47 protein-coding genes and 3 pseudogenes are annotated in these 48638 nt (G+C 60.1%); 23 read left to right on the top strand and 27 right to left on the bottom strand.

What is annotated here, in order from left to right:
• Positions 1-308: 308 nt before the first annotated feature.
• From G7Z99_RS17365 to G7Z99_RS17385, 5 genes are all read right to left on the bottom strand, one after another.
• The gene (locus G7Z99_RS17365) at positions 309-680 is read right to left on the bottom strand and encodes a glutaredoxin family protein (RefSeq protein ID WP_181095953.1); all 372 of its coding nucleotides are present in this window, start codon (positions 678-680) and stop codon (positions 309-311) included.
• Between the two features lie 53 nt (positions 681-733).
• A complete protein-coding gene (folE, locus tag G7Z99_RS17370; protein WP_060394569.1) occupies positions 734-1279 on the bottom strand; it encodes a GTP cyclohydrolase I FolE in 546 nt (181 codons plus the stop codon).
• A 69-nt stretch (positions 1280-1348) separates the two neighbouring features.
• Positions 1349-1909 carry a Smr/MutS family protein gene (locus tag G7Z99_RS17375; protein ID WP_181095954.1) on the bottom strand — a complete coding sequence of 187 codons (561 nt, stop codon included), beginning with the start codon at positions 1907-1909 and terminating at the stop codon, positions 1349-1351.
• Between the two features lie 49 nt (positions 1910-1958).
• On the bottom strand, positions 1959-2273 hold the full coding sequence (locus G7Z99_RS17380) for a hypothetical protein (protein WP_181095955.1): 315 nt from the start codon (positions 2271-2273) through the stop codon (positions 1959-1961).
• A gap of 84 nt (positions 2274-2357) precedes the next feature.
• Positions 2358-2948 carry a cysteine hydrolase family protein gene (locus G7Z99_RS17385; RefSeq protein WP_181095956.1) on the bottom strand — a complete coding sequence of 197 codons (591 nt, stop codon included), beginning with the start codon at positions 2946-2948 and terminating at the stop codon, positions 2358-2360.
• 178 nt (positions 2949-3126) lie between these two features.
• Between G7Z99_RS17385 and prmB the strand changes: the two genes are divergently transcribed.
• A complete protein-coding gene (prmB, locus tag G7Z99_RS17390) occupies positions 3127-4035 on the top strand; it encodes a 50S ribosomal protein L3 N(5)-glutamine methyltransferase (protein WP_181095957.1) in 909 nt (302 codons plus the stop codon).
• Between the two features lie 42 nt (positions 4036-4077).
• Here prmB and G7Z99_RS17395 read toward each other — a convergent pair whose 3' ends face one another.
• Together G7Z99_RS17395 and G7Z99_RS17400 are read right to left on the bottom strand one after the other, a co-directional pair.
• Positions 4078-4833: a hypothetical protein gene (locus tag G7Z99_RS17395; RefSeq protein WP_181095958.1), complete on the bottom strand. Its 756-nt coding sequence runs from the start codon at positions 4831-4833 to the stop codon at positions 4078-4080.
• Positions 4834-4929: 96 nt separating this feature from the next.
• Positions 4930-5892: an alpha/beta hydrolase gene (locus tag G7Z99_RS17400; RefSeq protein WP_181095960.1), complete on the bottom strand. Its 963-nt coding sequence runs from the start codon at positions 5890-5892 to the stop codon at positions 4930-4932.
• 159 nt (positions 5893-6051) lie between these two features.
• Here G7Z99_RS17400 and aroC point away from each other — a divergent pair, with 159 nt between their 5' ends.
• Genes aroC through G7Z99_RS17415 form a run of 3 tightly spaced genes read left to right on the top strand, consistent with a single transcriptional unit; the run spans position 6052 to position 8854 of the window.
• Complete coding sequence (aroC, locus tag G7Z99_RS17405; protein WP_181095961.1) at positions 6052-7137, top strand: chorismate synthase; 1086 nt, start codon at positions 6052-6054, stop codon at positions 7135-7137.
• Between the two features lie 29 nt (positions 7138-7166).
• Positions 7167-8321 carry an MFS transporter gene (locus G7Z99_RS17410; RefSeq protein WP_181095963.1) on the top strand — a complete coding sequence of 385 codons (1155 nt, stop codon included), beginning with the start codon at positions 7167-7169 and terminating at the stop codon, positions 8319-8321.
• Positions 8318-8854 (top strand): oxidase, encoded by a 537-nt coding sequence (locus tag G7Z99_RS17415; RefSeq protein WP_181095965.1) that lies wholly within the window; start codon positions 8318-8320, stop codon positions 8852-8854. The genes G7Z99_RS17410 and G7Z99_RS17415 overlap by 4 nt, the downstream gene beginning before the upstream one ends.
• A gap of 90 nt (positions 8855-8944) precedes the next feature.
• Here the strand turns inward: G7Z99_RS17415 and G7Z99_RS17420 are convergent, their stop codons facing one another.
• On the bottom strand, positions 8945-9217 hold the full coding sequence (locus G7Z99_RS17420; protein WP_181095967.1) for a DUF3509 domain-containing protein: 273 nt from the start codon (positions 9215-9217) through the stop codon (positions 8945-8947).
• A 250-nt stretch (positions 9218-9467) separates the two neighbouring features.
• On the opposite strand from G7Z99_RS17420, the gene G7Z99_RS17425 reads away from it, so the two are divergent.
• The gene (locus G7Z99_RS17425) at positions 9468-10007 is read left to right on the top strand and encodes an ankyrin repeat domain-containing protein (protein ID WP_258197069.1); all 540 of its coding nucleotides are present in this window, start codon (positions 9468-9470) and stop codon (positions 10005-10007) included.
• A gap of 62 nt (positions 10008-10069) precedes the next feature.
• The gene (locus tag G7Z99_RS17430) at positions 10070-10591 is read left to right on the top strand and encodes a hypothetical protein (protein ID WP_181095969.1); all 522 of its coding nucleotides are present in this window, start codon (positions 10070-10072) and stop codon (positions 10589-10591) included.
• Positions 10592-10601: 10 nt separating this feature from the next.
• On the opposite strand, the gene G7Z99_RS17435 is transcribed toward G7Z99_RS17430, so the two are convergent.
• Positions 10602-11540, bottom strand: a complete 939-nt coding sequence (locus tag G7Z99_RS17435; protein WP_181095971.1) for a ZIP family metal transporter — start codon at positions 11538-11540, stop codon at positions 10602-10604.
• Positions 11541-11663: 123 nt separating this feature from the next.
• Here G7Z99_RS17435 and G7Z99_RS17440 point away from each other — a divergent pair, with 123 nt between their 5' ends.
• The 5 genes from G7Z99_RS17440 (at position 11664) to G7Z99_RS17460 (ending at position 16292) form a co-directional block, all read left to right on the top strand.
• Entirely contained in the window at positions 11664-11867 is a 204-nt protein-coding gene (locus G7Z99_RS17440; protein WP_181095973.1) for a hypothetical protein, read from the top strand.
• A gap of 364 nt (positions 11868-12231) precedes the next feature.
• Complete coding sequence (locus G7Z99_RS17445) at positions 12232-14310, top strand: LTA synthase family protein (protein ID WP_181095975.1); 2079 nt, start codon at positions 12232-12234, stop codon at positions 14308-14310.
• Between the two features lie 177 nt (positions 14311-14487).
• Positions 14488-14724 carry a hypothetical protein gene (locus G7Z99_RS17450; RefSeq protein ID WP_181095977.1) on the top strand — a complete coding sequence of 79 codons (237 nt, stop codon included), beginning with the start codon at positions 14488-14490 and terminating at the stop codon, positions 14722-14724.
• 178 nt (positions 14725-14902) lie between these two features.
• Positions 14903-15235 carry a ribonuclease E inhibitor RraB gene (locus G7Z99_RS17455; protein WP_181095979.1) on the top strand — a complete coding sequence of 111 codons (333 nt, stop codon included), beginning with the start codon at positions 14903-14905 and terminating at the stop codon, positions 15233-15235.
• 190 nt (positions 15236-15425) lie between these two features.
• On the top strand, positions 15426-16292 hold the full coding sequence (locus tag G7Z99_RS17460) for a carboxylate/amino acid/amine transporter (protein WP_181095981.1): 867 nt from the start codon (positions 15426-15428) through the stop codon (positions 16290-16292).
• A gap of 70 nt (positions 16293-16362) precedes the next feature.
• Here the strand turns inward: G7Z99_RS17460 and G7Z99_RS17465 are convergent, their stop codons facing one another.
• Together G7Z99_RS17465 and G7Z99_RS17470 are read right to left on the bottom strand one after the other, a co-directional pair.
• Positions 16363-17244 carry a DMT family transporter gene (locus G7Z99_RS17465; protein WP_181095983.1) on the bottom strand — a complete coding sequence of 294 codons (882 nt, stop codon included), beginning with the start codon at positions 17242-17244 and terminating at the stop codon, positions 16363-16365.
• A 523-nt stretch (positions 17245-17767) separates the two neighbouring features.
• Positions 17768-18919, bottom strand: a complete 1152-nt coding sequence (locus G7Z99_RS17470) for a TDT family transporter (RefSeq protein ID WP_308812300.1) — start codon at positions 18917-18919, stop codon at positions 17768-17770.
• Positions 18920-19026: 107 nt separating this feature from the next.
• On the opposite strand from G7Z99_RS17470, the gene G7Z99_RS17475 reads away from it, so the two are divergent.
• Positions 19027-19926, top strand: a complete 900-nt coding sequence (locus G7Z99_RS17475) for a LysR family transcriptional regulator (protein ID WP_181095985.1) — start codon at positions 19027-19029, stop codon at positions 19924-19926.
• 9 nt (positions 19927-19935) lie between these two features.
• Here G7Z99_RS17475 and G7Z99_RS17480 read toward each other — a convergent pair whose 3' ends face one another.
• Positions 19936-21063: a DUF3800 domain-containing protein gene (locus tag G7Z99_RS17480; protein ID WP_258197070.1), complete on the bottom strand. Its 1128-nt coding sequence runs from the start codon at positions 21061-21063 to the stop codon at positions 19936-19938.
• Positions 21064-21368: 305 nt separating this feature from the next.
• On the opposite strand from G7Z99_RS17480, the gene G7Z99_RS17485 reads away from it, so the two are divergent.
• The gene (locus G7Z99_RS17485) at positions 21369-21794 is read left to right on the top strand and encodes a DUF2628 domain-containing protein (RefSeq protein WP_181095989.1); all 426 of its coding nucleotides are present in this window, start codon (positions 21369-21371) and stop codon (positions 21792-21794) included.
• 104 nt (positions 21795-21898) lie between these two features.
• Here the strand turns inward: G7Z99_RS17485 and G7Z99_RS19930 are convergent, their stop codons facing one another.
• From G7Z99_RS19930 to G7Z99_RS17525, 9 genes and pseudogenes are all read right to left on the bottom strand, one after another.
• A complete protein-coding gene (locus G7Z99_RS19930) occupies positions 21899-22027 on the bottom strand; it encodes a hypothetical protein (RefSeq protein ID WP_258197071.1) in 129 nt (42 codons plus the stop codon).
• A gap of 114 nt (positions 22028-22141) precedes the next feature.
• Positions 22142-22285 (bottom strand): hypothetical protein, encoded by a 144-nt coding sequence (locus G7Z99_RS17490; protein WP_181095991.1) that lies wholly within the window; start codon positions 22283-22285, stop codon positions 22142-22144.
• A 120-nt stretch (positions 22286-22405) separates the two neighbouring features.
• A complete protein-coding gene (locus tag G7Z99_RS17495; RefSeq protein WP_181095993.1) occupies positions 22406-23617 on the bottom strand; it encodes an MFS transporter in 1212 nt (403 codons plus the stop codon).
• A gap of 94 nt (positions 23618-23711) precedes the next feature.
• Entirely contained in the window at positions 23712-24569 is an 858-nt protein-coding gene (locus G7Z99_RS17500; RefSeq protein ID WP_181095995.1) for a LysR family transcriptional regulator, read from the bottom strand.
• Positions 24570-24636: 67 nt separating this feature from the next.
• Positions 24637-25035: pseudogene (locus G7Z99_RS17505) on the bottom strand (isochorismatase family protein); the annotation flags it as partial.
• A gap of 704 nt (positions 25036-25739) precedes the next feature.
• Complete coding sequence (locus tag G7Z99_RS17510) at positions 25740-26453, bottom strand: glutathione S-transferase N-terminal domain-containing protein (protein WP_181095997.1); 714 nt, start codon at positions 26451-26453, stop codon at positions 25740-25742.
• Positions 26450-27175, bottom strand: a pseudogene (locus tag G7Z99_RS17515) (glutathione binding-like protein). The gene G7Z99_RS17510 and the pseudogene G7Z99_RS17515 overlap by 4 nt, the downstream one beginning before the upstream one ends.
• Positions 27172-28410 carry a cation:proton antiporter gene (locus G7Z99_RS17520; RefSeq protein ID WP_181095999.1) on the bottom strand — a complete coding sequence of 413 codons (1239 nt, stop codon included), beginning with the start codon at positions 28408-28410 and terminating at the stop codon, positions 27172-27174. Before G7Z99_RS17520 ends, G7Z99_RS17515 begins: the two are co-directional and overlap by 4 nt.
• Before the next feature lie 943 nt (positions 28411-29353).
• Positions 29354-30268, bottom strand: coding sequence for a LysR substrate-binding domain-containing protein (locus tag G7Z99_RS17525; RefSeq protein WP_219854275.1), 915 nt, complete (start codon positions 30266-30268; stop codon positions 29354-29356).
• Between the two features lie 119 nt (positions 30269-30387).
• Between G7Z99_RS17525 and G7Z99_RS17530 the strand changes: the two genes are divergently transcribed.
• The 5 genes from G7Z99_RS17530 (at position 30388) to G7Z99_RS17550 (ending at position 35575) form a co-directional block, all read left to right on the top strand.
• Positions 30388-31257: a transketolase gene (locus G7Z99_RS17530; protein WP_181096030.1), complete on the top strand. Its 870-nt coding sequence runs from the start codon at positions 30388-30390 to the stop codon at positions 31255-31257.
• 1 nt (position 31258) lies between these two features.
• On the top strand, positions 31259-32260 hold the full coding sequence (locus G7Z99_RS17535; RefSeq protein ID WP_181096001.1) for a transketolase family protein: 1002 nt from the start codon (positions 31259-31261) through the stop codon (positions 32258-32260).
• Between the two features lie 11 nt (positions 32261-32271).
• On the top strand, positions 32272-33129 hold the full coding sequence (locus tag G7Z99_RS17540) for an NAD(P)-dependent oxidoreductase (protein ID WP_181096003.1): 858 nt from the start codon (positions 32272-32274) through the stop codon (positions 33127-33129).
• Between the two features lie 67 nt (positions 33130-33196).
• A complete protein-coding gene (locus G7Z99_RS17545) occupies positions 33197-34543 on the top strand; it encodes an MFS transporter (RefSeq protein WP_181096005.1) in 1347 nt (448 codons plus the stop codon).
• An 84-nt stretch (positions 34544-34627) separates the two neighbouring features.
• Positions 34628-35575, top strand: a complete 948-nt coding sequence (locus G7Z99_RS17550; protein ID WP_181096007.1) for an alpha/beta hydrolase — start codon at positions 34628-34630, stop codon at positions 35573-35575.
• Between the two features lie 78 nt (positions 35576-35653).
• Here G7Z99_RS17550 and G7Z99_RS17555 read toward each other — a convergent pair whose 3' ends face one another.
• Positions 35654-36361, bottom strand: a complete 708-nt coding sequence (locus G7Z99_RS17555) for a metallophosphoesterase (RefSeq protein ID WP_258197072.1) — start codon at positions 36359-36361, stop codon at positions 35654-35656.
• Between the two features lie 245 nt (positions 36362-36606).
• On the opposite strand from G7Z99_RS17555, the gene G7Z99_RS17560 reads away from it, so the two are divergent.
• Positions 36607-37407 (top strand): helix-turn-helix transcriptional regulator, encoded by an 801-nt coding sequence (locus tag G7Z99_RS17560; RefSeq protein ID WP_258197073.1) that lies wholly within the window; start codon positions 36607-36609, stop codon positions 37405-37407.
• Between the two features lie 3 nt (positions 37408-37410).
• Here G7Z99_RS17560 and G7Z99_RS17565 read toward each other — a convergent pair whose 3' ends face one another.
• A complete protein-coding gene (locus tag G7Z99_RS17565; RefSeq protein ID WP_181096013.1) occupies positions 37411-37998 on the bottom strand; it encodes a LysE family translocator in 588 nt (195 codons plus the stop codon).
• Positions 37999-39222: 1224 nt separating this feature from the next.
• Between G7Z99_RS17565 and G7Z99_RS17570 the strand changes: the two genes are divergently transcribed.
• The 4 genes from G7Z99_RS17570 to G7Z99_RS17585 all read left to right on the top strand — a co-directional run bounded on the left by G7Z99_RS17570 (position 39223) and on the right by G7Z99_RS17585 (position 41980).
• On the top strand, positions 39223-39492 hold the full coding sequence (locus G7Z99_RS17570; protein WP_181096015.1) for a DUF3077 domain-containing protein: 270 nt from the start codon (positions 39223-39225) through the stop codon (positions 39490-39492).
• 445 nt (positions 39493-39937) lie between these two features.
• Positions 39938-40339, top strand: a complete 402-nt coding sequence (locus tag G7Z99_RS17575) for a hypothetical protein (RefSeq protein WP_258197074.1) — start codon at positions 39938-39940, stop codon at positions 40337-40339.
• Positions 40340-40353: 14 nt separating this feature from the next.
• Positions 40354-41307 carry a hypothetical protein gene (locus G7Z99_RS17580; RefSeq protein WP_181096017.1) on the top strand — a complete coding sequence of 318 codons (954 nt, stop codon included), beginning with the start codon at positions 40354-40356 and terminating at the stop codon, positions 41305-41307.
• A gap of 88 nt (positions 41308-41395) precedes the next feature.
• Positions 41396-41980 carry a hypothetical protein gene (locus G7Z99_RS17585; protein WP_219854276.1) on the top strand — a complete coding sequence of 195 codons (585 nt, stop codon included), beginning with the start codon at positions 41396-41398 and terminating at the stop codon, positions 41978-41980.
• Between the two features lie 489 nt (positions 41981-42469).
• Here G7Z99_RS17585 and G7Z99_RS17590 read toward each other — a convergent pair whose 3' ends face one another.
• The 4 genes and pseudogenes from G7Z99_RS17590 to G7Z99_RS17605 all read right to left on the bottom strand — a co-directional run.
• Complete coding sequence (locus G7Z99_RS17590; RefSeq protein ID WP_181096019.1) at positions 42470-43930, bottom strand: alpha/beta hydrolase; 1461 nt, start codon at positions 43928-43930, stop codon at positions 42470-42472.
• Between the two features lie 217 nt (positions 43931-44147).
• Positions 44148-46574: a S8 family peptidase gene (locus G7Z99_RS17595; protein WP_181096021.1), complete on the bottom strand. Its 2427-nt coding sequence runs from the start codon at positions 46572-46574 to the stop codon at positions 44148-44150.
• Between the two features lie 25 nt (positions 46575-46599).
• On the bottom strand, positions 46600-47586 hold the full coding sequence (locus tag G7Z99_RS17600; protein ID WP_181096023.1) for an AAA family ATPase: 987 nt from the start codon (positions 47584-47586) through the stop codon (positions 46600-46602).
• 489 nt (positions 47587-48075) lie between these two features.
• Positions 48076-48513, bottom strand: a pseudogene (locus G7Z99_RS17605) (IS5 family transposase); the annotation flags it as partial.
• Positions 48514-48638: the final 125 nt, after the last annotated feature.

The following is a 48638-nucleotide window of genomic DNA, read 5'->3' on the forward strand; positions in this document are numbered from 1 at the left end:
CGTCCAGCACCATTTCAGCAGCTTGAACTTTGTGTTCTTTCGAATAAGAATTGCGCACTGATTTTGCCTCCAATTGGACGCCATTATAGCGTCCGAAGAAGGTGTCCAAAATCATTAAGCCAGTTCAGGGCCGCTCCTACAGTGACCGCGATCGACTGCAAAGGCCAGGGCAACGTTACGCAGACAGACCAGATCAGCGCTGCGATCCCTGTAGGAGCGGCCCCTGTGCCGCGATCGGGCCCAACGGGCCCGTAAAATCAGCGACGCCCCAATCAGCCTACCAACCCTTCACCCCCAGCACCCCCGCCTCAAACCCCACCAAACCGCCCATCAAGATACGCAATGATGTCCTTGGACTCGTACATCCAGGTCGTCTTGCCCCCCTCGTCGATCCGCAGGCAAGGCACCTTCACCCGCCCACCTCCTTCAAGCAGCGCCTGACGGTGCACGGGGTCGTGCTTGGCATCACGCAGCGCCACCGGCACGTTCAAACGGTGCAGGGCACGCCGCGTCTTCACGCAGAACGGGCAGGCATGGAACTGGTACAGTGACAGCTGACGTGCGGCCTGGTCGACCTGGGCCTGGGCGGCCGGGTCGCGCTTGCGCTTGGCCGGGCGGCTGACCCAGTCGCCGAACACGATCAGTTGGCCGAGTCCGACCCGGAGGGCTTTGACGATCATCGATGACTCCTGGTGCAAGAGCCAGGCCCGGCAGGCCTGGCATCACGGGCCTGTCACTTGATCAGGCTGAGAAACTCGCTGCGGGTGGCCGCATTGTGACGGAACTCGCCGAGCATGACCGAGGTGATCATCGCCGAATTCTGTTTTTCGACACCGCGCATCATCATGCACATGTGCTTGGCTTCGATGACCACGGCCACGCCAGCAGCGTCGGTGACCTGGGCGATCGCGTCGGCGATCTGCCGGCTGAGGTTTTCCTGGATCTGCAGGCGGCGGGCGTACATGTCGACGATGCGCGCGACCTTCGACAGGCCCAGCACCTTGCCCTTGGGCAGGTAGGCCACGTGAGCCTTGCCGATGAACGGCAGCATGTGATGCTCGCACATCGAATACAGCTCAATGTCCCGAACCAGCACCATCTCGCTGTTGTCCGAGGTGAACAACGCGCCGTTGGTGACTTCTTCCAGAGTTTGCTCATAACCGCGGCAAAGGTACTGCATGGCCTTCGCTGCCCGCTTGGGCGTGTCGCGCAGGCCCTCGCGGGAGACGTCCTCGCCGATCTGGCTGAGGATCTCGGTGTAGTTCTGTTCCAGGGACATGGATCTACCTGTGGGAATTTTTGCAAAGGCGAAGGGTACGGCGGCGCGCGCGACGCTGCAAGCGCGACGTCATTCGTCGCGGCCCTCGAGCATGGTGCGCTTGAGCATCACGTAGACCGCCCCGGTGCCCCCGTGGCGCGCGTTGCACGAGGCGAACCCCAGCACCTGGGGATGCTGGCGCAGCCAGGTGTTGACGTGGCTCTTGATCATCGGGCGCTTGCCGTCGAGGCGCGCCGCCTTTCCATGGGTCACGCGCACGCAGCGCACTTCGAGTTTGGTCGCCTCGGCAATGAAATCCCACAGCGTTTCGCGCGCCTTCTCGACCGTCATCCCATGCAGATCCAGGCTGCCCTCGAAGGGGATCTGGCCCAGCTTGAGCTTGCGCAGCTGCGTTTCCTGCACGCCATCGCGGCGCCACATCAGCTCATCCTCGGCGCCCACGTCGATCACGAACTGATCGGACAACCCGTCGATCACCAGCGGCTGGTCGGTGCGCACGGTGGCGGCCTGACGCAGGCCGGCCAGTTGCCGACGGTCGGCCTTGGGCTTGCCGACGTCCGCACGGTCGTGACGGATCGGCTTCACGCCCTGCATCTGGCCCCGGAAGAGGGAAAAGTCATCGTCTTGCATGCCGGTCTCCACGCCTTGAGGCGGCGTATCTTACTCGACTGTCCGGCGCTCAACCGCGCTTTTTCGTCAGGTGAGGCGACAGGCCCAGTTCGTGACGCCGACGCAGGCGCAGGCGGCTGATGCGCCACCCCCGCACGCCCAGCCATGACAGCAGCAGGCCGGCCACCACCAGCACGCCGGCCAGCGGACGGTTGGCGTTGAGTTCGGCGAAGGCCTCGTAGTTGCCCAGCAGGCCGGCGACGCCGGCCATGGCCATCAGGATGCCCAGGGTCGCGACCATGGCCGACAGACCGGCCGCCAGGCGCGCACCGCGACCGCCAGGGGTACGCGAAGAAAAGGTGTCGAAGCTGTCAGCGCGTTTCATGCCGGTCTCCTCCGGGGGTATCCGCTCATGAGACTCGCCGAACCGAACCGGCGTTCCGCACGACCGTCAGGCGGTCGTCGCGCGTCAGATGAGGCTGTCGGTGGGGGCGACGCAGGCGAAGTTGTCGGCCATCACCGCCATTTCGCAGCGGTGGATCTGCGCGGCTGGGATGACCTCGTCCTTGAACGCCAGGTCGCGGGTGGTCGAGGCATCCTCGACCAGCGTGCAGCGGTAGCCGTAGTCCTTGGCACGGCGCACGGTGGTGCTGACGCTCGAGTGGCTCATGAAGCCGCAGACGATGAGGTCCAGGTGCCCCAGGGCCTGGAGCGTCTCGTGCAGGGAGGTGTTCTTGAAGGCGTTGGGCATGCGCTTTTCGATGACGGTCTCGCCGTCACGTGGCTCGAGCCCCGGGATGAACTCGCCACGGCTGCCTTGCGGGTCGAACGGGCCGCCGACGGTGCCGAGGTGGCGTACGTGGACGATCGGGCGACCGGCCTTGCGCGCCGCCTCCAGCAGCCGGGCGATGTTGGCGACCGCCGCGTCCATGCCCGACAGCGCCAGCGGCCCGCTCAAATATTCCTTCTGGGCGTCGATCACGATGAGGCTGGCCTGGTTCAGCCGGGCCGGCGGGTAGTCGCGGCCGCTCAGGCGGAACATGGTGGTTGGAACGGACATCGATGGCTCCTTGGCTAGGGCTTTTGTGGCCTATTGTCCTCTGCCGCGACGCCGTTGGGAATGCTTGACAGCGCAGGCTGCGCGTTTCCTGGCCTGGAGCCGACTCGCCGGCAGTCCGGGGGAACCATTTGCACCTGGCTGCTGTTAGACTTTCGGACTGTCTGATAAGGAGTTCTTCGTGATCACATCCCGCCTGCGCACGCTGCGCGACCACATCCGCTGGGCGGTCAGCCGCTTCCACGAACACGACCTGTTCTTCGGCCACGGCGCCGACAATGCCTGGGACGAGGCGCGCCTGCTGGTGCTCGGCGCCGTGCACCTGCCCTGGGAGATCGCCGACAGCTACCTGGACTGCCAGCTCGAGGACGACGAGCGCGTGCGCCTGCTGCACCTGATCAAGCGGCGCATCGACGAGCGCGTGCCGACCGCGTACCTGCTGGGCGAGGCCTGGTTCTGCGGCATGTCGTTCCTGGTCGATGAGCGTGTGCTGGTGCCACGCTCACCCATCGGCGAGCTGATCGAGAAGCGCTTCGAACCCTGGCTGGCCCAGGACCCGGCGCGCATCCTCGACCTGTGCACCGGTTCCGGCTGCATCGGCATCGTCGCCGCCGACGTGTTCCCCGAGGCCGAAGTGGCGCTGGCCGACCTGTCGTTCGACGCGCTGGAAGTGGCCAACCGCAACATCGAGCGCCATGGGCTGGAAGGGCGGGTCTACACCGTGCAGGGCGATGGCTTCGGCGGCCTGCCGGGCCAGCGATTCGACCTGATCCTGTCCAACCCGCCCTATGTCGATGCCGAAGACTTCGCCGACATGCCGGCCGAGTACCACCACGAGCCCGAGCTGGGCCTGGCCTGCGGGCAGGACGGCCTGGACCTGGTGCGGCGCATGCTGGCCGAGGCCGCCGATCACCTGACCGACAAGGGCTTGCTGATCGTCGAGGTCGGCAACAGCCAGGTGCACGTGGCCGAGCTGTACCCTGAAGTGGACTTCGCCTGGCTCGACTTCGAGCGCGGCGGGCATGGCGTGTTCATGCTGACCGCCCAGCAGTGCCGCGACCACCAGGCCCTGTTCCAGTCGCGGATCTGATCCGCATCCCTGCGTCGAGGCTTGCCGCTCACCCGGCAGGCCTCAGCGCGACGCCATCCAGATCAGCAGCCCCGCCTGGAACACCGCGAAGGCCACCAGGCAGGCGATGGTGAAGCGCAGGCTGCTGTCTTCGCGCTGGTAACGGGCAACGCGCTCGTCCCGCTCGCGCAGCGACGCTTCCTGGGCCTGGAGGTCGGCATCGGCCTGTTGCAGCAGGCCGGCGGCTTCCAGCGTGTCCACGCGCTGGACCCGTTCGGCATTGAAGCCGCCCTTGAGCTGGGCGACCTCCAGCGCGGCGGTGTGGTCGCGCGTCTGGCCGTCGGCGTCGATCGACGTGAGCCCCAGCCGCCCCAGGACATGGTCCCGGCGCAGCGTGTTGTCGGGGCGCAAGGCGTCCCTGGGCGGCAGCATGCGACTCTCCACCTGATAGTGCGACCAGCGCCGTTGCAGCCAGGTCACGCCCTGCGCCAGGAGAAAGCGGCCCAGGCCACGGTCGAGCGGCTGAAGGTCGAGGTCGGCGCCCAGGCGCACGGACTTGCTCTGGTGATCGACCCAGATGTCCAGGCGGTTCTGGGTCTTGTGCACGCGCTGGCCGGGCAGGCGGATTTCCAGGCGCAGCAGGCTGAAGGCCAGGTCATGGCGCTCGGCATGCCCGACTTCGACGAAGCGCAGCGGCCGGATGCCGTCGTGGCTGGTCGGCAGAGGGGCCAGGCGCAGCAGTTGGAAGTGCTCGGCATGCACGTCGGCCCAGGGCAGGGCGGCAGGCTCCGGTGAAGGGGGCGTTTCGGTGTCGGTCATCCGTTGATCCTCGGGCTCAGGCGGGGTGGCGGCCGAACGCCTCTGATCGGCCCACCCATCCTCCTGCTATCGGCACGCGGGGCAAAACCTGAACGCTTACTGCCCCACCACCTGGCGAATGAACGCCACCACACGCTCGCCCAGCTCCCGCGCCAACGGCAGCTCGGGGTTGTTGTAGCTCTCGCGCTGCTGGCTCATGTCCCGCGGGCTGATGCGCAGCATGTGGTTCATGCCGTCGATCAGCACCAGTTCGGCGTCGGGCCGCGCGGCCTTCAGGCGTTCGGCGTCCTCCACGTCGACCTGCACATCGTTGCGGCCCTGGATGATCAACGCCGGTACCGTCAGCTGGGCGAAGGCCTGTGCCGGGTTCTGCCGGAACAGGCTGATCAGGTAGGGCTGCACGCTCGGGCGAAACACCTGGCGTAGCGGCGCGGGCACGTCCAGGCTGGTCTGGCCGGCCTGCAGGCGGTCGAGCAAGGCATTGCCCTTGGCCAGCTGACGCGGCGACAGCCGTTGGGCCAATTGCTCGCGCAGCACGTCCGCGACCGGCCGACCGCTGCCGGCCAGGGTGATCACCGCGCTGGCGCCGGCCGGCTCGGCCGCCAGGCTGGCGATCAGCGCCCCTTCGCTGTGGCCGATCAGGATCAGCGGGCCGAACCGCGGGTCGGCCTTGAGCGTCTGCCCCCAGGCCACCACGTCCTGCACGTAGCGCTCGACGCTCAGGTCACGCTCGTCCGGCGTGGCCGGCTGGCTGGCCGCCACGCCGCGCTTGTCGTAGCGCACGCTGGCGATGTGCGCGTTGGCCAGCAGCAGGGCCAGGCGCTTGAGGTTGTCGACCCGGCCGCCCGCCGGGTTGTTGCCGTTGCGGTCGGTCGGCCCGGAGCCGGCGATGATCAGGGCCACCGGGGGTGGCGAGTCGCTTTCGGGCAGCAGCAGGCTACCGTGCAGCACACCTTGGCCGGTGTCCAGACTGATCGGGCGTTGCAGGACGGTGGGGGAGGCGGCCTGAACCAGGCCAGCGAAGCACAACAGGAACACGGCGACCATGCGCGACTTCATCGAACTACCAACGCGGCCAGGCCGCTTCCAGAGAGAGGTGGGATGGCGCTTGGACCGGGCGCTGCGGCACAAGGTTCGTTCGCCAGGGATGAACTCGCCGGTGGGCCTGCGTATACTGGCGGCCTTGTTCAAACCAGGCTGATTCGCGGAGCGTCCTGCATGTCCGGCAATACCTTTGGCAAGCTGTTCACTGTCACCACCGCTGGCGAAAGCCATGGTCCGGCGTTGGTCGCCATTGTCGACGGCTGCCCACCGGGCCTGGAGATCACCCTGGCCGACCTGCAGCACGACCTGGACCGCCGCAAGCCCGGCACCAGCCGCCACACCACCCAGCGCCAGGAGGCCGACGAGGTCGAAATCCTGTCCGGGGTGTTCGAAGGCCGTACCACCGGCTGCTCGATCGGCCTGCTGATCCGCAACACCGACCAGAAGTCCAAGGACTACTCGGCCATCAAGGACCTGTTCCGCCCGGCCCACGCCGACTACACCTACCACCACAAGTACGGCACCCGCGACTACCGCGGCGGCGGTCGCAGCTCGGCGCGCGAGACCGCCATGCGCGTGGCGGCCGGGGCCATCGCCAAGAAGTTTCTCGCCACCCAGGGCATCCAGGTGCGCGGCTACATGAGCCAGCTCGGGCCGATCGAGATCCCGTTCAAGACCTGGGACAGCGTCGAGCAGAACGCCTTCTTCTGCCCGGACCCGGACAAGGTCGCCGAACTCGAGACCTACATGGACCAGCTGCGCCGGGACCAGGACTCGGTCGGCGCCAAGATCACCGTGGTCGCCGAAGGCGTGATGCCCGGCCTGGGCGAGCCGATCTTCGACCGCCTGGACGCCGAGCTGGCCCATGCGCTGATGAGCATCAACGCGGTCAAGGGCGTGGAGATCGGCGCAGGCTTCGCCAGCGTCGCCCAGCGCGGCACCGAGCACCGCGACGAACTGACCCCGGACGGCTTCCTGAGCAACAACGCCGGTGGCATCCTCGGCGGGATCTCTTCGGGTCAGCCGATCGTCGCGCACCTGGCGCTCAAGCCCACGTCGAGCATCACTGTGCCAGGCCGCTCGATCGACACCGAGGGCAACCCGGTGGACATGATCACCAAGGGCCGTCACGACCCGTGCGTGGGCATCCGCGCCACGCCGATCGCCGAGGCGATGATGGCCATCGTGCTGATGGACCACGTGCTGCGCCACCGTGGGCAGAACGCCGACGTGCAGGTGACGACGCCGGTGCTGCGCTGATGCACGACCGGCGCGTGGTGCACTGAGCCATGGCGCCGCTGCCCTACTGGCGCCTGTCCAGTTTCTACCTGTTCTATTTCGCCCTGCTCGGCGCCACGGCGCCGTTCCTGGCGCTGTACTTCGATCACCTGGGCTTCGCGCCGGCGCGCATCGGCGAGCTGGTCGCCATCCCCATGCTGATGCGCTGCGTCGCACCGAACCTGTGGGGCTGGCTGGGTGACCGCAGTGGCCGGCGCCTGCTGATCGTGCGGCTGGGCGCGCTCTCGACCCTGGCCAGCTTCGCGCTGATCTTCTTCGGCGCCAGTTATGCCTGGCTGGCGCTGGTCATGGCCCTGCATGCCTTCTTCTGGCATGCCGTGCTGCCGCAGTTCGAGGTCATCACCCTGGCGCACCTGCAGGGGCAGACCGGCCGCTACAGCCAGGTGCGCCTGTGGGGTTCGATCGGTTTCATCCTGGCGGTGATCGGCCTGGGCGGGCTGTTCGAGCGTTTCAGCCTCGACGTCTACCCGGTCGCGGTGGTGCTCATCATGGCCGGCATCGTCGTCGCCAGCCTCTGGGTACCCAACGCGCAGCCACCTGAACCGACCGAGCGGCAACCGGCGGGCGGGTTTCTCGCCCAACTGGCCGCGCCGGGCGTGCTGGCCTTTTACGCGTGCGTGGCGCTGATGCAGCTCAGCCACGGGCCGTACTACACCTTCCTCACCTTGCACCTGGAACACCTGGGCTACACGCGGGGCGCCATCGGCCTGCTGTGGGCACTGGGCGTGGTGGCCGAAGTGCTGATGTTCCTGCTCATGGCGCGGGTGTTCCAGCGGTTTTCGGTGCAGCAAGTGCTGTGCGCCAGTTTTCTGCTGGCGGCGCTGCGTTGGCTGCTGTTGGGTGAGCTGGCGCAGGTGCCCGCCGTGTTGCTGTTCGCCCAGCTGCTGCACGCGGCCACCTTCGGCTGCTTCCACGCCGCGGCGATCGCCTTCGTGCAGGGCAGCTTCGGCGCGCGCCAGCAAGGCCAGGGCCAGGCCCTGTACGCTGCGCTGGCCGGGACCGGCGGTGCCCTGGGCGCGCTGTATTCCGGTTACAGCTGGGCCCGGCTCGGGCCTGGCATGACGTTCGGGTTGGCCAGTGGCGCGGCGCTGCTGGCCGGCTTCATCATGATCGTTCGATTGAAACGAAGCAGGAGCAATGCATGAGCATCCTCAGTGTTTTTCAGGTATCCAGCCCGGCCGTGCCGGACAAGGTCCTGACCCATCACGAAGACATCGCGGCCACCTTGGCCGAGCATGGCGTGCGTTTCGAGCACTGGCCGGTCGAGAAGGCAGTACGTCCGGGGACGGAGGAGGGCGAGGTCAGGGCGCTTCAGGCACCGGTGTTCGCGCGCCTGTCAGGTGAGCACGGGTGCACCGTGCTGCGGCTGCTCAACCAGGACGGCGTCGATCAGGGCTCGTTGGGCTGGCGTGAAGAGCATGTGCAGACGGGCGAGGAAGTGTTCGCGCTGTTGGGCGGACGCGCCGAACTGAGCGTGCGTCTGGACGATCGCGTGCTGTCGGTGTTGTGCGAAAAAGGTGACGTGCTGACGATACCGGCCGGAGCGCGGCGCTGGCTGGAGCTGGGGGAGCGACCGTTCTGCCTGGCGATCCGTGCCTTCAAGAACGAAGGCGATGCCTTGGCGCGGTTTACCGGCGACGAGACGGCCAGGGAATTTCCTGGCATCGAGGCGTTCTGAGAGGGGTGACGTGCCGTTCGCAAGGCAGGCCGATGTTCACAGGGCGAGGTCCGATGAACGTGGGCGTGCCTTACGAAGCCCGAACCGTCATTAGCGGTAGGTAGGCAGGGCGAAGCGTTGCTGGCTTTGCAGCATGTTGATCACCGGCAGCTCGCTGGCTTGTTCGGCCAGGTCACGGCGGATGGCGCTGATGGCCCAGGACAGTTGCTCGGCGCTGTGCAGCTGGCCGTAGGACAGCACGCGGCGGGTGACCTTGCCGTCGGCACCGCGCAGGGTCAGCAAGATGCCGCCATCGGGACGCGGCTGGGTAGCGACTTGGTAGGCAGCGAATACCGAGGCGAATTTCTCTTGAATGAGGTTCATGTCCAACTCCCGAAATGGATGTGTGCAGATTCTGGGTAGAAGGATTGCAGCGAGCGTGCCAGCTTTTTGCTAAAAAAATATCCTTTAAAATCAATTGCTTAACTATGTGACAATTTCACTGTGCCATGCAGAGTGCATGGTCATGCAAATTGCACAGTGCATTTTGCAACGCCAGCAGGCGCGTGGCCGTGGAACCATCCCCAGACGCCTGCTGCCTAAGCCATTCGACCCGATTGCCAGGAGCACACAGATGACCGATTCGTCGCAGACCCCCGCCGGCGCCGGCCGCGCCATGACCGAAGAAGAAGCGGTGCAGTTCGCCGAGCAGGTCTTCGATCGGGCCCGTGTGGGGGATGCCGAGATGCTCGAGCGGTTGATCACCAGCGGGCTGCCGGTCAACCTGCGCAACGGCAAGGGCGACACCCTGCTGATGCTGGCCAGCTACCACGGGCACCATGATGCCGTTCGTGTGCTGCTCAAGCACGGCGCCGACCCCCTGATGGCCAACGACCGCGGGCAACTGCCCATCGCGGGCGCGGCCTTCAAGGGCGACCTGCAGATGATCCAGCTGCTGCTCGAAGAGGGTGTGCCGGTCGACGCCTGTGCCGCCGACGGGCGCACGGCCCTGATGCTGGCCGCCATGTTCAACCGCGTGGAAATGCTCGACTACCTGCTGGAGAAAGGCGCCGACCCTGCGCGTCGCGACGTGGGCGGTGCCAACGCCCTGGCTGCGGCCCTGACCATGGGCGCCAGTGAGGCGGCCGCGCGGTTGCAGGCCCTGACCGACTAACCGGCGGCGGGTATTTGCGGCTATCCTTGGCGACTTTTTTTCGTCGCTCGCAAGGGGCCACCATGACACACGCACTGCTCGAACTCATCCGCCTGGTCGGCGCCGGCTGCATGACCGACGACGACATGGCGCGGATCGCCGACGAGGCGGCCCAGGCCTACGCCGACCCGGCCGCCTTCCTCGCGGCCAACCCGGACATCAACTACGACGACAGCTTCCCGATCCCGCTGGGCGAATGGGTGGTGGTCGGCAGCCTGCCGGACACCGTCCTGTTCCAGGCCGACAGCTACCAGGCGCTGTACGAGCAGATCGCCGCGTCGTTCGACAAGAGCGTACCGCTGAACCTCAAGGCCAAGCAGCTGGCGCGCACCGAACCACTGACGGCGCTGAACCGCATCCAGGTGCAGCTGGGCGCATTGAACAAGGAGGCGGGCGGCTACGTGCTGGTCAACTTCAGCCAGCCGCTCGATGACGAACTGCAGATGGTCATGGTCGGCCAGCACGACCTGGCGCGCGTGCTGGCATTGAGCGAAGAGGTCGGCATCGCCGCCGCCCCAGCGCTCGAGGCGTTGCGCCAGGCCTGAGGCGAGGGCGTCAGCCCAGTGCCGTGTCGAGGAACATCATCACGGCGAAGCCGCCCATCAGCCCGAGCGTGGCCGACGTCTGGTGGCCATGGCGGTGGGTTTCCGGGATCACTTCGTGCGAGACCACGAACAGCATCGCCCCGGCCGCCAGGCCCATGCTGACCGGGTAGGCCAGGGCGAAACCGGTGGAGATCCCCAGGCCGATCACGGCGCCCAGTGGCTCCATCAGGCCGGAGCCGATCGCCACCATCGCCGCCTTGAAGTTCGACAGGCCGGTGGCCCTTAGCGCCAGGGCCACCGCCAGGCCTTCCGGGATGTCCTGGATGGCGATGGCGCTGGTCAACGGCAGGCCGACCGCCATGTTGCCGTTGGTGAAACTGACGCCGATGGCCATGCCTTCGGGCAGGTTGTGCAAGGTGATGGCCAGCACGAACAGCCAGACGCGGTTGATGCGATCGGCCTCCGGCCCCAGCGGGCCGGTGCTTTCGTGCTCATGGGGCGTGAAGCGTTCCAGGCCGAGCATCAGTAGCACGCCCAGGCCCAGGCCGACCACCACGGTGAAGGCCGCGCCGGTGCCGCTGCCGGTGATCTCCCGCGCGGCCTCCAGCCCAGGCAGGATCAACGAGAACGAACTGGCTGCCAGCATCATGCCGGCGGCGAAGCCGAGCATCACATCCTGGCTGCGCGTGCTCACGTCGCGCAGCACCACCGCCAGCACGGCGCCGAGCGCGGTGGCGGCAAAGCCCGAGAACCCGCCCAGCGCCGCCAGGTGCAGGTTGTGCGCATGGTCGCCGCTGAAGGCATTCCAGATGCTCGCCCCCAACAGCGCCAGCACCACCAGCAGGCTCACGCCCAGCCCTGCGCTCAGCCAGGGCGCGGTCTTGATCTGGTCGCGCCAGGCGCTGCGCAAGGTATTGACGACGACGCTGTCGGTAGTGGCTTGGGGCATGCAGACCTCGTGGCGGGTGAGTGGGCGTGTCAGAGTAGGGCGGATTCGCGGCGCCGGGGTTCCCTGGCCGGGACGAATGACGGACCATGGACAGCGATCGAAGACAGGCGCGGGAGCATCGGTATGGGTTCGACGTTCAACGGGCTGGTCGGCTTGATCCTACTCGGGTTCGACCTCTGGGCGCTCGCCAACGTTCTCGGCAGCGGGGTACAGGGGTGGAAGAAAGGCCTCTGGAGTGTGTGGGTCGTGGGGGCACCGGTGATCGGGGTCATCGTCTGGGGCATTGCCGGGCCTCGGTGGCGGCGAAGGGGTGGGCCGACGCGGTGACGGGGTTTGTGGGCCCGTTGGGCCCAATCGCGGCGCAGGGGCCGCTCCTACAGTTGGACCGCGGTGCTGATTTGCCAGAACGACGCCGCTCTCCTGTAGGAGCGGCCCCTGTGCCGCGATTGGGCCCAACGGGCCCATGAAATCAGCCACCCCGTGGATCAGGTAAAACCTGTATAGACAGCGCTCTCCTGCGGCCCAACCTGACATGTTCCTGCCCTCCCGACACAATTTTCACACTGGATTGCCCACACTCCGCGCCGCACAATACGGCCTTGGCCCAATGGCCGCCGCGCAAGACACCCCCCGCCAGTGCATGGCAGGTGCCTGCGCCTCTTCGAAAACCGCCTGTCCAGGACCCTCGTTCATGGCTAATCCGGATGCCCTGAAGCAACCCGCGCCGTCGCGCACGTTCGCCCCCACGCTCACGTCCCACCTGGCCTACACGCTGCTCAGCGGCCTGGCGATCATGCTGATGCTCAGCCTGGTGCGCCTGGCGCTGCTGCTCTACAACAGCGACATGATCGGTCAGACACCCTACTCGACCGTGGCCGAGGGCTTCCTCAACGGCCTGCGCTTCGACCTGCGCGTGGTGGTGTACGTCAGCATCCCGCTGCTGCTGGCCATGCTCAGCCCCTGGGCCATGGCGCGCCGTGGCGTGTTCCGCCTGTGGCTGACGCTGGCGTCCAGCGCCGTGCTGTTCCTCGGGCTGGTGGAGATGGACTTCTACCGGGAATTCCACCAGCGCCTCAACGGCCTGGTCTTCCAGTACATCAAGGAAGACCCCAAGACCGTGATGAGCATGCTCTGGTACGGCTTCCCGGTGGTGCGCTACCTGCTCGCCTGGGCGTTCGGCACCTGGCTGATCAGCCTGGTGTTCAAAGGCATCGACCGTCTGACCCGTGGCCCGGCACGTCAGCCCGGCCAGGTCGCAGGCCGGCGCGTCACGCCCTGGTACAACCGCCTGGCGGTGTTCATGGTGGTGCTGCTGGTGGCGGTGGTCGCGGCCCGCGGCACCCTGCGCCAGGGCCCGCCCATGCGCTGGGGCGATGCCTTCACCACCGACTCGAACTTCGTCAACCAGCTGGGCCTCAACGGCACCCTGACGCTGATCGACGCGGCCAAGAGCCGCTTCGGCGAGGACCGCGCCAACATCTGGAAGGCCACGCTGGACCCCCAGCAGGCCCAGCAGACCGTGCGTGAGCTGTTGCTGACCCCCCATGACACCCTGGTGGATGCCGACAGCGCCGCCGTGCGCCGCGACTTCGTGCCGCCGGCCGAGCGCACGCTGCCGATCCGCAACGTGGTGGTAATCCTGATGGAAAGCTTCGCCGGCCATTCGGTGGGCGCACTGGGCAGCCGCAACGACATCACCCCGAACTTCGACCGCCTGACCAAGCAGGGGCTGCTGTTCGACCGGTTCTTCTCCAACGGCACCCACACCCACCAGGGCATGTTCGCCACCATGGCGTGCTTCCCCAACCTGCCGGGGTTCGAGTACCTGATGCAGACACCCGAGGGCGGGCACAAGCTGTCCGGTCTGCCGGCATTGCTCAGCGCCCGCGACTATGACGATGTGTATGTCTACAACGGCGACTTCGCCTGGGACAACCAGTCCGGGTTCTTCGGCAACCAGGGCATGACCACCTTCATCGGCCGCAACGACTTCGTCAATCCGGTGTTCTCCGACCCGACCTGGGGCGTGTCCGACCAGGACATGTTCGACCGGGCCAACGAGGAGCTGTCGCACAACTACGGCAAGAAGCCGTTCTATGCCTTGCTGCAGACGCTGTCCAACCACACGCCGTATGCCTTGCCCAAGGACCTGCCGGTCAAGCCGGTCACCGGCCAGGGGCGTCTGGACGAACACCTGACCGCCATGCGCTACTCCGACTGGGCGCTGGGCCAGTTCTTCGAGAAGGCCAGCAAGCAGCCGTACTACAAGGACACCTTGTTCGTGATCGTCGGTGACCACGGCTTCGGCAACCACCAGCAGGTCACCGAACTGGACCTGGGCCGCTTCAACGTGCCGCTGCTGTTGATCGCACCGGGCATCCAGGACGCCTTCGGCGCGGTCAACCATACCGTCGGCACCCAGGTCGACATCGTGCCGACCATCATGGGCCGCCTGGGCGGCGAGACCCGTCACCAGTGCTGGGGCCGTGACCTGCTCAACCTGCCGGCGGGCGATCCGGGCATCGGCATCATCAAGCCGTCGGGCAGCGAGCAGATCGTCGGCCTGGTCCAGGGCGATCGCATTCTGATCGAGTCCAAGGACATGTCGCCGCGCCTGTACCGCTACCAGCTGGGCAGCGAGTTCAAGGCCGAACTGATCGACAGCCCTGATCAGCCGGACTTGGTGAAGAAGCTCGAGTCCTACATCCAGACGGCCACCAAGAGCCTGCTGGACAACACGGCGGGCGTGGTGCACGGCGTGCCTGAATGAGGGTGACGGTTCAGGGTGTGTCGCGGCGACGCGACCTCCCTGCGCCGCAGCATCGGGCGGGCTCAGCCCGTCGGATTTTCAGGCATGCAGGCGCATGTTCGGCTGAACGAAAGCCCGAGCATGGCGGTCAAGCTAGAACGGGCGTCATTCAACGTTTTTCAGGGCGAGGTCTATTTGATGAAAGAATGGGAAATCACTTTTCTGGACCAGAACGGTGTGCAGAGTTCCCTGGCCTACGACGCCGATGAATGCCCCAGCAAGGAAGAGGCGGCGCAGTGGATCCGGGCCAAGCTGTTCCCGGTCATGGCGCAGGCTGACCTGAACGACCTGCAAGGTCGCGTGGAGTCGCCTACCGAACGCGTACTCAAGGAGCAGAACAGCGTCATCATCCTCGGTATCAGCGAAAAGGCCTGAACGGCCCTTGGCAAGCGCCCCTTCAGAGCGCTAACGTGTCACTCGGCGGCCGCCTTTCCAGGCCGCCCCTTCAACACCGCTCCACATCGAAGCAAGCAGCTCGCATTACCTGGCGTTCAGGCGCCTGGCAGGTGCCTACGCACTGAAAGTCTATCCATGCACTCCAGGAGGACGTTTCATGAGCAGCCATAACGAAGATGTCAGCAGCAGTGTCCTGCGGCAGATGAAGGACGGGGGGTTCGACTTCACCCGCATTCATCCCATCGAGTTCTACGCCACCTTCCCTGACGAGGCCTGCGCCCGCGAGGCGGCTGGGCAGTTCCGTGGGGAATCTCTCAACGCGCAAGTCTCCGAACTCGACGACGGTGCCTGGCACTTGCAGTTGAGCAAGGTCATGTACGCCACCTACAAAGGCATCGGGGCGTTCGAGCAGGCGTTCGAGTCGGCGGTTTCGCCCCTGGGTGGCGAAGTCGAAGGCTGGGGCGTCAAGCACGAGCGGTTGCTGGCCTGACGTGTTCCGCAGTGTTCCATTGACAAGCACCAGCCCGTGCCCCTTGGTCGTGCCGTGGACAAGGGGAGGGGTGGTTGCCGACCCCGTTCGAGGTGTGCGTACCTGCGGCGCTGATCGCCACAGGTCGTTAATCGTTGCCCGTTCGAACGCCAGCCGCTAAGGTCGCCGCCTCGATCGCACAGAGGCAACCATGGGCTACCTATTCGTCGTCGCGCTGATTCAGGCGTTTTCCTTCAACCTCATCGGTGAGTACCTGGCCGGCCAGGTGGACAGCTACTTTGCCGTGCTGGCCCGGGTGATCCTGGCCGGCCTGGTGTTCCTGCCGCTGACCCGCTGGCGCCAGGTCGAGCCGCGCTTTCTGCGCGCCATGCTGCTCATCGGCGCCTTGCAGTACGGCATCACCTACGTGTGCCTGTACCTGAGCTTCCGGGTGCTCAGCGTGCCGGAGGTGCTGTTGTTCACCATCCTCACGCCGTTGCACGTGACCCTGATCGAAGATGCCCTCAACCGGCGCTTCAATGCCTGGGCCCTGGTGGCGGCCGGGGTAGCGGTGGCGGGCGCGGCGGTGATCCGCTTCGACACCTTGAGCGGGGACTTCTTCGTCGGTTTCCTGCTGCTGCAGCTGGCCAACTTCACCTACGCCGCCGGCCAGGTGCTGTACCGTCACCTGATCGCCCGGCACCCGAGCGACCAGCCGCACTACCGGCGCTTCGGCTACTTCTACCTGGGTGCGTTGCTGGTGGTGCTGCCGGCGTTTCTCGCATTCGGCAACGCCCAGCACCTGCCCAGCACCGACAGCCAGTGGCTGGTGCTGCTGTTTCTGGGCCTGTGCCCGACGGCGCTGGGGTTGTACTGGTGGAACAAGGGCGCTTGCCTGGTACCGGGCGCGACCCTGGCGGTGATGAACAACCTGCATGTGCCCGTCGGCCTGGTGCTTAACCTGCTGATCTGGAATCAGGCCCAGCCCCTGGGCCGGTTGCTGGTGGGCGGGGCGATCATCCTGGCCTCGGTGTGGCTCAGTCGTTTGGGCACACGGGGCCTGCCGCGAGCGGCTTGAGCGTCGTCGACGAACAGGCTGCCATGGCAGCCTTTTCTTCATGGGGACGCCGCGACAGGAATGCGGCGCTTCAGGTGCGGGCAGGGCGTTTGAGCCTGCCGTAGGCCAGCGCGCCGAACTCGCTGACGAGCATGCCGCCCAGGATCAGCACCGCGCCCAGGATGTTCAGGTCCGTCAGCCGGTCCCCGGCCAGCCAGTAGCCGAACAGGCCGCTGAACACCGGTTCGAACAACAGGATCAGGGCCACGGCCTGGGGGTGCATGAGCGACTGCGCCTGGGTCTGTACGAAATAGGCCAGCCCCGTGCCGAGGATGCCGAGCAGCACGAGGATGAGCCAGGTATCGCCGTCGGCAGGGACGCTGAGCTCGCCTGAGGTCGTGCTCCACAGGCCGGACAGCAGCGCCACGGTCAGCATCTGCAGGCAGGCGAAGGCCAGGGGTGTGCCGGAGAAGGGCAGCTTGGCCAGCATGACGATGTGCCCGGCGAAGAACAGCGCGCAGCAGAGGATCAGCGCATCGCCCAGGTGCAGGGCGAAATCCGTCAGGCTGAGCAGGCCCAACCCGGCCAGCGCCACCGCCGCGCCGAGCCACTGCGGCCCGGTCAGGCGGTCGCGGTAGAGGAAGAACAGCAGAATGGGCGTGAACACCACCGACAGGCCGGTGATGAACCCGGCGTTGGAGGGCGTCGTCAGGCCGATGCCGCTGGTCTGGAAGGCGAAGGCGACGAACAGCATGACGCCCGCGGCGATGCCCGACAGCACATCCCGGCGTGTCAGTCGCTTCAGGGAGGCATAGGCCATCGGCGCGAGGAACAGCGTGGCAATGGTGAAGATCCACGTGTTGAGCGCGGAGGCGGTCATGCCGTGCAGGCTCTGCTGCTTGGCCACGAAGCTCCAGCCCCAGACGGCGGTGATGGCGATCATGGCCAGGGACCAGAAGGGTTTCGAGTTCACGGCAGGCTCCAGAGGGGCAGGGCAGGTTGAGAAGGGAACGAGGTGCTTCCTTCTAGCGTCCGGTGGCGAGATTGTCCAGGGGTTGCAGTCCCGCCCCGGCCGTTGTCTTTCGTCCAGCGCTACCACAGTGAGTGGCTTTATGGACCCTGCGGGCCCAATCGCGGCACGGGGGCGCTCCTACAGGAATCACGTCAGTCTGAATCATTGGCTTGGCACGACAGGCGGCACGCGCGCCTCTGTCCTGCGCTACCGCGGTGATTGACTTTATGGGCCTTTCAGGCCCAATCGCGGCACAGGGGCCGCCCCTACACCCGTAGCGCCAACGCGGTGATTCGGAACAGCGCCACACTTCTTCTGGATCGGCCCTGCCAGGACGCCGGACCGTCCGCGATTGGGCCTGAACCCGTAGCGCCAATGCGGTGATTCAGAACAGCGCCACACTCCCGTAGGAGCGGCCCCTGTGCCGCGATTGGGCCCGCAGGGCCCACAATTCAGCCCTGCCGGCTCAGCCTCATGTTGCCACTCACCGCACCACCAGACACGGCGCATGAAACAACTCCCCTCGATACGCCCCCACTGCCGTGCGCATCGCCACCCACGCCCAGGCCACCCCCACGACCACCACCAACCCACTCCCCATCGCCTCGAACACCGCCATCCGCAACACGCTACCCAACTTCAAGGTCGCTGCCGCGTACACCCCCAGCGGGAACACGAACGCCCACCAGCCCAGATTGAACGACATCCCCAACACCACATGGCGCGCGGTGATCGCCACCGCCAGCAACAACCACCACACCCCCAACCCCCACAACAGCATTCCTCCAATCGCTCCCACCACGGCCGCTGTCATACCGATCTCGCCCAACCCGTTGGCCGCGAAGACCGTCGGTGCCGCGCTGCCCAGCACCAGCATCCCCAACGCTCCCGTACCGATCGGACCGAGCGACAGCCAGATCGACGCCGCCAGTGCCTGCGGTGGCAGCCTGTGCACCACCAAGCGTAACAACAGCACCACCAGCAGGCTCAGCGCGACCGGCACCGAATACGCCCACAGCACGTAGCACAGCACCAGCATGTGCAACTGTGCAGGCGCCTGCGCCACGTGCGGGACGATGAGCCCACCCGTGACGGCCGCCACTTCGGCCGTCACCACCGGCAATAACCAGACCGCCGTCATCTGCTCCAGACTGTGCCGCTGGCGCGTGACCATCAGAAACGGCACCCACACCCCGCAGGCCATCGCCAACGCGACATCCAGCCACCAGAGGGCCTGCGCCCATGGCACGACGCCGCTTCCCCAGGCGGGCAGGCCGTACTGCAGCAGGCCATTGATCAAGGTCGCCAGGGCCATCGGGATCGTCCCGAGAAACATCAAGGCGGTTGGGTGCTCGACGATGCGCCTGGCTTCCTCGAAGAACAGCACCCAGCGCGCCAGGTACAGCCCGCTGAACACGACGAACAGCGCCGCACTGAACTGCCAGAGCCCATTGCCCAGGTGCGACAGCGAAGCCCCCGCCCCAGGCAGCTGCCCCAGCAACAACGCCAGAATGCCCGTGCCCATGACCACCGAGAACCATTGCGGCGTGAACTGCCGCACCACTTCCAGCCAGCCCGACAGAGCGGACAGCGGTCGTGGGAAAGGCGTACGCAAGCGTGGGCCGAAATACTGCACAGTGCCCTCCGGGGCGTCGAGTAGATGACGCTGGCAGCATGACGAGCTGGCATCAACCGGTAAAACGCGTAATCTGTTTATCACTTACCTATTTTGCAGTTAGATCAATGCGCCTTACCTTGCGTCAACTCGACATCTTCAAGGCCATTGCCCAGCATGGCTCGACCGTGAATGCCAGCGCGGCCCTGTCGCTCTCCCAATCAGCCACCAGTTCAGCGCTCCAGGAGCTGGAAAGCGCACTCGACGTGCGCCTGTTCGACCGTGTCGGCAAGCGTCTGGTCCTCAACGCCAATGGCCACGCCTTGCTGCCCCAGGCCGTGCGCCTGCTGGGGGCGGCTGCGCAGATCGAGGACGGGTTCGAGGGCAGCGATCAGGCCACGCGCCTCACGGTCGGCTGCAGCACTACCATCGGCAGCTACCTCATGCCGATCCTGATGGAGACGCTCGCCCGGCATCACCCCAGCCTGCGCATCGACGTGGTCATCGGCAACAGTGCAGACATCGCCCGCCAGGCCGCCCAGCTGTGCATCGACATCGGCCTGATCGAAGGCCCTTGCCACCTGCCTGAGCTGACCGTGCGCCCTTGGTTCGAAGACGAGCTGGTGATCATCGCCGCCGTTGACGCCCCCCTGGCGCAAGGTCATCCGGTCACGCGCCAGGCCTTGCGCACCGCACCCTGGCTGATGCGCGAGGCCGGCTCAGGCACCGCCGAAGAAGTCGCCCACCGGCTGATGCCTCACCTGGGTCATCTGGAAGACACCCGCCGCATCGGCAGCTCCGAAGCGATCAAGCGCATGGTCGCCGCCGGTCTCGGGATCAGTTGCTTGTCGTACTGGGTGGTGAGTGATCTGATCGCTCAAGGGCAGTTGACTGTCCTCGCTCATGACCTCCCGGCGCAGACGCGCCAGCTGCATGTCGTGCACCACCGGGACAAGTTTCTGTCGCGCGCCCTGGACGACTTCCAGCACACGCTGGACGCCTTCGCCTTCGCCCAGGGGCAGCACTGACGCCTGGCGCTAGTCAGCAGAGGGCGTGTCGGACGCCACCAGCAGACGCTCCAAGGCCGTCAGGCGCGCCTCGCTGACGATGTCGTAGGTGCCGCCACTGCTCTGCCGATAGACCTCGCGCGCCTTGCGCACCCGCTCCAGCAAAGGCACCACCACCCCCGAGGCCATCTCGAGAAAGTCATTGAGGTCGGCCCGCGTCTGCGGAATCTTGTAGCCCTTGGCCGTGCTGGTGATGATCACGTTGGCGTCACGCAGCTTGGCGATGCCGTTGGAGCGGATCTTGTGCTCGGACACGTCGCCGAACCCCCGGTCATGCAGGTAGGCGAGGATGTCGGCCGTGGGGAGGTAGTCCTGGGTAACGAATTCGCTCTGGAACCTCAGGTAATCGAGAATGGCCAGCTGCAGCCGCATGTCCTCGTCCGGGTGCTCGCCGGCCTGCTCGATGAAGCGATCGGCCTGGCGCAACGCTTCCTGGTGCACCTGATAGTCGGCGTATTGCGCCTCGTCCATGGGCGGTGGCAAAAGTGAGGTGAACGCAGGCGGCCACTCCAGCATGCCCAAGGTGCGGGCCTGCAACAGCGTCTCATAGGCGTTCCGGACCATTGGCTTGGCCTTGCCGCCATGCACCTCGCTCACGGCGTTTGCCAGCCCCTGCGCGATGTGAAGCAGGGCCTCGTCCTCACGGGCGCGCACCTGGAACATCTGCTCGTCGCCGAACAGATCATCGGCGTAGCGTGCCTGTATCAGCCCTTGCAGGCGCTCGCGGAGCGTCACGTCACCGTCTGCGTCCACGGTGACTTGCACATCACGCAGGTCTCGGAACAGGCGGGCATGCAACAGCCCGCCGACATGCTCGGTGAACGAGGTTTTCAGTTGCAGGCCGCCGTCCCGGTGGATGCGCGCCTTGTCCACGACGATGACGTGCAGCTTCACCGGCCATCGAGCGACCTCGGTCAGCCACTCGGCATGCTGGCTGGCCTGGGCTGCGCGGCGCTTGCCAGGCGTCAGGTCGGCGAGGTGGACCCGCTGTCGGCTCAGGTGCTCGGCGTGCTGGCGAACCGTGTGCAGGTGCGTGGCGCTGACCAGGAGCGTGCAGAACACCAGGCGACCTGAACCCGGTGCTGTTGCAGAGGTCAAGTTCCGGTCACCTGACTCGCTCAGGTAGGCATGCGTGGTCGTCAAGTCAGCCTCCGTTACACAGTGCGCAGGGTGTGCTATCAGCGTAGCAATATCGGGCAGCTTACAGCGTGGCGTTGGAAGCGTGCGGTCGATCACACTTGGGCATGGAGGTGCAGGCCACGCGGTTGTTGCCTTGGTCGGCAGGTGACAAAATGATGCGTGGAGCATCGGCAGTAGGCCTGAACAATGGAGTCAGGCCTTCAGATGCTCTAAGCACGGCAAGCCGTGTTTTCGATCAGTCAAGGACTATAGGGAATTTTCAAATGAGCGTCGCCGAAGCCAGCAAGGATATTTCTCAGCACAAGCCCAAATGGCAAGAGCGGTTTGCGTTTTTCGATGCGCATGGGGCGCCCAGTTCGCCCGAGTACAAGGCAGCGCTCAAGCAGCAGCCGTTCAAGAAGAAGCTGCTGATCAACATGAACTTCATTGCGTTGTTCTTTGGCCCTATCTACCTGTTCGTACTGGGCTTGTGGAAAAAGAACCTGGCGTTGCTGGGCATCATCATCGGGGCAGGCTTGGTGATTGACGTGCTCTTTGCCTTGCTCGGCATGGAAACGCCGCGTGCCATCAACACCGGGTTTGGTGTGGCAACCAACCTGCTGTATGGCTTGAGTGCGAACTATGCCTACTACCTGAAAGAGCGTAAGGGCGAGCAGGGCTGGAACCCGTTCAAGGGCATGCGCTGGTAATGCGCTCAAGGGCTGCTCACGTCATGCACACGCCTGCGTGAGCAGTCCTTGGCTCTGGCAGTGATGAAGCGGCTGCGGACAAGGTCGCCTTGGTCAGTGATCGTCTACTTCTTTTCGGGTTTGCTCGGTTTCAAATCAGGGTTGTTACCTTGCGTCTCTTTATTGTCATGACGCCGCTTGTCGACTTCACCGGTTGATTTGGCGGTAGGTTTTGGGCCGGGTTTGAGTGCCATGGGGTCGTCCTCGTGCTCGTGTGAAGATCAAGGGTGTCCAGTGAGCGTAGACAGTTGATGGGCGCTTTCAAGTGGTGAAAAGAAACGCCCTTGCAGACGCAAGCCCTTGTCATCTCACGTCTGGCTCATCTCCTCGATCTTGCGCGGGCCCTCCCCAGGACCACGCCCCGCCAACCCGGACTCCCGCAACACCGTCAGCAGGTAGTCGAAGAGATCCCCCTGCGTGGCCGGCTCCATCTGTCGGACCCTGCAGGTCATGTCCTGACGTCCCTCGGCGCTAAACGATCAGGTAACCACCTGGCAGACGCACCTGACCCAGCGCGCGCTTCAAGCGGGGCGAGAGCCGTCCTCTTGGCTGATCGGGTATCCGCTTGATGTTCATGAGCTCACATGCAGGGTCTTCGCTTTTTGTTGAGCTGCATGTCGCCTCTGCAGCTGTGTCAGCGCCAGGCATCCCAAGCACGCAATGATCGTGGCCAGGGAGGTAATTCCGGCATTGAGCCCGAAATAGTCAATCAGGTACCCAGTCAGAACAGGGATAGCGCCAGCAGGGACGTAGCCCCCCATGTTGAACACTGCATTTGCCTCAGCCCTACGTTCGCTCTGAACGTTGTCTGCGATCAGTGTCAGACCTCCCAGTTGCCCCAACCCCTGGCCTGCGCCGGCAAGCAGCGCCGAGGCGATCAACCAAACCACCGATCCCAGCTCCAGCGCAATCCAGACGCTGACCATTGATGAAATCGTCGCTACGCCACTGAGCGTAAAGACGGTGCGATAGCCATGACGCTTCGCTGCGAATTGAACACCCACGGCTACGACGAACATCGAGAAGGCCATGCAGCCGGTGATCAGTGGGCTGTTCACACCCATGAACGTAGCGATCAGTTTCGGACCCAGCGACAGGATGAACGACGTCGAGGTAATGCCGGGGCCGAAGAATGCGATGCCTAGCAGTACGATGCCGAGGCTTCTTTTCGGCACGGTGGGCAGGCGTGGTTTGAACGAGCCAGTCCCCAGCTTGCGGTTTTTCTGGATCATCAGTGCGAACAGTGCCAGGCACAGCAGAGCAATTTCAATCCGAAAGACGGCGTGAACAGGCGTGGTGAGGTACTGGGCGACGACACCTGCCAGCAGCGGGCCGGTGCCTGCGCCGAACACCATGGCAACGGAAGCCATCAGCGAAGCGAAGTGCTTACGGTGTGGCTGGGCATGTTCGACCACGTTGGCCATGCCTCCGGAGACCACCAGCCCGACGGAGACTCCCGTGAGGAAGCGAGCGAGCATGAGCGTGCCGATGCTTGCAGCCTGGTCGAACAGGATGGCCGCGATGATTGCCAAGCCGATACAGGGTACCAGCAGCGCTTTGCGCCCGAAGTGATCAGACAGTTGTCCGGCTACCGTCAGGGTGAGAAGGAGGCCAACGATATAGCAGGCAAAAATCACAGTCAGTGTGCCTGAGGTAAAACCCAGGGTCTGCTGCCAGATGCTGTAGAGGGGCGTAGCGGCGTTCGACAGAATGAAGATTGCGGTAACGATCCAGGCTGTTCGATACACAGCAAGCGTCCCCTGCTGAGGCGTAGTGCTGCTCATGAGTGTGATCTCTCTGGTAACGGGTTCAGGCCAGAGTAATCAGAGAAGGCCTGTGAACCCATTCCCAGGAAACGCAAGTGAGGTGTGAAAAAATTCACAGGGGTCGGGTTTTTGCCAAGCCCTCTATGAGGAAGTCCAGCACCACACGGATCTTTACAGAACTGCGCAGATCCTCATGGAAGGCGAGCCAGACGGGAAGCTCAAGGGGAGAACACTCCATGTCCGCCTTGACCAGCTCGTATTCTGAGGCCAAGAAATCGGGCAAGTAGACGACGCCAGCGCCGCCCGCTGCAGCGAGCGCCTGGATCCGCAAATCGTTGCTGGTCACCGAAAGCCGCCTGCCTTGAAGGTTGTCCATCAGCCAGCGCTGCTGGGTGGATTGACCCATGCTGCGGTCATAGCCGATGAATTCATACTCAGCCGTCGTTCGCTTGGCCAGGTAGGCCTCACTCGCGTAAGGGAAGAAACACAGAGTGCCCAAGCTCCTGGCCACTACGCTTTGTTCTTCTGGCCGAATGAAGGTGATGGCGATATCGGTCTCTTTCCTCGCCAGAGAAGCTGTGGACTTGGCTCCTACTAACCTGAGTTGCAGAAGGGGGTGGCGTTCGCGTAGCGCTCCGAGTCTACGAGCGACCAGGGTGCCTAGATACGCTGGAGGGGCAGAGAGAGTGACTTCCCCTTCGACACGGCTTTCTTCACCCTCGATGAACCGCTCGAGTGCGAATGAGGCCGACTCCATGAGCGCTGCATACTCGCCCACCCGCAGGCCGTCCTCGGTGAGCTCATAAAGCCGGCTTCTGCGGTCGACCAGTTTCATGTTCAATGAGGCCTCAAGCGCGGAGATCCTGCGCGCCACAGTGGCGTGCTCCACGCCTAAAGACCGAGCAGCTGCGGCCAGCGATCCCTCGCGAACGAAAGCGTTGAAATATCGAAGGCTGTCCCAGTCAAACATGTTGGCTCGTCAGATAGCTGTAGGGGTGCCGCGCCATCCTAGCGTGCCCGACGGAATCGGGCACTTGCTACCGCATCAGGGGGCTGTCGCTGTCGCATAGGCTGAGCTGTGCGACCACATCGTCGGATGACATGACGTGGGCATAGTCGGCGCCCAGTATGGCCAAGGTAAGCTCATGAACGGTTGAGGCGTCCCAGCGCATTCCTTGTGGCCCGATGACGGGTACAGCAGTCGTGGCGTCCGCAGGAAGAATAATGTCGTACCCAAGCGCTTTCCCGGCTCGAATGGTGGCATCCATGCTGTTATGAACGACAACGCCGGTCAAGACAATGCGTTTGACTTGCATGCTTTTGAGAAGGGCATCCAATGGGGTTCCTATGAATGCGCAGTTCTCATGCTTGATGATGACAACCTCGCCCTCTACGGGAGCCACTTCCTTCTTGATCCCATTCCAGGGACCATGAACGTGATAGCTGGAGGTGGGGTTCCGTTCATCATGCTTTACGTGAAGGACAGGCCAACCATTCGATCACCAGTGCCGCAGCAGGCGCTGGATGACGGACACATAATCGGGGTGGCTTTTATCAGCCCACACAGGCTGATCGATAGCATCCTGAACATCGAGAATAATCAGGGGAATGCTAGACGTATCCCTCATAGGGGGCGTCTCCTTACGATGGGCGCTTAGTGTGCTGCAACGTCCTCCAGTCAACAAGCAGCGCCGTCTCGCTAGCGTACCGGTGCTGACAAACAGGCCACGGAGGAGGGGTTGCTACACGTCAGCGGATTGAAGCGTAGCGAGCCGGCAGCCGGACTATCGTAAGCGTCCGACGAACCCATCTACATCCGGCTTTCATTCCGAAGGCAGCCAGTCTCCGCCAGTGTGAATTGAACAACCCTGAACAGAACAGGATGCTCATTTGCGATGTCATGCACTTGCTAACCTCAAGAACGCCTTAGCAGTGCAGTGAGAAATGTTTCGCGTGATTCAAGCCGCGCCGAGGGCAAGGCGCGCAGTTTGATTCCAAATCCATCCCGAGGAGACTCCGATATCGTTTGCCTCAGCACAGCAGCCTGATCTTCTCGGCCTTTGCGCTGAGCAAAACGGGGTGTCGAGACTGCACTAGCTTTGATCGCGCATTCCACCAATGCGGCAGGACGATTCTAGCGCTACCTGGCATTACCTGTATGTGCGCACGGAGCGTTTCTTGCCAAGCCATGATAGGCATCCAACATCCGGTTGCACCATGGCATGATTGGATCGGCCTTCTCCAGCAAGCGGTTAGAGCTGACAACGCGGGCCCATTGAAATGCGGCGAAGGCGATGTGGTCAGCATAAGCGGGTGCAGGCCCGGTCAGATAGTCTTGAGCCGCGAGCGTGCTGCACAACGGTTTGATCACACTTGAGAATGCTTCCATGTGTACCTCGCGTTGAGCACGCAACTCTTCCAACGAGAGACCAAACGCCGCCTCCCGCGTCCGCCTGAAGTAAGGCTTGTCCTTCTCTTGGAGAACCGCAAAAACATCGGGCAGAATCACGCGCGCCAGAGCGGGATGCACCACGTCCGTGACCCATCGATCAATGAAGCGCGTCAGAGCCACTACCGAGGCGTCCCCCATCAGCAGCGGGCGCTCTGGATAATGCTGATCCAGGTACTCTGCAATCGCCCAACTGTCTGCAACACACCGCCCATCATCAATCAAAACCGGAACCTTCCCTTGCCCTGAAAAGGCGATCGCCTCCTTCTCGCTGAAACGCCACGGTATGGTTTCGACTGCTAGTCCCTTGTGCGCCAAGGCAAGACGCACTCGCCAGCAGTATGGGCTGAAACGCCAGCTGTCGTCAGCGCCAGCTAAATCATATAGTCGCAGGTGAGTAGTCACTGAGAGGTCTCCCCTCGCGGGTCAGACAATAATCCGCGAGAAATGTCAGATACGACCGGTTTATGATTGATCTCTTTGGCACGCGCATAAGCAGGTTGGACGGCTGGGCGAGCCTGAACGGTTTTGAACCAGCGTTGCAAATGGGGAAAGTCGCCGAGACTCTGTTGCTGATGCTCATGCGGGAAAATCCAGGGATAGCAGGCAATGTCGGCAATCGAATTCTCGCCGGCTATGAACTCGCGATCACCCAACCGCCTATTCAGAACGCCATGTAGCCGGTGTGTTTCATTGAGGTAACACTCTATGGCATAGAGAGTACGCTCCGAAGCGTATTGGGCAAAAGGGTGGTTCTGTTCAGTCATAGTGCCAAGCCCTCCCATCTGCCAATGCACCCACTGAATCGCTTCGAATCGACCGTGGAGATCGTCGGGTAACCATATTCCGGTCTTTTCCGCCAGGTATTGAAAAATGGCACCAGACTCGGAAATGCTGATAGGTTGATCAGCTGCCAGTCGGCGAGGTGTCGATCATTGCAGGAATACAGTATTCGGAGAAATCGCGAGGAACGCCGGTTTGAACTGCTCGCCTGCGCTGATGTTGACCGGAATGATTCTGTACTCGATCTCTGCTTCTTCAAGGAAGACAGTGATCTTATGCCCGTTTGGTGTAATCCAGTCGTAGAGTTGATCATGAGAGCTTCCCCCAAGGTTTTTAGTTTTCATTTTACGGTACAAGGGATTACCCGCTTGACCAGTCGACCTATCGACATACCCTGGATCAGGATAGAAAACACCACCACCAGGTAGGTTAGGGAAACCACTACATCGCGCGCCTCGCCTGGGGGCAGCGAAAGAGCCAGCGCCACTGATATGCCGCCACGCAGGCCGCCCCAGGTCAGTACACTCCAAGCACCTTCAGGCAGCCGGAAGCGCTTTCCCAGGGTTGCGATCGGAAGCCCCACCGTAAGCAGTCGCGACACCAATGTCAGCACTATTACCATCAAACCGGTGATGATCAGCGGGTTGGAGAAGTTGATCAAAACGACCTCCAGTCCGATCAGGACGAACAACACTGCGTTTAGGATTTCGTCAATCAGCTCCCAGAACATATCTAAATTCTTCTCTGTCTGTGGGGACATTGCGTAGGAGCGCCCCTGGTTACCCACAATCAGCCCCATCACCACCATCGCCAATGGCCCAGACACATGTAAATGAGCTGCGAGGGCATAACCACCCAGCACGGCAGCGAGCGTGATAAGGACTTCCTCTTGGTAGCTATCGATACTCTTGAGCATCCGGTAAGTGATATACCCAACGATTGCTCCCAAAAGAGCGCCGCCCCCTGCTTCCTCCAACAAGAGTTGCGATGCGGCGCTAACCGATGGCGCTTCGCCGCTGGCGATCATGGCCAGGATGAGCGAGAACAGCACGACGGCTACGCCGTCGTTAAACAGCGATTCTCCTGATATGACGAGTTCAACGTTACTGGGTGCTCCAGCTGACTTCAGGATGCCCATTACGGCGATTGGGTCGGTAGGCGAGATTAGTGCGCCGAAAACCAAGCAGTAGGAAAGCGGGAGATCCAGATTCGTCCAAGACAACAACTGCCAGAGCCCAAAGCCTATGAACAGTGTCGACAAGGTAGTCCCTATTACCGCCAGGGAGGCAACCTGCCACCTATAGGCGCGCAGTTGTGACAAATCAACATGCAAGGCGCCGGCAAACAGCAGCAGCGACAACATGCCCTGCATTAGCAGCTCGGAAAAATCAATGGATTCAACCAACGATTGCTCCAAGGTATGCAAGGTGTGAAAGCCTAAAGCATCGGACATATTCAGCAACGACAAGCTCAACGCGATACCCATCACACCGATGGCAGAGGGCAGGCCTACGAAACGTCGATTGAGGAAGGCGAGCACGGCAGTGATGCATAGGAATACCGCAACAATGTCTAGCATCAGCAGGGAGCTCCGTCGAAAGGGCCAGCGCTCTGAGCGGGGTCGCTGTTACCGAGTGGGCAGCGTCTGCAGATTGGAAAACAAAGCGCCGCGCCGGTGCAATCTAGGTGGTAGAGCCTAGCGGATGGTCTTGGGTTCCCTGCTATTTCGAACCAGGCCAAGCACTGCCTTGGGGGCTTACTTCAACGCTAGATAGCGCTGATTTCTTGACCTTCGACTGATGGAGCGCAGGCGCGACGGTGGGGGCCAACCCACAGAAGTCGGGATGGCTTGCTTCAGCTCATGCAGCGACTTAATCTGCTGTACAGTAATGGGTCGCGACACAGCCGCGCTACTATACGCGGTACATTAATAGCCGCAGGTGCGAATGATCGCCCGCCATGATTCGCCTATAGGGGAATCCAGCTACGTAGGCCGGGAGAGCTTCCGGGAAAGTCAGCAGCAGTCTTGTAACTGACGCCAAAGGCTGCTGGCGTATCCAGAAGCGCGGCAAGCCTGACGCGCTTGAGTAGATCCTGTCGTTCTCGCTTGTTGCTCGAATTCGCATATCTGTACTTAGTATCGATTGTCCGTGAGGGTACGCCATGGCCCACCGGAAAAAACGGTCATCCTCAGGGCGGAATGCTTCGCCCGCGGCCATGACGTTTGTGAGCTCGGCCTTGATCTTTCGAATGTGTTTCGCTGAATTCGTACGTAGGCAGAAATTCATTTGCAAGACGCACCATCGGGCTCCTGGCTTGATATCGCTGCGGAGCGCGGCCCATGTTCTGTTCTGGAAAAACCGGAGCCTTTCAGTCCCGCGCTGCATCAGCGTGTTCGTAACGCCTTGCCATGCGGGCCTCCAGCCACTCATGGCGGTCATTCAACCTGCAACAACGTTCGTACGAAACCTGGCAAACCATTCTCCACGATCCCTCGAGTGCCCGGTAAGTCTCAGGTGTGCCTAACTTTTCTGCGACAAGCCAAGTTCATCCAGAAGCCATTTCTTGAAGGTCTCCACTGCGGGATGGTGTGTGCGCCGTTTGGGGTAGACCAGGTAGTGGCCAACGTATTGGATATCGTGCGTGGCCTCTCTGAAAGGCGCTACCAGTGCCCCTGATCGTAATTCGTTCTGGGCCAACAGTGTTGACTCCAGCACCACGCCCATCCCGTTCACCGCTGCGGCGATGGCCATGTTGCTGCGGTCGAAGCGTAATGCGTAGTGTTGTGGAGGGGTGAGACGGTTGGCCTCGAACCAGCCCTTCCATTGGAGCATCTGGACATCGCACTGAATGAGTCGCTGGGCGTGAAGGTCTTGGGCGGTTGTCAGCTGTCTGGCTATCGCTGGACTGCAAAGCGGTGTCAGGTGCTCCACGGCCAGAGGGACCTTCTCGTTGAGTGTGGAGCGCGGCTCGCCATACACCACGTCCAGATCGAAATCATCGTTTTCAAACTGTGCGTAATCCGTGCTTGCGGAGAACCGCAAGTCCACGTCTGGGTGCTGGGCCACGAAGCGGGAGAGCCTTGGCATAAGCCATTGGATGCCAAAGCTAGGCGCGGTGTGCAGGCGCAAAGGTCGTGGCTCGTCGCTTTTGATGAGCGCCAGGCCTCGATGCATTTCCTCGAGACCCCGCTGGATGTATTCCATCAAGGCGCGACCTTTCAACGTCAGGTTCACTTCCCTGGTCGTGCGCTCGAATAGCTGAATCTCAATGAGATCTTCCAGCTTTCTGATCGAGTGGCTGACGGCGCTGGCTGACAGCCCGAGTTCTTTCGCGGCCTGGACAAAGGAGCCGCTCCTGCCGGCGGCTTCAAAGACGCGCAGTGAAGCAAGTGGCACCCGACGTAGCTGAGCTATTAGTGAATTATCTTCATTCATGGCTGCAAAAATATCCTTTGTCTGGGCGGATAGGCCGGTGATAGCTTTTTGGTCAAGTGGAACTGATGAATTTATGCCATCAATCAGTCGCCAACTTCAACACACAGGCAGAAACCATAATGACAATAATTCCTCAAGAGGCCGAAGCGGCCTCCACGCTTCAGCGCGTCGCACATCATGCATGGCGGATCCGCCGCTTCGCTCTGCGCATGGGCGAAGTCCAGGGTCAGGGTTACGTTGGCCAAGCACTGGGTTGGGCCGATGTACTCGCCGTCGCTTACTGCCATGCAATGAACCTTCGTCCGTCTGATCCACAGTGGGAAGGCCGCGACCGATTCTTGCTCTCTCACGGCCACTACGCCATTGCGCTGTACGCGGCATTGCTCGAAGCCGAAATCATTCCTGAAAGTGAGTTGGATACCTACGGTTCGGACGACAGCCGACTTCCCATGTCCGGTATGGCCACCTACACCCCAGGGATGGAGATCTCGGGTGGCTCCCTGGGGCAAGGTTTGCCGATCGGTGTCGGCATGGCCTTGGGTCTGCGTTTCAAGAACAACCCGGCCTGGGTGTTCAACTCGATGTCCGACGGAGAGCTGGATGAGGGTTCGACCTGGGAGGCTGCACTGTCGGCGTCCCACCACAAGCTCAGCAATCTGATCGCTCTGGTGGATCTCAACAAGCAGCAGGCAGACGGTAACTCTCACGAGGTTCTCGAGTTCGAGCCCCTGGTCGACAAGTGGGAAGCGTTTGGTTGGTACGTCCAGCGTGTCGATGGTAACGACCTCCCGGCGGTCATCGCAGCCTTCGACAACGCCATGTCCCTGAAGGAGGCCAAGCCGCGGGTCATCCTGTTCGATACCCTGATGGGTAAAGGTGTCGATTTCCTCGAGGCCCGCGAGAAGAACCACTTCATCCGTGTTGACCAAGACGAGTGGCAGGCTGCGCTGAATGTTCTTGACGCTAACTACGAGAAGGGGGGCTTCTGACATGGGCGCCGACACTAACAAGAAACCACGTCTGACGACCTCTGCCATGATCGCCTCGATCGCAAGCGAAGGGCAGCGTACCGAAGCAGCACCCTTCGGGCACGCGTTGGTCGCCGCTGCGCAGCAGGATCCCCGTATCGTGGGTATGACGGCTGACCTGTCCAAGTATACGGACCTGCATATCTTCGGCCGCGAATTCCCTCAGCGTCACTTTCAGATGGGTATGGCTGAGCAGCTCCTGATGGCAGCAGCTGGCGGTATGGCCAAGGAAGGTCTCGTTCCGTTTGCCACTACCTATGCCGTCTTTGCCACACGCAGGGCATACGACTTCATTCATCAGGTGATCGCTGAAGAGAACCTGAACGTGAAGATCTGCGCAGCGCTTCCTGGCCTTACTACAGGCTATGGGCCAAGCCATCAGGCGACAGATGACCTTGCCCTGATGCGTGCTGTACCAGGCCTCACCGTGATCGATCCTTGCGATGCTCTGGATACCGCCCAGGCGGTGAGTGAGATCGCGGCCTACAACGGGCCGGTGTATATGCGCCTGCTGCGAGGCAAGGTACCCATGGTGCTCGATCAGTACGATTATCGCTTTGAACTCGGAAAGGCGAAGCTGCTCCGGGGCGGCAAGGATGTCTTGATCATCTCCAGCGGCATCATGACCATGCGCGCGCTGGAAGTTGCCGAGCTTCTGGGGGACGGTACCGCAGACGTTGCAGTGCTTCATGTACCGACCATCAAGCCGTTGGACGAGGCGACGATCATTGAAGAGTGCCGTCGCAGTGGCAGGCTTGTGATCGTGGCCGAGAACCATAGCACTGTAGGCGGACTGGGTGAGGCGATTGCCCTCGCATTGCTGAAAGCGCGAGTCCATCCAGCGTTCCGGCAGATCGCCTTGCCAGACGCCTTCCTGGATGCAGGTGCGCTGCCCACTCTGCATGATCGCTACGGTATTTCCACCGAAACGATGGCCGCGAACATTCGCGCTTGGCTCGGGTGAGGAGTGCAAACATGAAAGTCGCATTCATAGGATTGGGCGCCATCGGGTTGCCGATGGCCACTCAGATCCACAACGCCGGGCATACCGTCATGGGTGTCGAACTGAGCGAAGCAGGCCGTGCTGCTGCTCGATCCCAAGGCATCGAGGCGTCGGGCGATTGGCGAGTTGCGGTCGATGCTGATGTGGTCGTGGTCATGGTGGCCACGCCTGCTCAACTTGCGGCCTTGGTGCAACAGTTCGACGCGTTCAAGCCCGGTCAGCACTGGGTCATCATGAGTACCGTTGGCCCTGCAGCTGTTCGTGAGCAAGCGGAAAGACTGGTAGCCAAGGGCGCAGTGGTTGTAGATGCGCCCGTAACAGGTGGCGTGGCTCGAGCGCAAACGGGCAGCCTGCTGATTTTCGCATCCGGTTCGGACTCGGCGGTTGCCTTCGTTCATCCAGTCCTGAGTGCAATGGGCCAGGTGAAACCCGCCGGCGTGAACATCGGCGATGGTCAGGCAATCAAGGTTGTGAACCAACACCTTTGCTCGGTGCACCTGGTCGCTGCTGCCGAAGCACTCAGTCTCGCGCGCTCGCTCAACCTCGATCCTGCCCATGTACTGGAGCTCGTGCAGCACGGAGCAGGGGGGTCGTGGATGTTGTCGGATCGCGGCCCCCGAATGCTCGAGGGTACCGAGACCCGTGTAACCAGCATGGTGGACATCTTCGTCAAGGACAGTGGTCTGGTCGCCGAGGCGGCTCACGCGTGCAATGCCCAAGTCCCTCTTCTGGATATCGCCCATGCACGCTTCTCGCAAGCATCCGCTGCAGGACTGGGGCGGCGGGATGACAGCCGAGTGATCGAAACGTGGGAGCTCCCCGCTTCCTGAAGAACGAATGACGAACGGCAGCCCTAGAGCTGCCTATTACAAAAACAATAAATACTCGGAGTCTGCCATGAGCACTACTCAGACGGCGTCACCTCAGCCCAAAGACAAAGCGGGCAAGGTGTCCTTCGCCTCGATGATCGGATCGGCGGTAGAAAGTTACGACTTCTTCATTTACGGCACTGCTGCAGCTGGCTGGTTCGGCCAGGTGTTCTTCCACACGACCGAGCCTATCGTAGGTATTCTGGCCGCGTTCGCCACCATGGCGGTCGGTTTCTTCATGCGCCCCCTGGGCGGCTATCTGGCAGGTCACTACGGAGACCGCATAGGCCGCAAGACCGTTCTTCTCTGGTCGCTGTTGGCGATGGGGGGTGCGACGGTACTCATCGGCGCCTTGCCTACCTATGAACAAGTCGGCGTGGTTGCCCCCTTGCTGCTGATCCTTCTGCGAATGATCCAAGGCATTGGCTTTGGTGCGGAATGGGGCGGAGCCGTCCTCATGGCCTGTGAGCATGCCCCGGCTCGCCGTCGAGGATTCTTCGGTGCGGTTCCGCAGATTGGCATCCCGATGGGGCTACTGATGGCCAACGGGGCTTTCCTGTTGTCCGGTGCCCTGCTCGAGGGCGATTGGGTCTGGCGCGCTCCCTTCCTGGTCTCGGTGGTGATGGTCGCGGTTGGCATGTACATCCGTCTGGGGGTAAGCGAGTCGCCAGAGTTCGAAAAGGCCAAAGCCGAGAACACCCTGGTCAAGCAGCCTGCATTGCAGGTGATCCGTGAAGACTGGCGCAAGGTACTGCAAATTGCCGGTGCTCGCCTGGCTGAAACCGGTGGTTACTACATCGCAACCAGCTTCATGCTCTCATACGTCCTGTTGGCGAATATCGGCCCGAAAGAAAATGTCCTGTGGGGTACGATGATCGGTTCTGCAGTGGGCTTGGTAAGCCATCTGATCTATGGAGCCTGGAGTGATCGCATTGGCCGCAAGCCAGTGTTCCTCCTCGGGTCGATCTTCACGATCGCGTTTGGCATACCGATGTTCATGATGATCAACAGCGGTGTCATCGTGATGATAGTTGCTGCGGTCGCGATTGCGCTTGTCCTGAGCCACGACCCCATCTTCGCAGTCGAGGCGAGCTGGTTCACGGAACAGTTCCCACCGGAGGTGCGCTCTTCCGGCATTTCGCTGGGTTACAACTGTGCCTCCCTGATCGCGGGTACCCTGCCTTTCATCGCAACGGCATTGTTCTCCCAGGTCGGCTGGATCGGCCCTGCGATTCTGTTCAGCTTGCTAGGGGTTATCTCGACATCGTGCGCGCTCAAGATGCGTGAAACCGCTCCGGTGATCGTGGATGCCTTGAATGAGTCGGCCAAGGTGAGCCACGGCTCTCCCAGTCTCACCAGGGCGGTGCGTCACTGAAGGACGCGGCTGGCCAGTGGAAGGCCGGCAGCCACTCACCCTCAGGCCGCTCAGTGTTCAACGGCCAATGTCAGAGGATTCGCAATGTCCGACTACTTACTGGATCCCTCCCTTGAGCGTTACGTCGGCCAGTGCAGCGCTTTCCTGCCTCGCTCCCCGTCGATCCAGGACAGGCGAGTGAGCTTTCAGCAAAGCGCTCTGCACTTCACGCCTGATGCTCCAGAAGGCTTGGCCATCATCGACGACGATGTGGAAGGTGTTCCGGTCCGTCTGTTCCGACCGAAAGGCGCGGTCCCCCCGGGCGGTTGGCCAACGGTGATGTACTTGCACGGTGGAGGCTGGATGTTTGGCAGCCACTGTACGCATGATTGGTTTTGCTACGCCCTTTGCAAGCGGCTACCCGTGGCGGTGGTGGCGGTCAGTTACAGGCTGGCACCCGAACATACGTTTCCCGCGCCGTTGGACGATTCATTCACGATCTGGAAGGCGCTTCGCGATCAGCGATGGCCTGAGCTCAGCTTTCAGAGGCTGGCCGTGGTCGGGGACAGTGCAGGGGGAGCTCTTGCAGCAGGGCTATGCATCAAGCTACGCGATCTTGGGCTTGCGCAACCTAGGTTACAGGCGCTGGCCTATCCGGTAACGACGAGGCAGACGGAGCTGAGGTCGATGCTGGAGCATGCTGAAGCGCCATTGTTAGAGACGAAAGAGTTGCTGGCATCGTTCGATGCGTACATGCCTGGTTGGAAGGAGGGCGCAAAGGTGGGCGCGCTGCCTTTGGATCATGTCGACCATACCGGATTACCGCCCGCCTTCATTGGCGTTGCGGAGTTCGACCCTGTTCACGACCACGGTACAGCGTATGCGCAAGTGCTGCGCCAAGCGGGAGTGCCCGTCGAATGCTACGTCGGTACCGGAATGGTTCACGGGTGTCTAAGGGCGCAGCATGTAGACGGGGTGGAAGATTTTTTCAACGCGATGTCGCGGCAAATCGGTCGTTATCTGAGCTGTGAGGGGTTTGGTCCGGCTGCCTGAAACGTGCACCTGGGTGGACCAGTTGCCGCCGGTTCCTCGGTCGGCCCTGGCTTCGTTCCAGGCGCTTGCCGACCAGACTCAATGACGTGTGCTTGCGCCAGGGTTTTCAATGCCACCCTCCACATACACGGTGTCTTCCTGCACCGAGTAGATCGCCAGCGGGCCCTCACCACCCCCCGTCACATCCAGGGCAAGGACGTTCCCCAGCCGCAGAGCATGAGGAACCCAGGTATGGCCGACACAGATACGCCAGACGCCCTCTACACCGTGTGGACGATGCTTCTTGATCCGCTCGCGACCCCACTGTGCGACAGCCTGAACCTGGGTGTCTTCAAGACGCTGGGTGAACGCATCCCAGGTCAATCCCGCAGGCACATCGGCATGCACCACCCCTACCAGACCTCGAGCCGTCTCCACCTCGATGACCAGGGGCAGGCTCTCGAGCTTGGCGATGATCATGGGCTTCGATGTCTCATCGATCGTCAGCCACCACTGCGCACCGTGCGCCGCATAGGGCAGGTGAGGATTGGTGCGATAAGCGTCGATGAGCATTTGTTCGTGATTGCCCCTCACGCAAAAGAACCACGGTTCACCCAGCAGCGTGAGACCGTCCAGCATGTCTGGTCCGCGGTCGATGAGATCTCCCACCGCGATCAGCCGGTCGACAGACGTGTCGAAGCCGAGCGCTTTCAGACCCTCGTGAAGCGCTCGGATCTTGAAGTGGATGTCGCCCACGATGAAGTCGCGGCCAGCGTGATTCTGGGGGAGTTTGAGCAGGGAGGGCATGACGACGAACGCTCCAGCAATCCGCTTGGAAGACAGCGATAGTTTACCTGATGGCGACATGCATAGGGGCTGTGGAGGCCGGGCCGAGGGTGATGAAGCTATTTCAAGCGAGCCGATAGCCATGGACCTGAAAGCGACAAACAGCGTGCGTAGATCAGGCACTGAGGCTAGGATCGGGGGCAAGGCTGTCTTGTGCCTCGCTCATCTACGGAATGAAAAGCGTGTTCCAACGGATTGGAGAATCCATGTCCCAGTACTGGCGTAACTCGGCTGTTCCCCATATCGAGATCAGGAATGTTGAGGATGGCCGCACCTTCAGTCACGAAAGCCACGCTCACGCGACCTTTTCTATCGGCGCGATCATGGCGGGGCAGAGCAGCTACCTGAATGGGCGGAGCGTCTGCCACGTTTCGGCCGGGAGTGTCGTGTTGATGAATCCTGGTGTGGTGCATGCCTGTAATCCCTTGCAGGGCCAGCCATGGGCCTATCGCATGTTCTATGTCGATGCCGAGTGGTTGGCTTTGATGCAACATGAGGAAGGTGCCGGAGCGAAAAATGGCTTCACGCCTTTCGTGGAGAACCACAGCACTGACCCTGTGTTGTTTGCCGAGTTGGATAGCCTGTACCTGACGTTGACCCGATACGGCACTGCACCTGAGCTCATGCAAACGGCGGTGTCGACGTTCTTCCAACGACTGGTGGCGCGGCAGAAGGCGACCCAGACTCATGTGGCGTGTGTGCCTAGCAAGATGATTCAAGCCGCAGACTTCATCCGTGGGCATTGCACCGACGCCCTGCGGTTGGAAGATATCGCTGCTGCGGTGCAGCTTTCGCCCTCCTATCTGATCCGAACGTTCAAGGCGCACTACGGGCTCACGCCTCACCGCTACGTGATCGATTGCCGTCTTCAGCTTGCGCGTGAGGGCTTGCGTCGGGGCTATGGAATCGCCGAGGCGGCAGCGCAAGCGGGATTCGCAGATCAAGCGCACCTGCAGCGGTTGTTCAAACGCGCCCTGGCTGCTACCCCAGGGCAGTACCGGGGCTGATGATCACGCCAATGACAAATACGCCGCGCAACCCGCCAACAAGGCGGCCATGGTCCGGTTGAACCAGCGTATACCAGCAGAACTCGTGAGATAGCGTTGCAACGAAGCGCCGGCCCATGCCCAACTGGCCAGGGACAACCAGCAGATCACTAGATACAGCAGGGAGAACACCCACACCATCAGCACGTCACCGTCGGCTACAAAGGCCCCCATGCCGGCCAAGCACGCTAGCCAAGCCTTCGGGTTTAACCACTGCATCAATGCGCCGCCAAGAGCAGAGGGTACCTTTTGCCGGTGTGCGGTGTTCAGTTGGCCGTCATCGCTCACCAGTTGGTACGCCAGATACAGTAGAAAAACCACGCCAGCGATCTGAATCAATCGAGTCAGCAACGGCCATTGACGCAGTACCTCATGCAGCCCCAGGCCGATCAGCAAAAGCAGCAGGATGAACCCCAGCGTTGCGCCGGTGACATGAGGTAGAGCAGCTCGTAATCCGTAACGTGCTCCACAGCTCAGGGAGACGATGTTAACCGGGCCCGGACTGATGGAGCATGCTAGGGCAAAGGCGGCCATGGATAACACGATGCTCATCAGGAAAATCCTCAACGCTTGTGCGGGAGCGCTGAAGGTAAAGTGATGCAGCAAGGCAGTATTGAAGGAAATTGCCCTGCTGGCTCTGCATCGATAACTGCTTTGTACGGCAGGTACGCCTGGATAACCCGTCGTGATGACTGGCCCGGGTGAGAAAGCGCATGCATCTGGGCTAATGCGGTTTCGGTACCAGCGCGCATATCCATCGGTTCAGTGGGTAGCCAAATTCCATTGATGCGGATCACTGAGCGACACCCTGGATAAATGCGCGCGGTCCTCACAATCTGAGGTTGGCCATTTCACCGTGATTACTTGCCCAGCCATGGACAACTTGATGATCACTGCACTCCTGCTAGCCGTTTAGATGAGGCTTTCAGCGAGGTGAGTGCCGGCAGTCATTGGTGTCACAGCGCATACGAATCTTGGTCATCAACCCCTCATTGCTGTGCTCCAGACACGATTGGAAGGCACGCTAGTCCCTTTTTTGCGATAGAAGTAGCGTGGGTTGAGCAGGGTCCAATAGAGCTGAGAGGTTGCCTTTTTGACGTCCTTGTGTTAGGCCAAGGCTCATGGCTTTGAAGATCACCCCCAGACCTTAAAATCAGACTTTACCTCTTTCGTGTAGGACGTTTCCCAAAGATACTCTTGGCCATTGTGATGTCCCAAGTTGGCCACTAGTCTCGACTGGTCGTTGCGCTTCAACGACCGGCTTTGACAGGCCGACTCAAATTGCAATCCATAGCTTGGCCTTCAATGGCGGCTGTACATGGGGCACCTTCGGGTGCGCCGGGTTTCTCAATTTGACCGGTCTGTCAACCCATGCACGGCTGCCACCCTTTGTTTGACAGCAAAGGGCGGCTGCTCCCCAGCCACAAATTGAGGGTTACATCATGCCGAAAAGGGTCCCTGATCCACCTTTTGACGTCCATTCTTTAGATGACACGCGGTCGATGAATGCGGGCCACTCACTTCGGGGCGGCCTCTTCCCGCAAGCCTTTCTAATGCAGCAGCGAATATGCGTCCTTGTGTTGAGGAGGGCGTTGATGCACGACCTGGATAGCCTTCGCACGTCAATCGAATCGGCACAGGTTCACGTTCGAAAGCCAGCGAACCTACAGACGTTGCATTGATCCGCATCCGAATTCGCTTGAAGCTGTTTCTGTGGTCACTCGACTACCAGTAACGAAGCCAGCTTCCGAATCCAGCGCTTCAGGGAGATGAAGAATGATTAACGAAGAAGCCCAGTGCACCGTCGGCAAAACCACCTTTTACCCAGGCCAAAACCAGACTCACCCACTGTTTCGGATCGAACCTGGCATCCCATGCCAGAAGGCTCGCGAACACGCTTCGGAGTTGATGGGCTACGCCCGTGATTTGTCCTTGGACGGACTGATGGAAGACAAGCCGCAGCTTCTCTGGGCCTCGCACTACCTCTGCGTCATGGCCAAGGCCTTGCTCGATGACGCCGAGTTGGGTATGGCGAAGAGCTCCTGAAGGCCGCCATCTGCCGGCCAGTGTGCGCAGCCCTCTATCACAGGAGGGCCGCGTAATAGCCTTAGCATCATCAGCCTTTGGACATTTATTCAAGACAGCGCAGTGTCGGTTGTAAGGTTTTGCGTCCTACCGGCCCGATCCGCATCTCGTTCGCACTCGACTGCTGATAAAGGCTAGGTCCTGCGAAAGAGATGGCGCAAAACCGCATGGCAACTTCCGCACTTGCCGCCCCTTAAGTATCACGTGCGATTCCAGTCTCTTTTACCGCTTCACTGACCCAATGGTATCCTCCCACCAAAGTCGCCGTTCGCGGCTCGTCGTTAGAGGAGAAGTCAGCTTGGGAACTCTAGATAGTTCGTCTTCAAGATCGCCGTATCTTTCAAGGTTTGCTACGCCAAGGACCGGTGCGGACAGCATTCCTGGGTTCTATTCCCCTGAGCTAAACATGTGGGCAATTGAGTCGTCCGCTGGCACGGTTCCGATTATTGCTGGTGGTGCGCTTAATGAGCTCATGACCAAGACAAAGGTCAATGCCGAGCAGGACGATGAGTCGAGCTGGCAGATCGAGCTTTTGACCAAGACCTACCAAAAGGTCGAGAGCGACGATGACGACCCCTCAGCGCATTGGGGGAATTCTGCCAATGAAGGTGCTGATACTCGTTGCCGATTTGAATCGAGTAACCATTTGCTGCAGCTCGTGACGAAGACGGATGCAAACGCTGAACGTGACGATCGCAGCGACACGAATCATATTTTGGAGTTAATCACGAAGACGAGTGTCGAGCTTGAGCGAGACGACAACGGTGATTCGACTTTTGGACTTGATACCCGTTACTACACGGACTGAAGGGGACGCTCCTGATGCTGCTCTTGGTTACCAATCGTCGTGACATCACAATGGACTATGTCGTTGCTGAGCTGCACCGAAGAGGTCAGCCGTACATGCGTCTGAACACCGAACTACTGCCGAAGGCGTTATGCACGATGGCAGGCTATCCCCGGGATGCGTGGTCTATTTCATTGGATGGTGAGACCGTGTGTGGGGAAGAGGTTACCGGGGCGTACTTCCGCAGGCCTGGGGCCCCAATAATTTCCGACGATGTATCAGATGAAGGCGAGCGTGCCTACATTGGCGCAGAGTGGAGTAGCTTTCTCAAAAGCTTGTATTCACGCCTGGATGGGCGTTGGCTAAACTCGCCTACCAAAATCTTCATTGCTGAAGACAAGCCGATGCAGCTTCTCTTGGCTCATGAGATTGGTTTTGACGTACCTCAAGTAGCAGTGACTAACGATATCAAGTCGGTTCGGTCGATAACCGCTAATGGCCAGGCTGTGGGGAAGCCTCTGAGGCAAGCGGTTCTTACGGGCGATATTGAGCGCGTAATGTTCACCACTCGACTCGGTAGTATTAATGACGGACACGCAGATGCTATCGCACTCACTCCCTTCATCACGCAGGCCGAAGTTGTAAAGCAATACGATGTTCGCGTTACAGTGGTAGGCGAGCGCGTCTTTGCTACCGCTATTTGGTCACAAAATAACCCAGAAACCGAGGTAGATTGGCGTCAGGGTAGCCGTCCTGATCTCCAGCACGAAAGAATTGAGCTTACGGAGTCGGTGCAGGAAAAATGCGTTGAGCTCGTTCGACGTCTCGGGTTGCGCTATGGCGCTATCGATTTGGTACGCGATAAAGCAGGAAAATTATGGTTTTTAGAGATCAACCCCAATGGGCAATGGGCTTGGATTGAAAACCTGACGGGGTACCCGATTGCATCTGCGATCGTGGACGAGCTAATGGTGGGTTGCTGTGTCTAGTTCTGAGAGAGTACTCCAGTGGATCTGGCCAAGCATTACCCCTCCAACTCCAGATGAGCTAGGGGACGATGATAGCTTCAGACGCAGCATGTTCAAGGCAGTGCATGCTGGCGACTGGACTATAGAAAGCGATGTGGTGCTCGAAGAATCACGTCGTTTGTTTGATGCCGAGGCGGATCGCCGTAAAGGTGCTGATGCAAAGGCCGGCATCTATCTGGCTGCGATCACTGCACTAATCCCAGTGCTCGCCTCTCTGGTTCCAAACATCTGGAATGATATGCCTGGCAAATTGATTGGCTGGCTTGGTTTAATTGTTTTTGGTCTGGCAGTGTCATACTTGCTCAGAGCCGGAGCCTGGGCCTTCAAAACGCTCCAGATTGGAGGCTTCAATCAGGTCGGTCCATCGGATTTAGCAGCCTGCTGGAAAGAGGCCTCACCGAAAGCCGCGTTGGCGAAGGAGCTTTCAAATGCGGTACTTAAAAACTTCCCTAAGGTGAACCGCAAGATTACCGGGATCAAGATGACACATGAGTTTCTTCTCAGGGCGTTTCTGGCGTTCACTGCCTTGCTGGTTTTGCAAGTGATTTGGCCCGTTGGAGGATGGGTTGCTGCGGAGCTTAGCAAGCTTATGAGTTCTCCTAAAGCTGCACCATTGATAATGTGCTTTTCTTAGTTTTGTATGAAAAGCCATTGCGGCTAAATCACCGCTCTGACTGGTTGGAGGCCAGCATTGTAAGGCGCTCGCTATGACAAAGCTGGCAAAGAGCTTTGCAACCATGGTTACCTTGACCTCCAGCCTACGCTGCATGCGGCAGTAATTCTCGTACAAAGCCGACGCATGGATACTTCGTAAGCGCTCCATGACCCCCACCCGCCCACAAGGTGAGGCCTCAGTTTACCGTAGCATCACTGGCTTGCAGTAGCTGAGCGCTTTGAATGTGGGGTTCATGGAGCGCTTAGGGCTGCCGTTCCTACCGCGACCGTGGTCATCCTATAGATGCTTCGCTTCAACTAACGCCCATTGCCTGTAAAAGCCGTGTAGAGGCATTTGGGGTAGTCCAAAGTGCTACCAACGCCTCCTCCGATATAGGGCGGCATCACTGGCATTGCTTATGCGGTTGTCCTGGGGGTCTGGAAGACGAGGGCGTGGAGATGGACGTCGCTAGTTGAGGATGTAGTACCCATCATCGCATTTGCGAATTCCAGCGCGCTTCTCCGGAGATAGCCCTTCCTGAATGATGTAATACAAGTCACGGAACACCGGGGATGTGGCAGCGATATAGCTATGGCCTAGGCCAAACAGCTCGCCCGCGACGGCAGTGACGTCTACCGTCGACAGCCCTGTCATAACAATGGGTGGATTAGCATCTCCCGCCCTAGGAAGTGCTTTCACCGCTCTTGACACTTTTATAGCCCTGTCATCACGCGAGGCGTACAGCGTTACTTGGTCATAATGGCCAAACACTTTGGCAATTTGTTTGAATCGGCCCGTATCGACATCGGGTGCAGCCAGTACTATCTGGCTAATCGGCGTTTCACCATCGGCTGTTTGCCAGCTCTCAAGGACAGCCAGAAGAGCCCGGTTGCCCATGCTGTGTGCGATGATATGAAGCTTGCGTAAACCGAGATTTCTTGTGACGGTGTGCAGGAATTCGCGAAGGTGTGCCACCGACCAGTCAATCGTAGCCTCGTCTGTTGGATAGCTGAGAACCCTACCACAGGACGCCCACGAGTAGCAGAGTTGCCGCCCAGAAAACTTGAGGTCATGGCAGAGCTGACTGGTGCGCCAAAGGGCTTCATCAAAAGTAACATTAAATCCGTGGATGAAAAGCAAGCCATCAGATTCATTCATCTCCGCTGACTCGATCCAGCTCTGCAAAGAAAGAGCTGTGACCTTGTGGATCACAATGTGCAGGCTGGGATTTTCAGCCGTCGGGAAAAGCCTGAATTTTTTGGCCGGGCGTTCGATGTTCCCTTCCTTATGGACGTCAGGGATTGACACCTCTGATACGCCGTAAGTGATGCCTGCTTCATTTCGCTCGTCGCCAAATAGGGTTTTGCTCTGGATGTTGGTGTGGTTCCTGTCCGTGCCGAAAAAGATGCTATAGGTTGTGGCTTTCGGCGCCGTTACTCCAAATCCCTGAGATGTAAAGGGGGCAGAGTGAATTTTGCTAACTGGTTTTGGGAGTCCGCTTTGGATCTCCGACATTACAAGTGGTCGCGTGGATTCGAGCTCAGGGGAGTAGCGATCTATAGAGGAACGTCTCAAGACTCCAAATATGCCAGGTGGCAGTGTGATAGAGTCGTTCACCATTTGCTTGAAGCTGCGAGTTCTGACAAAACCGAAAAACTCAGCTTCTGACATGTTGTTCAGTCGGAACAGCAGCTCCTCAGATTGACGGGTCAGCCTGAGATCCTCGATGCGTGCTAACAGTCTTGCTAGAACCGTGAGGTTAGGCTTTTTTGTGCTGGCAGCCAACACGCTCTGAAACTCGTCGATAGGCGTGGAATGCCAGAGTCGATAGACTCCAATCGAGCTCACAATCCTGTCAGTAGCTTTATTGGCGTGGATGTTCAGCCGCAAAATTGCGGCTGCGAGTTTCAGATCCTCTGGCGTCCTCATTTTTTTCCTAGCAATCCTGTTCCATTCGTTCCTGAAAGCGCGGCGGGCCTTGAGCCTGGCGCTTAGGCATGATGGCGAATTGTACACCGCCTCAGGGCTGCTCGGTCCAACCAATAAATGCCTAAACCGTTGCGATGGTCTGAAGGGCGGCCACAAACCGAGCACCTGAATCAGGCGTGTACGGTACTGGACGTTCCTCAGGCTACAGTTGCGGATCTCAGCCAGTTGCCCGTTGGCGGGCTTCCAGTTGTGCCTGATTGCGTGCTTTAACCTGCGCAGCGAGGACAGTTTCGATCTGGGTATAGAGCTGTGCCTCTTCATTGTCTCGATCGGCGACAGTTACCACCAGGGCGTACTGTTCCTTATCCAAAACGTCTGGATGATTCCAATCCCTGTCCGAGCGGGTCACAACGATGAACCATTTTTCTTTAGGGTCACGTTTTTTGAAAGTCCATCGTGAAGACTGAACGGTACCTTTGCTACGTAGCTGCGCAGAGATGTCACGGTTGCTGGTCATGTCGTCATTGCGAGTGGCTTCGTCCTTCTGATGGGCGTGGTTGAACGACTTCTGGACGTCCTCCAAAGATTCACCTTTTACCAGTCGATAGCTGATCTGCGTGGCGACGTACTCGATTCGAGTCGTTCGAACAGCAGGGGTGTAAGCCAAGGTGATGCTCAGCTCACGCTGCCCTCGGGATGAGCGAAGGAAAGAGGGTGGCAGAGGAAGCTCATAAAATTGGCTAGAATCTCGCTCAATAGCTTCTTCACACATCAGCACTACACAGTGGTCTGAAGAGCGGAACAGATCGCTGTCGCTGATCTGGCCATAGCCACCGACATCTCGAGCGATTTCGCGTTGCCAAGTGGCCTTATTCTTGTGGTAAGCCGTCTTCATTTCCTTGGGGAAGGTTGATTCCACTTCTGCCGGGAAGTAGGCGTGATTTACAAGCATGGCGCGAAGCAGGTTCGCCGACGCCTCTGGATACTCGTTCAGTAAACGTCCTGCCAAGTGAGTGACGTATGGCGCTGAGAAGCTCGTTCCACAGATTTCCTTGAAGACGGTATTGCCCCTAAATTCATTATTGAGTGTGAGTACGCCGAGCCCTCTGGTGCTGGGATCCCATTGCTCACCATCGCTGCGCATCGGGCTGGCAAGATTGCCACCAGGAGCAATGAGTTCAGGCTTGAGTGCTCCTTTCACCGATGGGCCGTGCCGTGTGAAAGGAGACGGCTGAGATTCGCTAGCTGGCGAAAGTTGATGAATGTTTGGGTACTTCAGGCTGTCCACAGTGGCGTTGTGGCGGGCGACGCTCCCTACCGTCAACACGTTCAGTGCCGGGGCCGGATCTATGATCACGCTTTGCGCATTCAGAAGGTAATCTGGATACTCTTCTCGCCAACTGTCAACCGGTACAGGTGGGTTCGTTGATCCGCGAAAGTTTCCGGTAGACACCACGAAAAGCACGTTATGTTTTCGCGCAAGAACGTCAAGGATGTATGCTAACCCACGAATGTGCATACCATCATAGGGCGCATTCGCATTGCCCAGCGACAAGTTGAAAATTCTGCAGCCCAGACCGACGAAATGTTCAATGGCGTTGGTAAGCGTCGTTTCTACGGAATGTTCATCAAAAACAGCCTCGTCTGAGTGCTGGCACTTGCGCATCACCTTGGCGTTAAACAGCCAAAAAGCGGGGTGCCAGTAATTACCTTGATCGCAAGCCTCAACATCACCATAGAGTACAATCCCTGCAACTGCAGTACCATGCCCCGCCTCATCAAACTCATCCTGATCACGTACGAATGAGTGGCTTTCACCAATGGCCGAGCGCAGCAGTGGGTGATTGGTGTTGATGCCGCTATCTAATATGCATACACGAGCAGCATCTGAATGCGGTGCAGGAATGTTGAGCGGAAGATCAGCAATATCACGGTTTAGTTGAGGAAAACTGATTCCGGTTTTAGGAATCAGATCTACCAGTCGAACGTCACGATGATTGAGGAGCTGATTAGCCTGAACTTGATTGACCTCCACGCGGTACATGAGAAGACTGTCTAGGCTAATGCGGTCAATTTGTCTCACCCTAATATCCTTCAGCCAAGCTTCAAACGTGGTGTGCGTTCTGAGGCGCATAGGGTGGTTGGCTGTGTGATAGGGCCAAAGCTCCACATCGAGACTGAATGTCGGCGTTTGAGGCAGGCCGTTGTTCTGAAGTGCCCAACTCTTGCGGTCTTCGGCAGACCAGCTGTCGATTCCCTCGATAGCGGTCAGGACTTGTTTATAGGTCAGGCTCTTATCTGCAACGCCCAATTTGCTGAGATGCTCTTGGAATTTCGCAAGGCCTTCTTCAGTAGCGAAAACGACGCATAGTTCCTTGCCCTCATGACTTACAAACTCTAGGCCATGCATATTAAGGTGATTAAAATTTAACGCGCCTTCGTAACGGATCTTCAAAACGTAGGTTGCATTGTCTTGGGAGGAGTTCTGCTTTTGGACTTGTGCTTTGGCTGTTGCGAAATAGCCATTCAGCTTTTGCCCATGACCCTTGAGGTCATCAAGCTTTCTCGGGGGTGGTGCCTTTCGCGTGCGGCGAGCGTTATTAAGCTGCTCGCGATTAATCGTAAGGTGTTTGTAGGTGGCCAATTACATCATCCCTGATTTTAGGTAGTTAATTTTTCCGAAGTCCTTCGCGGACAAGGGCGCTACGTAGTTCCTTGATAGTAAGGAACTCTTGGCCTCTCAAAATCATTCTCTTGACCGCCCTGCGCACCACTCGCTCTAAATCAGCACCGCTTTTGCCCTCAAACTCTACAAGCAGTTCATCGTCATCCAATTCAAACTGTCGGCGAATGCCTCTGAGCTTAAGCTTGAGTAATAGCGTTAACTGGGAGCGGTTTGGGAGCGGGAATTCGATGGCCTCATCAAAGCGACGCCAGATAGCTGAGTCCAATATGTTTTCATGGTTGGTTGCAGCAAGGATCAAGCTTTTGCCATCGTAGGCATCCATCATTTGTAGTACTGCATTAACCACTCGGCGAAGTTCGCCATGCTCTGCACTGTCGCCCCGCTCTTTGCCAATTGCATCGAATTCATCGAAAAGCACAACAAGCGAATGATTGGCTATGAATTCGAATACTTTGCGCAGGTTGGCAGCGGTTTCGCCTAAAAAGGATGAAACCAGCGCATCCAGGCGAACTATAGCCAGAGGCTTGTCCAGTTCGAAAGCGACAACCTCGGCTGCCAAGGTCTTACCGCAACCAGGAGGCCCGAAGAAGATGACTTTTCCAGAGGGTCGCATTCCATAACTGCGTAGTATGTCAGAGCGGCGATGTTCCTCGAGCATCTCTTCAATCATTGCAGAACTAGTTTCGGGAAGTATTATCTCTTCCAGCGAGCGCTTCGGAGGACGGATGTCGAGCAGTGGAAGTCCACGTTCTTTGTCTGAAGGAATATCAAACTCAAACTTTGGCTTCCTCGGAGAAGGCTGTTTGTGTAGATCTCCACCGTATAGAATCTGTTCCAGATCGTTAGCAAGAAGATGATGTTGTTTCTGGCGCTCTTCTTCGATAATTGCTTCAGATGCGCGGCGAAACGCCGCTGGATCACCTAGTGTGCCAGCCTTAAAAAGTTGCCTTAGAATTTTCCCATTAGCCATTTTTAATTTCCTGCACTAAAGAGTTTTATGAGCCGTTGGCTCATGAAACTAATCCTTGATCAAAATCGATCGAAGCAGTAGTGCGCTAGAAGGATAGGCAGATCTGAGCAAACATTATCATGGACTCCATTCCGAATATATAGGTTCATCAAGCATTGATAACTTACTGATGAAGCTGTGAATATTTATTCGCTTCCTGCAATTAGCTTATCGGAATGATGGCATTATGTCCAGTGGCAGAGGCCCTAATTTATGTCATTTTGACATCATGCGACCATGCTCTTGAGGTCGGTATTCAGCTTGCCTAGCATAGGTGCTACGGTGACCATTTTGCTCGCTGTGTCCAAGCTATTGGAGGGAAGGCGGCTCTGGGCTCAAAAACCTATGATCGTCATCTCTTTACAAAAGGAAAGTCACCGTTCCGAGTTGATATAAATCAGACGAGCGGTTATGCAGGTTCGATCACAGGGAAGCAACGGATCGGCGGAGCTAGACTCTGTACGAAAGAAGATGTCGCAAACACTGCATGGCACAAGCCAGTGAGAGCATAGCAGTGTGGCTTTTTGCGAGATTGTCGAGGCGCCGTGACGATCCAGCAGTTCTTTTCCAGCCACCCAAACATACGCTCGATGACGTTGCGTTTACGGTATATGGGTTGGTCAAACAACCGGGCAGACCAGACCTGGGTTTTCGCTTCATTGGGCGCGGTGAAATGACCAACTTCATCTGATAATAGTCACAGTAGCGCCGTAGCGCTTGGCTGTCGTAGCTTTTGTCGGCAAGCAGCCACTTGCATCGTTTGCACGGACGACCGCGACCGCTCGAAGGGACATTGACTTCGTCCAGGAGCGGCTGAGCATAAACGATGTCGCTGGCCTGACCGCCGGAGAGCAGGAAGCGTAGCAGTACACCTTGGGCATCACACAACGTAAGACCAATTAGCAAAAGCAGCAGTATGGCCCCAGCGTTGCGCCTAGACCTTCACAAGCGCCGGCCCCCGCTACCTCACACCTCACTCATCTCCTCAACCCCCTGCAAAGCCCGATCACGAC

Origin of the sequence: Pseudomonas entomophila, from assembly GCF_013523165.1 — a bacterium.
In the GTDB taxonomy this organism is placed as follows: domain Bacteria; phylum Pseudomonadota; class Gammaproteobacteria; order Pseudomonadales; family Pseudomonadaceae; genus Aquipseudomonas; species Aquipseudomonas entomophila_A.

Excerpts from the sequence above, each read along its gene's own strand:
- G7Z99_RS17385 (WP_181095956.1), bottom strand. The coding sequence starts at position 2,948 with ATGTCCGTTCCAACCACCATGTTCCGCCTGAGCGGCCGCGACTACCCG.
- G7Z99_RS17460 (WP_181095981.1), top strand. The coding sequence starts at position 15,426 with ATGGGCTACCTATTCGTCGTCGCGCTGATTCAGGCGTTTTCCTTCAAC.
- G7Z99_RS17525 (WP_219854275.1), bottom strand. The coding sequence starts at position 30,268 with ATGAATGAAGATAATTCACTAATAGCTCAGCTACGTCGGGTGCCACTT.
- G7Z99_RS17435 (WP_181095971.1), bottom strand. The coding sequence starts at position 11,540 with ATGCCCCAAGCCACTACCGACAGCGTCGTCGTCAATACCTTGCGCAGC.
- G7Z99_RS17550 (WP_181096007.1), top strand. The coding sequence starts at position 34,628 with ATGTCCGACTACTTACTGGATCCCTCCCTTGAGCGTTACGTCGGCCAG.
- G7Z99_RS17365 (WP_181095953.1), bottom strand. The coding sequence starts at position 680 with ATGATCGTCAAAGCCCTCCGGGTCGGACTCGGCCAACTGATCGTGTTC.
- G7Z99_RS17440 (WP_181095973.1), top strand. The coding sequence starts at position 11,664 with ATGGGTTCGACGTTCAACGGGCTGGTCGGCTTGATCCTACTCGGGTTC.
- G7Z99_RS17540 (WP_181096003.1), top strand. The coding sequence starts at position 32,272 with ATGAAAGTCGCATTCATAGGATTGGGCGCCATCGGGTTGCCGATGGCC.
- G7Z99_RS17430 (WP_181095969.1), top strand. The coding sequence starts at position 10,070 with ATGACACACGCACTGCTCGAACTCATCCGCCTGGTCGGCGCCGGCTGC.
- G7Z99_RS17565 (WP_181096013.1), bottom strand. The coding sequence starts at position 37,998 with ATGAGCATCGTGTTATCCATGGCCGCCTTTGCCCTAGCATGCTCCATC.
- G7Z99_RS17495 (WP_181095993.1), bottom strand. The coding sequence starts at position 23,617 with ATGAGCAGCACTACGCCTCAGCAGGGGACGCTTGCTGTGTATCGAACA.
- G7Z99_RS17445 (WP_181095975.1), top strand. The coding sequence starts at position 12,232 with ATGGCTAATCCGGATGCCCTGAAGCAACCCGCGCCGTCGCGCACGTTC.
- G7Z99_RS17580 (WP_181096017.1), top strand. The coding sequence starts at position 40,354 with ATGCTGCTCTTGGTTACCAATCGTCGTGACATCACAATGGACTATGTC.
- G7Z99_RS17425 (WP_258197069.1), top strand. The coding sequence starts at position 9,468 with ATGACCGATTCGTCGCAGACCCCCGCCGGCGCCGGCCGCGCCATGACC.
- G7Z99_RS17575 (WP_258197074.1), top strand. The coding sequence starts at position 39,938 with ATGTGGGCAATTGAGTCGTCCGCTGGCACGGTTCCGATTATTGCTGGT.
- G7Z99_RS17585 (WP_219854276.1), top strand. The coding sequence starts at position 41,396 with ATGTTCAAGGCAGTGCATGCTGGCGACTGGACTATAGAAAGCGATGTG.
- G7Z99_RS17545 (WP_181096005.1), top strand. The coding sequence starts at position 33,197 with ATGAGCACTACTCAGACGGCGTCACCTCAGCCCAAAGACAAAGCGGGC.
- aroC (WP_181095961.1), top strand. The coding sequence starts at position 6,052 with ATGTCCGGCAATACCTTTGGCAAGCTGTTCACTGTCACCACCGCTGGC.
- G7Z99_RS17535 (WP_181096001.1), top strand. The coding sequence starts at position 31,259 with ATGGGCGCCGACACTAACAAGAAACCACGTCTGACGACCTCTGCCATG.
- G7Z99_RS17600 (WP_181096023.1), bottom strand. The coding sequence starts at position 47,586 with ATGGCTAATGGGAAAATTCTAAGGCAACTTTTTAAGGCTGGCACACTA.
- G7Z99_RS17400 (WP_181095960.1), bottom strand. The coding sequence starts at position 5,892 with ATGAAGTCGCGCATGGTCGCCGTGTTCCTGTTGTGCTTCGCTGGCCTG.
- G7Z99_RS17420 (WP_181095967.1), bottom strand. The coding sequence starts at position 9,217 with ATGAACCTCATTCAAGAGAAATTCGCCTCGGTATTCGCTGCCTACCAA.
- G7Z99_RS17530 (WP_181096030.1), top strand. The coding sequence starts at position 30,388 with ATGACAATAATTCCTCAAGAGGCCGAAGCGGCCTCCACGCTTCAGCGC.
- G7Z99_RS17555 (WP_258197072.1), bottom strand. The coding sequence starts at position 36,361 with ATGCCCTCCCTGCTCAAACTCCCCCAGAATCACGCTGGCCGCGACTTC.
- G7Z99_RS17455 (WP_181095979.1), top strand. The coding sequence starts at position 14,903 with ATGAGCAGCCATAACGAAGATGTCAGCAGCAGTGTCCTGCGGCAGATG.
- G7Z99_RS17570 (WP_181096015.1), top strand. The coding sequence starts at position 39,223 with ATGATTAACGAAGAAGCCCAGTGCACCGTCGGCAAAACCACCTTTTAC.
- G7Z99_RS19930 (WP_258197071.1), bottom strand. The coding sequence starts at position 22,027 with ATGGCACTCAAACCCGGCCCAAAACCTACCGCCAAATCAACCGGTGAA.
- G7Z99_RS17415 (WP_181095965.1), top strand. The coding sequence starts at position 8,318 with ATGAGCATCCTCAGTGTTTTTCAGGTATCCAGCCCGGCCGTGCCGGAC.
- G7Z99_RS17590 (WP_181096019.1), bottom strand. The coding sequence starts at position 43,930 with ATGAGGACGCCAGAGGATCTGAAACTCGCAGCCGCAATTTTGCGGCTG.
- folE (WP_060394569.1), bottom strand. The coding sequence starts at position 1,279 with ATGTCCCTGGAACAGAACTACACCGAGATCCTCAGCCAGATCGGCGAG.
- G7Z99_RS17490 (WP_181095991.1), bottom strand. The coding sequence starts at position 22,285 with ATGACCTGCAGGGTCCGACAGATGGAGCCGGCCACGCAGGGGGATCTC.
- G7Z99_RS17560 (WP_258197073.1), top strand. The coding sequence starts at position 36,607 with ATGTCCCAGTACTGGCGTAACTCGGCTGTTCCCCATATCGAGATCAGG.
- G7Z99_RS17450 (WP_181095977.1), top strand. The coding sequence starts at position 14,488 with ATGAAAGAATGGGAAATCACTTTTCTGGACCAGAACGGTGTGCAGAGT.
- G7Z99_RS17475 (WP_181095985.1), top strand. The coding sequence starts at position 19,027 with ATGCGCCTTACCTTGCGTCAACTCGACATCTTCAAGGCCATTGCCCAG.
- G7Z99_RS17380 (WP_181095955.1), bottom strand. The coding sequence starts at position 2,273 with ATGAAACGCGCTGACAGCTTCGACACCTTTTCTTCGCGTACCCCTGGC.
- G7Z99_RS17410 (WP_181095963.1), top strand. The coding sequence starts at position 7,167 with ATGGCGCCGCTGCCCTACTGGCGCCTGTCCAGTTTCTACCTGTTCTAT.
- G7Z99_RS17375 (WP_181095954.1), bottom strand. The coding sequence starts at position 1,909 with ATGCAAGACGATGACTTTTCCCTCTTCCGGGGCCAGATGCAGGGCGTG.
- G7Z99_RS17520 (WP_181095999.1), bottom strand. The coding sequence starts at position 28,410 with ATGCTAGACATTGTTGCGGTATTCCTATGCATCACTGCCGTGCTCGCC.
- G7Z99_RS17395 (WP_181095958.1), bottom strand. The coding sequence starts at position 4,833 with ATGACCGACACCGAAACGCCCCCTTCACCGGAGCCTGCCGCCCTGCCC.
- G7Z99_RS17500 (WP_181095995.1), bottom strand. The coding sequence starts at position 24,569 with ATGTTTGACTGGGACAGCCTTCGATATTTCAACGCTTTCGTTCGCGAG.
- G7Z99_RS17485 (WP_181095989.1), top strand. The coding sequence starts at position 21,369 with ATGAGCGTCGCCGAAGCCAGCAAGGATATTTCTCAGCACAAGCCCAAA.